The organism is Streptomyces tamarix (assembly GCF_032423885.1).
Lineage (GTDB): Bacteria > Actinomycetota > Actinomycetes > Streptomycetales > Streptomycetaceae > Streptomyces > Streptomyces tamarix.
The window spans coordinates 1-56,247 of the sequence record NZ_JAWCTQ010000020.1; the positions used below are offsets into that span (position 1 = coordinate 1).

At 73.7% G+C, this 56,247-nt stretch carries 50 protein-coding genes and 1 pseudogene (1 of these 51 only partly in view); 13 read left to right on the top strand and 38 right to left on the bottom strand.

Features of this window, described 5'->3' with window-relative positions; all coding sequences use genetic code 11:
- Window positions 1-177 precede the first annotated feature (177 nt).
- The 3 genes from RND61_RS17265 to aroA all read right to left on the bottom strand — a co-directional run bounded on the left by RND61_RS17265 (window position 178) and on the right by aroA (window position 4,036).
- The gene (locus tag RND61_RS17265) at window positions 178-1,479 is read right to left on the bottom strand and encodes a M50 family metallopeptidase (RefSeq protein WP_315878870.1); all 1,302 of its coding nucleotides are present in this window, start codon (window positions 1,477-1,479) and stop codon (window positions 178-180) included.
- Window positions 1,476-2,735: a 1-deoxy-D-xylulose-5-phosphate reductoisomerase gene (dxr, locus tag RND61_RS17270; RefSeq protein ID WP_315878871.1), complete on the bottom strand. Its 1,260-nt coding sequence runs from the start codon at window positions 2,733-2,735 to the stop codon at window positions 1,476-1,478. Before dxr ends, RND61_RS17265 begins: the two co-directional genes overlap by 4 nt.
- A gap of 68 nt (window positions 2,736-2,803) precedes the next feature.
- Window positions 2,804-4,036: a 3-phosphoshikimate 1-carboxyvinyltransferase gene (aroA, locus tag RND61_RS17275; protein ID WP_315878872.1), complete on the bottom strand. Its 1,233-nt coding sequence runs from the start codon at window positions 4,034-4,036 to the stop codon at window positions 2,804-2,806.
- Window positions 4,037-4,290: 254 nt separating this feature from the next.
- Between aroA and RND61_RS17280 the strand changes: the two genes are divergently transcribed.
- Together RND61_RS17280 and RND61_RS17285 are read left to right on the top strand one after the other, a co-directional pair.
- Window positions 4,291-4,965 (top strand): helix-turn-helix domain-containing protein, encoded by a 675-nt coding sequence (locus RND61_RS17280; RefSeq protein ID WP_315878873.1) that lies wholly within the window; start codon window positions 4,291-4,293, stop codon window positions 4,963-4,965.
- A gap of 142 nt (window positions 4,966-5,107) precedes the next feature.
- Window positions 5,108-5,569, top strand: a complete 462-nt coding sequence (locus RND61_RS17285; protein WP_315878874.1) for a hypothetical protein — start codon at window positions 5,108-5,110, stop codon at window positions 5,567-5,569.
- A gap of 82 nt (window positions 5,570-5,651) precedes the next feature.
- Here the strand turns inward: RND61_RS17285 and RND61_RS17290 are convergent, their stop codons facing one another.
- The 5 genes from RND61_RS17290 to RND61_RS17310 all read right to left on the bottom strand — a co-directional run bounded on the left by RND61_RS17290 (window position 5,652) and on the right by RND61_RS17310 (window position 14,127).
- Window positions 5,652-7,589: an acyl-CoA dehydrogenase family protein gene (locus RND61_RS17290; RefSeq protein WP_315878875.1), complete on the bottom strand. Its 1,938-nt coding sequence runs from the start codon at window positions 7,587-7,589 to the stop codon at window positions 5,652-5,654.
- Between the two features lie 157 nt (window positions 7,590-7,746).
- Window positions 7,747-9,192, bottom strand: coding sequence for an aldehyde dehydrogenase family protein (locus tag RND61_RS17295; RefSeq protein ID WP_315878876.1), 1,446 nt, complete (start codon window positions 9,190-9,192; stop codon window positions 7,747-7,749).
- 58 nt (window positions 9,193-9,250) lie between these two features.
- Window positions 9,251-10,228 carry an EamA family transporter gene (locus tag RND61_RS17300; protein WP_315878877.1) on the bottom strand — a complete coding sequence of 326 codons (978 nt, stop codon included), beginning with the start codon at window positions 10,226-10,228 and terminating at the stop codon, window positions 9,251-9,253.
- A 95-nt stretch (window positions 10,229-10,323) separates the two neighbouring features.
- Entirely contained in the window at window positions 10,324-11,904 is a 1,581-nt protein-coding gene (locus RND61_RS17305; protein WP_315878878.1) for a PucR family transcriptional regulator, read from the bottom strand.
- Window positions 11,905-12,018: 114 nt separating this feature from the next.
- On the bottom strand, window positions 12,019-14,127 hold the full coding sequence (locus RND61_RS17310; RefSeq protein ID WP_315878879.1) for an ATP-binding protein: 2,109 nt from the start codon (window positions 14,125-14,127) through the stop codon (window positions 12,019-12,021).
- A 243-nt stretch (window positions 14,128-14,370) separates the two neighbouring features.
- Here RND61_RS17310 and gabT point away from each other — a divergent pair, with 243 nt between their 5' ends.
- Together gabT and RND61_RS17320 are read left to right on the top strand one after the other, a co-directional pair.
- Window positions 14,371-15,705, top strand: a complete 1,335-nt coding sequence (gene gabT / locus RND61_RS17315; RefSeq protein WP_315878880.1) for a 4-aminobutyrate--2-oxoglutarate transaminase — start codon at window positions 14,371-14,373, stop codon at window positions 15,703-15,705.
- A gap of 133 nt (window positions 15,706-15,838) precedes the next feature.
- Window positions 15,839-16,627, top strand: a complete 789-nt coding sequence (locus tag RND61_RS17320) for a phosphatase PAP2 family protein (protein WP_315878881.1) — start codon at window positions 15,839-15,841, stop codon at window positions 16,625-16,627.
- Here RND61_RS17320 and RND61_RS17325 read toward each other — a convergent pair.
- The 7 genes from RND61_RS17325 to RND61_RS17355 form a co-directional block, all read right to left on the bottom strand.
- Window positions 16,578-18,443, bottom strand: coding sequence for a chitinase (locus tag RND61_RS17325; protein ID WP_315878882.1), 1,866 nt, complete (start codon window positions 18,441-18,443; stop codon window positions 16,578-16,580). The genes RND61_RS17320 and RND61_RS17325 overlap by 50 nt on opposite strands.
- A gap of 66 nt (window positions 18,444-18,509) precedes the next feature.
- Entirely contained in the window at window positions 18,510-18,998 is a 489-nt protein-coding gene (locus RND61_RS17330; protein WP_315878883.1) for a hypothetical protein, read from the bottom strand.
- A gap of 183 nt (window positions 18,999-19,181) precedes the next feature.
- Window positions 19,182-20,600: an NAD(P)/FAD-dependent oxidoreductase gene (locus tag RND61_RS17335; protein WP_315878884.1), complete on the bottom strand. Its 1,419-nt coding sequence runs from the start codon at window positions 20,598-20,600 to the stop codon at window positions 19,182-19,184.
- Between the two features lie 27 nt (window positions 20,601-20,627).
- A complete protein-coding gene (locus RND61_RS17340) occupies window positions 20,628-21,428 on the bottom strand; it encodes an ABC transporter permease (protein WP_315878885.1) in 801 nt (266 codons plus the stop codon).
- Entirely contained in the window at window positions 21,428-22,333 is a 906-nt protein-coding gene (locus RND61_RS17345; RefSeq protein WP_315878959.1) for an ABC transporter permease, read from the bottom strand. Before RND61_RS17345 ends, RND61_RS17340 begins: the two co-directional genes overlap by 1 nt.
- A gap of 29 nt (window positions 22,334-22,362) precedes the next feature.
- Entirely contained in the window at window positions 22,363-23,511 is a 1,149-nt protein-coding gene (locus RND61_RS17350) for an ABC transporter ATP-binding protein (RefSeq protein WP_315878886.1), read from the bottom strand.
- 51 nt (window positions 23,512-23,562) lie between these two features.
- Window positions 23,563-24,810, bottom strand: a complete 1,248-nt coding sequence (locus RND61_RS17355) for a polyamine ABC transporter substrate-binding protein (protein ID WP_315878887.1) — start codon at window positions 24,808-24,810, stop codon at window positions 23,563-23,565.
- Between the two features lie 704 nt (window positions 24,811-25,514).
- On the opposite strand from RND61_RS17355, the gene RND61_RS17360 reads away from it, so the two are divergent.
- Window positions 25,515-26,063 (top strand): NADAR family protein, encoded by a 549-nt coding sequence (locus RND61_RS17360; RefSeq protein ID WP_315878888.1) that lies wholly within the window; start codon window positions 25,515-25,517, stop codon window positions 26,061-26,063.
- 71 nt (window positions 26,064-26,134) lie between these two features.
- On the opposite strand, the gene RND61_RS17365 is transcribed toward RND61_RS17360, so the two are convergent.
- Together RND61_RS17365 and RND61_RS17370 are read right to left on the bottom strand one after the other, a co-directional pair.
- On the bottom strand, window positions 26,135-26,626 hold the full coding sequence (locus RND61_RS17365; RefSeq protein ID WP_315878889.1) for a DUF4190 domain-containing protein: 492 nt from the start codon (window positions 26,624-26,626) through the stop codon (window positions 26,135-26,137).
- Between the two features lie 50 nt (window positions 26,627-26,676).
- A complete protein-coding gene (locus RND61_RS17370) occupies window positions 26,677-27,366 on the bottom strand; it encodes a DUF4190 domain-containing protein (protein ID WP_315878890.1) in 690 nt (229 codons plus the stop codon).
- 87 nt (window positions 27,367-27,453) lie between these two features.
- Between RND61_RS17370 and RND61_RS17375 the strand changes: the two genes are divergently transcribed.
- The 3 genes from RND61_RS17375 to RND61_RS17385 are packed head-to-tail and all read left to right on the top strand — an operon-like array spanning window position 27,454 to window position 29,992.
- On the top strand, window positions 27,454-28,479 hold the full coding sequence (locus RND61_RS17375) for an adenosine deaminase (RefSeq protein WP_315878891.1): 1,026 nt from the start codon (window positions 27,454-27,456) through the stop codon (window positions 28,477-28,479).
- Between the two features lie 26 nt (window positions 28,480-28,505).
- On the top strand, window positions 28,506-29,198 hold the full coding sequence (locus tag RND61_RS17380) for a glycerophosphodiester phosphodiesterase (RefSeq protein ID WP_315878892.1): 693 nt from the start codon (window positions 28,506-28,508) through the stop codon (window positions 29,196-29,198).
- Entirely contained in the window at window positions 29,195-29,992 is a 798-nt protein-coding gene (locus RND61_RS17385) for an SAM-dependent methyltransferase (RefSeq protein WP_315878893.1), read from the top strand. Before RND61_RS17380 ends, RND61_RS17385 begins: the two co-directional genes overlap by 4 nt.
- A gap of 229 nt (window positions 29,993-30,221) precedes the next feature.
- Here RND61_RS17385 and RND61_RS17390 read toward each other — a convergent pair whose 3' ends face one another.
- A complete protein-coding gene (locus RND61_RS17390; protein WP_315878894.1) occupies window positions 30,222-30,758 on the bottom strand; it encodes a hypothetical protein in 537 nt (178 codons plus the stop codon).
- Between the two features lie 210 nt (window positions 30,759-30,968).
- Complete coding sequence (locus tag RND61_RS17395; RefSeq protein WP_315878895.1) at window positions 30,969-32,405, bottom strand: gamma-aminobutyraldehyde dehydrogenase; 1,437 nt, start codon at window positions 32,403-32,405, stop codon at window positions 30,969-30,971.
- Window positions 32,406-32,604: 199 nt separating this feature from the next.
- Between RND61_RS17395 and RND61_RS17400 the strand changes: the two genes are divergently transcribed.
- The 4 genes from RND61_RS17400 (at window position 32,605) to RND61_RS17415 (ending at window position 36,611) form a co-directional block, all read left to right on the top strand.
- Complete coding sequence (locus RND61_RS17400; RefSeq protein WP_315878896.1) at window positions 32,605-33,111, top strand: Lrp/AsnC family transcriptional regulator; 507 nt, start codon at window positions 32,605-32,607, stop codon at window positions 33,109-33,111.
- On the top strand, window positions 33,096-34,499 hold the full coding sequence (locus RND61_RS17405; RefSeq protein ID WP_315878897.1) for an aspartate aminotransferase family protein: 1,404 nt from the start codon (window positions 33,096-33,098) through the stop codon (window positions 34,497-34,499). Before RND61_RS17400 ends, RND61_RS17405 begins: the two co-directional genes overlap by 16 nt.
- A gap of 205 nt (window positions 34,500-34,704) precedes the next feature.
- A complete protein-coding gene (locus RND61_RS17410) occupies window positions 34,705-35,433 on the top strand; it encodes an ABC transporter ATP-binding protein (RefSeq protein WP_315878898.1) in 729 nt (242 codons plus the stop codon).
- Window positions 35,415-36,611, top strand: coding sequence for a hypothetical protein (locus RND61_RS17415; protein WP_315878899.1), 1,197 nt, complete (start codon window positions 35,415-35,417; stop codon window positions 36,609-36,611). The genes RND61_RS17410 and RND61_RS17415 overlap by 19 nt, the downstream gene beginning before the upstream one ends.
- 144 nt (window positions 36,612-36,755) lie before the next feature.
- Here the strand turns inward: RND61_RS17415 and RND61_RS17420 are convergent, their stop codons facing one another.
- The 9 genes from RND61_RS17420 to rpsB all read right to left on the bottom strand — a co-directional run bounded on the left by RND61_RS17420 (window position 36,756) and on the right by rpsB (window position 46,724).
- Entirely contained in the window at window positions 36,756-37,781 is a 1,026-nt protein-coding gene (locus RND61_RS17420; protein ID WP_315878900.1) for an ABC transporter ATP-binding protein, read from the bottom strand.
- 2 nt (window positions 37,782-37,783) lie between these two features.
- On the bottom strand, window positions 37,784-39,496 hold the full coding sequence (locus RND61_RS17425) for an ABC transporter permease (RefSeq protein WP_391653624.1): 1,713 nt from the start codon (window positions 39,494-39,496) through the stop codon (window positions 37,784-37,786).
- Window positions 39,472-40,584, bottom strand: a complete 1,113-nt coding sequence (locus RND61_RS17430) for a thiamine ABC transporter substrate-binding protein (RefSeq protein ID WP_315878901.1) — start codon at window positions 40,582-40,584, stop codon at window positions 39,472-39,474. The genes RND61_RS17425 and RND61_RS17430 overlap by 25 nt, the downstream gene beginning before the upstream one ends.
- 224 nt (window positions 40,585-40,808) lie before the next feature.
- Window positions 40,809-41,921: a 23S rRNA (adenine(2503)-C(2))-methyltransferase RlmN gene (rlmN, locus tag RND61_RS17435; protein WP_315878902.1), complete on the bottom strand. Its 1,113-nt coding sequence runs from the start codon at window positions 41,919-41,921 to the stop codon at window positions 40,809-40,811.
- Window positions 41,922-42,087: 166 nt separating this feature from the next.
- Complete coding sequence (locus RND61_RS17440) at window positions 42,088-43,221, bottom strand: phosphatidate cytidylyltransferase (protein ID WP_315878903.1); 1,134 nt, start codon at window positions 43,219-43,221, stop codon at window positions 42,088-42,090.
- Complete coding sequence (gene frr / locus RND61_RS17445) at window positions 43,221-43,778, bottom strand: ribosome recycling factor (RefSeq protein WP_315878904.1); 558 nt, start codon at window positions 43,776-43,778, stop codon at window positions 43,221-43,223. The genes RND61_RS17440 and frr overlap by 1 nt, the downstream gene beginning before the upstream one ends.
- Before the next feature lie 162 nt (window positions 43,779-43,940).
- On the bottom strand, window positions 43,941-44,705 hold the full coding sequence (pyrH, locus tag RND61_RS17450) for a UMP kinase (protein WP_315878905.1): 765 nt from the start codon (window positions 44,703-44,705) through the stop codon (window positions 43,941-43,943).
- Window positions 44,706-44,858: 153 nt separating this feature from the next.
- Window positions 44,859-45,695, bottom strand: a complete 837-nt coding sequence (tsf, locus tag RND61_RS17455; RefSeq protein WP_315878906.1) for a translation elongation factor Ts — start codon at window positions 45,693-45,695, stop codon at window positions 44,859-44,861.
- 138 nt (window positions 45,696-45,833) lie between these two features.
- A complete protein-coding gene (gene rpsB / locus RND61_RS17460; RefSeq protein ID WP_315878907.1) occupies window positions 45,834-46,724 on the bottom strand; it encodes a 30S ribosomal protein S2 in 891 nt (296 codons plus the stop codon).
- Window positions 46,725-46,981: 257 nt separating this feature from the next.
- On the opposite strand from rpsB, the gene RND61_RS17465 reads away from it, so the two are divergent.
- A complete protein-coding gene (locus tag RND61_RS17465; protein WP_315878908.1) occupies window positions 46,982-47,647 on the top strand; it encodes a murein hydrolase activator EnvC family protein in 666 nt (221 codons plus the stop codon).
- A 12-nt stretch (window positions 47,648-47,659) separates the two neighbouring features.
- Here the strand turns inward: RND61_RS17465 and RND61_RS17470 are convergent, their stop codons facing one another.
- The 10 genes and pseudogenes from RND61_RS17470 to lepB (RND61_RS17515) all read right to left on the bottom strand — a co-directional run.
- Window positions 47,660-48,220, bottom strand: coding sequence for a TetR/AcrR family transcriptional regulator (locus RND61_RS17470; protein ID WP_315878961.1), 561 nt, complete (start codon window positions 48,218-48,220; stop codon window positions 47,660-47,662).
- Between the two features lie 72 nt (window positions 48,221-48,292).
- Window positions 48,293-49,132 (bottom strand): RNA polymerase sigma factor WhiG, encoded by an 840-nt coding sequence (whiG, locus tag RND61_RS17475; protein ID WP_315878909.1) that lies wholly within the window; start codon window positions 49,130-49,132, stop codon window positions 48,293-48,295.
- Window positions 49,133-49,364: 232 nt separating this feature from the next.
- A complete protein-coding gene (dprA, locus tag RND61_RS17480; RefSeq protein ID WP_391653629.1) occupies window positions 49,365-50,603 on the bottom strand; it encodes a DNA-processing protein DprA in 1,239 nt (412 codons plus the stop codon).
- Between the two features lie 119 nt (window positions 50,604-50,722).
- A complete protein-coding gene (locus RND61_RS17485) occupies window positions 50,723-52,330 on the bottom strand; it encodes a YifB family Mg chelatase-like AAA ATPase (RefSeq protein ID WP_315878910.1) in 1,608 nt (535 codons plus the stop codon).
- Complete coding sequence (locus RND61_RS17490; RefSeq protein ID WP_315878911.1) at window positions 52,330-52,692, bottom strand: YraN family protein; 363 nt, start codon at window positions 52,690-52,692, stop codon at window positions 52,330-52,332. Before RND61_RS17490 ends, RND61_RS17485 begins: the two co-directional genes overlap by 1 nt.
- 106 nt (window positions 52,693-52,798) lie before the next feature.
- On the bottom strand, window positions 52,799-53,107 hold the full coding sequence (locus tag RND61_RS17495) for a DUF2469 domain-containing protein (RefSeq protein ID WP_031130160.1): 309 nt from the start codon (window positions 53,105-53,107) through the stop codon (window positions 52,799-52,801).
- 43 nt (window positions 53,108-53,150) lie between these two features.
- Window positions 53,151-53,678 carry an NUDIX hydrolase gene (locus RND61_RS17500; protein ID WP_315878912.1) on the bottom strand — a complete coding sequence of 176 codons (528 nt, stop codon included), beginning with the start codon at window positions 53,676-53,678 and terminating at the stop codon, window positions 53,151-53,153.
- A gap of 76 nt (window positions 53,679-53,754) precedes the next feature.
- On the bottom strand, window positions 53,755-54,522 hold the full coding sequence (lepB, locus tag RND61_RS17505; RefSeq protein WP_315878913.1) for a signal peptidase I: 768 nt from the start codon (window positions 54,520-54,522) through the stop codon (window positions 53,755-53,757).
- 89 nt (window positions 54,523-54,611) lie between these two features.
- Window positions 54,612-55,613 (bottom strand): signal peptidase I, encoded by a 1,002-nt coding sequence (lepB, locus tag RND61_RS17510; protein ID WP_391653648.1) that lies wholly within the window; start codon window positions 55,611-55,613, stop codon window positions 54,612-54,614.
- Window positions 55,501-56,247 (bottom strand): annotated as a pseudogene (gene lepB, locus RND61_RS17515) (signal peptidase I) (its annotated part continues 343 nt past the right edge of the window); the annotation flags it as partial. The pseudogene lepB (RND61_RS17515) and the gene lepB (RND61_RS17510), both read right to left, overlap by 113 nt.

Below are 56,247 nucleotides of genomic sequence, written 5' to 3' on the forward strand. Positions count from 1 at the left end.
CTGCTGTGCAACCCCAAGGTATGGATCGAGGCCCCGACATCGGCGGGCTCCAGGCTCCGAGATTACAGGTGGCATGCTCGCACCAGCACATCGCGGCGGGGTGTGCCGCCGGGGGAGCGGCCGGACGCGTCCGCGTCCGGCCGCTCCCCCGGGGTCCGCCCGCCCGCGTGGCGCGGGCTACGAGATCTTCACCGGGTTCACGATGTCGGCGAGGAGCACGAGCACCGTGAAGCAGATGAAGACGCCCGCGACGACGTACGCGACCGGCATCAGCTTCGCGACGTCGAAGGGGCCCGGGTCGGGGCGGCGGAACAGCCTCGCCAGGTGCCGCCGCGCGGACTCCCACAGGGCGCCCGCGATGTGGCCGCCGTCGAGGGGCAGCAGGGGCAGCATGTTGAAGAGGAACAGCGACAGGTTGAACGTGGCGAGCACCAGCAGGAACGACGCGATGATGTTCTGCGTCGGCACGTCGAGGTTCATCACCTCGCCGCTGATGCGGGCGGCGCCGACGATGCCGACCGGGGAGTCGGCCTTGCGCTCGCCGTCGCCGAAGGTGGCGTCCCACAGGTCGGGGATCTTGCTGGGGAGCGCGACGACGGCGTGGACGCCGTCCTCGATCATGCCGCCCATGCGGTCCACGGACTGGCCGAAGGAGAGCGGCACGATCTCGGTCTTGGCGGCGAAGCCGAGGTAGCCGGCGGGAACGTACTCGCCGGGGACCGCCTCGCCGTCGGCGTCCTTCTTCACCACCATGTTCTTCTCGAGCACGGGGTGGAGGACGAGCTGCCGGCCGTCGCGCTCGACGGTGACCGTGGCGGGGCCGATCGTGTCGCGGATGCGGGCGGACAGGGCGGCCCAGTCGGCGACGGGCTCGCCGTTGAAGGCGACGATGCGGTCGCCCTCCCTGAGCCCGGCGGCGTGGGCCGGGGACTCCTTGTCGCCCTTGGCGCACGTGTCGCGCTCCTCGCTCTGCGCGATGACGCACTTCTGCACGCCGGCGACCTCGGTCGTCTGCGTCGCGAAGCCGAACGACATGGCGACGCCGAGGAAGATCGCGACGGCGAGGACCAGGTTCATGAACGGCCCGGCGAACATGACGATGACGCGCTTCCACGGCTTGCGCGTGTAGAACAGCCGCTCCTCGTCGCCGGGCTGCAGCTCCTCGTACGCCGCCGAGCGGGCGTCCTCGATCATGCCGCGCCACGGGGAGGTGGACCGGGCCTCGATGCGGCCGTCCTCGCCGGGCGGGAACATCCCGATCATGCGGATGTAGCCGCCCATGGGGATGGCCTTGATGCCGTACTCCGTCTCGCCCTTCTTGCGGGACCAGAGCGTCGGACCGAAGCCGACCATGTACTGGGGCACGCGGATGCCGAACAGCTTGGCCGTGGAGAGGTGGCCCAGCTCGTGCCAGGCGATGGAGATCAGCAGTCCGACGGCGAACAGCACGATGCCGAGGATCGTCAGCAGTACGGTCATGCGCGGACCTCCGAGGTCGTCCCGGCGGCCTTGGCGGCCAGCTCGCGGGCCCGGGCACGGGCCCAGGTCTCCGCTTCCAGGACGTCCGGGACCGTCAGCGGGGTTCCCGAGGCGGGTGTGCCGTGCTCGGCGACGACCTCGGTGACCGTGTCCATGATGCCCGTGAAGGGGAGCCGGCCCGCGAGGAAGGCGTCGACGCACTCCTCGTTGGCGGCGTTGAACACGGCGGGGGCCGTGCCGCCGAGCCCGCCGACGTGCCGGGCGAGGTCGACGGAGGGGAACGCCTCCGTGTCGAGCGGGAAGAACTCCCAGGTCGACGCCGTGGACCAGTCGAAGGCGGGGGCCGCGTCCGGGACGCGCTCGGGCCAGCCGAGGCCGATGGCGATGGGGCCGCGCATGTCGGGCGGGGTGGCCTGGGCGAGGGTGGAGCCGTCGGTGAACTCCACCATCGAGTGCACGTACGACTGCGGGTGGACGACGACCTCGATGCGCTCGAACGGGATGTCGTACAGCAGGTGGGCCTCGATGACCTCCAGGCCCTTGTTGACGAGCGTGGCGCTGTTGACGGTGATGACCGGGCCCATCGCCCAGGTGGGGTGGGCGAGGGCGTCCTCGCGGGTGACCTCGGCCAGCTCGGCGCGGGTGCGTCCGCGGAACGGGCCGCCGGACGCGGTGACGACGAGCTTGCGGACGTCGGCGCGGGTGCCCGCGGCGAGGGCCTGGAACAGCGCGGCGTGCTCGGAGTCGACCGGGATGATCTGACCGGGCTTGGCGACGGCCTTGACCAGGGGTCCGCCGACGATGAGCGACTCCTTGTTGGCGAGCGCGAGGGTGCGGCCGGCTTCGAGGGCGGCGAGCGTCGGGGCGAGGCCGATGGAACCGGTGATGCCGTTGAGCACCGTGTGACAGTCGGACGCCGCGAGCTGGGCGGCGGCGTCCGGGCCGGCGAGGATCTCGGGCAGCGGTTCGGAGCCGTACCGCTCCGCCAGCGCGTCGCGCAGCGCGGGCACCGCGTCCTGGCGGGCCACGGCGACCGTGCGGACGCGCAGCCGGTGCGCCTGCTCGGCGAGGAGCCCGGCCCGGCCGCCCGCGGCGGAGAGCGCGGTGACGCGGAACCGGTCGGGGTTGCGCAGCACCAGGTCGATGGCCTGGGTGCCGATGGACCCGGTGGAGCCGAGGACGACGATGTCCCGGCGGCCTTCGGCCGGATCGAAGGCGATGTGCGGGTCGGCGAGGGGTGCTGGGCTGTCGCTCATGCCCCCATTCTTGCCGCATCCGGCTCCTGCGTTGACCGGCTCCCCCGGGTGGCCACTTCCGGAGGGCGTCAGTCCGTGGCGTCGCGGTACCGGGCGAACGCCTCGTGGAAGCCGGGGAACGTCTTCCGCACGCAGCCGGGGTCGTCGAACGTGATGCCGGGGGCGCGCAGCGCGGTGACGGCGAAGGACATGACCATGCGGTGGTCGCCGTGGGTGGCGATCTCGGCGGGCCGGGGCGTGCCGGGGTGGATCTCCAGCCAGTCGGGGCCGGTGGTGGCGGTGACGCCCAGGCGACGGAGGTTGTCGGCGCAGGCGTCGAGGCGGTCGCACTCCTTGAGGCGGGTGTTGGCGACGTCCTCGATGCGGACGGGCCCGTCGGCGAAGGGGGCGAGGGCTGCGAGGGTGGGCATCGTGTCGGAGATGTCGCGCATGTTCGCGGTGAGGCCGTGAAGGCGACCGGTGCCGCGCACGGTCGTCGCGTCGGCGGTGGTCTCGACGTGGGCGCCCATGCGGCGCAGGACGTCGGTGAAGCGGAGGTCGCCCTGGAGGGCGCCGGCGCCGAGGCCGGGGACGGTGACCTCGCGGCCGGTCAGGGCGGCGGCGGCGAAGAAGTAACTGGCGGTGGAGGCGTCCGGCTCGACGGCGTAGGTGGTGGCGCGGTAGCCGGTCGGGGGGACGGTGAAGACGTCGCCGTCGCGGACGGGCTCGGCGCCGAACGCGCGCATCATCGCGAGGGTGATCTCCACGTACGGCACGGAGACGAGGTCCGTGACGGTGATGCGCAGGCCCTCGGCGGTGAGCGGGCCGAGCAGCAGCAGCGCGGTGAGGAACTGGGAGGACTGCCCGGCGTCGAGGGTGAGGTCGCCGCCCTTGATCCCGGCGGCGGCGATGCGCAGCGGGTGGTGGCCCTCCGCCTCCTCGTGGCGCAGGTCGGCGCCGAGGGCGCGCAGGGCCCGGGTGAGCGGGCCGAGGGGGCGGCGGCGCAGTTGGGGCGAGGCGTCGAAGCGGAAGTCGCCGCGACCGGCGGCGGCGAGGGCGGGCAGGAAGCGTCCGGTGGTGGCGCCGTCGCGGCAGTGGACGTCGGCGGTGGCGGCGGGCGGCCCGTCGGGGTGGCCGGTGACGCGCCAGGCGCCGGGGGTGCGCTCGACCTCGTAGCCGAGGGCGCTCAGGCCCTCGGCGAAGCCCTCGGTGTCGTCGGAGGCGAGGGGGCGCAGGAGGGTCGTGGTGCCGTCGGCCGCCGCGGCGAGGAACAGGGCACGGGCGGTGACGGACTTGGAGCCGGGTATGTCGATGACGGTCACGGCGCCCATCCTGCCGGGTGGGGCCGGGCGGGCGCCTCGTGTCTCAGGGGGTGGTCAGCGCCCGGCGGCGTGCGGGGGGAACGGCGCGTCCCGCGGACGCGGGCGGGGCGGCGCGTCCCGTGGGGCGTGCGGGCGACACGTCGGAAATGTTTCACCCGGCGCGCCGATCCGAGGAACATGTGCGCGGACACAAGGGCCGGGGCCGCGCGGTCGCTCGAGGGACGCGGCCGGGTCACGTCATCCGGGGGGATGCCATGGACACAGCCGTACGCGCACGGACGGCGGGCAGGGGACGCGGGGTGCTGGAGGGGGCGTTCGCGCTGCTGGACGCCCTTCGGCGGCACGGCGGCGAGGCGGGGGTGACCGAGCTGGCGGCCGCGTGCGGGATGCCCAAGAGCACGGCGCACCGGCTGCTGGAGCAACTGGTGGCCCTGGAGGCCGTGGAGCGCCGCGGTCCGCGCTATCGGCTGGGCGCGCAGCTCTACCGGCTCGGCCAGGGGTGGCAGCCGCACCCGGGGCTGCGGGCGGCGGGGCGCCTGCCCCTGCACCGGCTGAGGGCCGCCACGGGGGGCAGTGTGCTGCTGGCGGTGCTGCGGGAGGAGCGGGCGCTGACGGTGTGCTCGGTGCCCGGCCGGGTGGAGCCGTTCGTACCGGTCCGTGACGGCGAGGCGTTCTCGCTGGACACGGCGCTGGGCAAGGCGCTGCGCGGCCCGGTGCGCGGCGGCGCCGTACTGGACCGGGAGGAAGTGGTGGCGGGGGTCTGCTGCGCCGCGCTGCCGGTGCGGTCCCCGGCGGGGGCCGTGGTGGGGGCGGTGGCCGCGATGGTCGAGGCGGGCCAGCGGCTGGAGGTGGTGGCGGACCGGGTCGCCGAGGCGGCCTGCGCCGTCTCCCGCGCGCTGGCCCGGGCGGGGGTCGAGGTGCGGCCGTGAGGGCGCGCGTGGGCGTTCCACTCAGCGGAACGCGCGTAGATGCGGGCCGGTGCCGCCGGGCAGGGTGGAGGTGTGCCGGGGGAAGGCACGGGCCCCGCGGGACGACGCGGGGCCACCACATCACCCAAGGGGGAAACCGACCATGCGTGGAATCGCTCGAACGGCCGCGGCCGCACTCGTCTCGCTCGCCGGCGTCGCCGGGTTCGCCGGGACGGCGCAGGCCGAACCGATCGACTACGTCCGCATCGAACTGCTGGAGCTGACCTGCCACCAGCAGAGCGAGGGCGATCACGACGAGGCCTACCTGAAGGTCACCGACGCCAACGGCAACGCCGTCAAGGTGTGGCCCGGGAGCCTCAAGTACCAGACGATGGGCCCGGGTTACGTGCGGTCGATGACGGACGGGAACGGCAACGCGGCCCTCGTCCTCGGCAAGCAGCAGGCCCGCACCATGACGCTGTGGGACGACGACACGACGAGCGGCGACGACAAGCTGGGCTCGACGCTCGTCACCGGCAGCGAGGCGGGCGCCGAGGTCCAGTACCGCTCGCTCGAGGGGTCCGGCGGCGTCTACACCATCGCCTACCGGGTCATCGACATCTGACGGTCCCGGCGCCGTCGCGCGCCGGTTCGCCGGGCGGGCCGTCCGCCCGCCCGGCGACGGGCCGCGCGCCGCACCGGCGCGGTCACCGGACGGGGCGGTGGACGTTCTCGCGGGTGGAGGGTCCGTGGGTGGCGTCGGCGATCCAGGGGCCGTCGCCGCTGGGGTCGAGGACGCCCTCCTCCAGCCAGGCGTAGCGGCCGGCGAGAACCCCCTCGACCACGTGGCGGTCGACGTCGTCGGTGTTGCCCCAGAGGCGGCCGAACAGCTCCTCGACGCGGAGCCGGGACTGGCGGCAGAACGTGTCGGCCAGTTCGTAGGCGGCGCGCCCGTGGTCGCCGTTGGTGCGCAGCAGTTCGGCGCGCACGCAGGAGGCGCTCATCGCGAAGAGTTCGGCGCCGATGTCGACGATCCGGCCGAGGAACGCCTGCTTGGTCTCCATGCGGCCCTGCCAGCGGGACATGGCGTAGAAGGTGGAGCGGGCCAGTTTGCGGGAGGCCCGCTCGACGTAACGGAGGTGCTGGGCGAGGTCGGGGCGGCCCTTGGGGTGGAAATCGGCGTACGCGGTGGGGAGCTGGCCGCGGCCGGCGACCAGCCGGGGCAGCCAGCGGGCGTAGAAGGCGCCGGCCTGGACACCGGCCTTCGCCTTGTCGCCGAGGGTCTTGTCGGGGTCGATGATGTCGCCGGCGACGGCGAGGTGGGCGTCGACGGCCTCACGGGCGATCAGCAGGTGCATGATCTCCGTGGAGCCCTCGAAGATCCGGTTGATGCGCAGGTCGCGCAGGAGCTGCTCGGCGGGGACGGGGCGTTCGCCGCGGGCGGCGAGGGACGCGGCGGTCTCGTAGCCGCGTCCGCCGCGGATCTGGACCAGTTCGTCGGCCATGAGCCAGGCCATCTCGGAGCCGTACAGCTTGGCGAGGGCGGCTTCGATGCGGATGTCGTTGCGGTCCTCGTCGGCCATCTGGCTGGACAGGTCGAGGACGGCCTCCAGGGCGAAGGTGGTGGCGGCGATGAAGGAGATCTTCGTGCCGACCGCCTCGTGGTGGGCGACGGGCTTGCCCCACTGCTCGCGGGCGGCGGACCACTCGCGGGCGATCTTCAGGCACCACTTGCCGGCGCCGGCGCACATGGCGGGCAGGGAGAGGCGGCCGGTGTTGAGGGTGGTGAGGGCGATCTTCAGGCCGGCGCCCTCGGGGCCGATGCGGTGGGCGGCGGGAACGCGGACCCGGTGGAAGCGGGTCACGCCGTTCTCCAGGCCGCGCAGCCCCATGAAGGCGTTGCGGTTCTCGACGGTGACGCCCTCGGAGGTGGCCTCCACGACGAACGCGGTGATGCCGCCGGGGTGGCCCTCGGACTTCGGTACGCGGGCCATGACGACGAGCAGGTCGGCGACGACGCCGTTGGTGGTCCACAGCTTGACGCCGTCGAGGACGTACTCGTCGCCGTCGGGGACGGCGGTGGTGGCCAGACGGGCCGGGTCGGAGCCCACGTCGGGTTCGGTGAGGAGGAAGGCGGAGATGTCCGTGCGGGCGAGGCGCGGCAGGAACGCCTCCTTCTGTTCCGGGGTGCCGAAGAGTTTCAGCGGCTGCGGTACGCCGATCGACTGATGGGCGGAGAGCAGGGCGCCCACGGCGGGGCTGACGGAGCCGACGAGGGCGAGCGCCCTGTTGTAGTACACCTGGGTGAGGCCGAGCCCGCCGTACCTGGTGTCGATCTTCATGCCGAGCGCGCCGAGCTCCTTGAGGCCGTCGATCACCGCGTCGGGGATGCGGGCCTCGCGCTCGATGAGGGCCCCGTCGATCTCCGTCTCGCAGAAGTCGCGCAGCTTGGCCAGGAACTCCTCGCCGCGCTGGACGTCCTCGGCGGGGGGCAGCGGGTGGGGGTGGATCAGGTCGAGGCGGAAGCGGCCGAGGAACAGCTCCTTGGCGAAGCTGGGCTTGTGCCAGTCCTGCTGGCGGGCGGCCTCGGCGACCTGCCGGGCCTCGCGCTCGGAGACTTTGGGTGTGTGGTGCGGGCCGGGCATGGGGGCTCACCTCACCGCGGGTCGGGGGTGGCCGGCCGGTGGTCCTACCGGTCGGTGCTACTCGTCCGTGTTACCCGATTACGGCGGGTACGAAAAGACGACCGGAGCCCCCGCACAGTGGGCTCCGGTCGTCGGCTCGGCCGTACGAGTGACCGGGTTACAGGGCCAGACCGGTGAGGACCAGCACCCGCTCGTACGTGTAGTCGTCCATGGCGTACGCGACGCCCTCGCGGCCGACGCCGGACTGCTTGACGCCGCCGTACGGCATCTGGTCGGCGCGGTACGACGGGACGTCGCCGATGATCACGCCGCCGACCTCGAGCGCGCGGTGGGCGCGGAACGCGGTGCGCAGGTCGTGGGTGAACACCCCGGACTGGAGGCCGAACTTGGAGTTGTTGACCTCGGCGAAGGCGGCGGCCTCGCCGTCCACCTTGTGGAGCGTCAGCACCGGGCCGAAGACCTCCTCGTGGGCGAGGGTCGTGTCGGCCGGCAGGTCGGCCAGCACGGTCGGGGCGTAGCTGGCGCCCTCGCGCTTGCCGCCGGCGAGGAGGGTGGCGCCGCCCTCGACGGCCTCGTCGACCCACGCCTCGACGCGCTTGGCGGCGTCCTCGCTGACGAGCGGGCCCACGTCGGTGGACTCGTCGGCCGGGTCGCCGGTGCCCTGCGCCTCGACCGCGGCGACGATCTTCGGGACGAGCCGGTCGTAGACGGAGGCGTCCGCGATGACGCGCTGGACGGAGATGCAGGACTGGCCGCCCTGGTAGTTGGAGAAGGTGGCGATGCGGCTCGCCGCCCAGTCCAGGTCCTCTTCCGAGGACCAGTCGGCCAGGACGACGGCCGCGGCGTTGCCGCCCAGCTCCAGCGTGCAGTGCTTGTGCGGCACGGACCGCTGGATGGCGTAGCCGACCTTGTCGGAGCCGGTGAAGGAGATGACCGGCAGGCGCTCGTCCTGGACGAGGGCGGGCATGCGGTCGTTGGACACCGGCAGGACGGACCAGGAGCCGGCGGGCAGGTCGGTCTCGGCGAGCAGTTCGCCCAGGAGGAGGGCGGAGAGCGGGGTGGCCGGGGCCGGCTTGAGGATGATCGGGGCGCCGACGGCGATGGCCGGGGCGACCTTGTGGGCGCACAGGTTCAGCGGGAAGTTGAACGGCGCGATGCCCAGGACGGGGCCCTTGGGGAAGCGGCGCGTCAGGGCGAGACGGCCGGTGCCGCCGGCGTCGGTGTCGAGGCGCTGGGCCTCGCCGCCGTTGAAGCGGCGGGCCTCCTCGGCGGCGAAGCGGAAGACGGACAGGGCACGGCCGACCTCGCCGCGGGCCCACTTGAGGGGCTTGCCGTTCTCGGCGGTGATGAGCCGCGCGATCTCCTCGGTGCGCTCGGCGAGCCGCTTCGACACGTGGTCGAGGGCGGCGGCGCGTACGTGCGCGGGGGTCGCGGCGAACTCGTCGGCCACGGCGTGGGCGGCGGCCACGGCCTCTTCGACCTGGGCCTCGGTGGGCACGCTCACCCGGCCGACGAGGCGGCCGTCCCAGGGGGAGGTGACGTCGAAGGTGGTCTCGCCGGTGGCCTGGCGGCCGGCGAGCCAGAAGGCGTGGGTGGCAGTCATCGCGGTCCCGGCCCTTTCCGAGTAATGGGGTGTCTGGCGCACGCGCTCGGCGCTCAGCTCACACGGTAGGCCCGGACGGACGGCTGGGGACTTGTCCGCCGTGGAGCGGTAGCGGCTCCGGCTCCGCCGGTTCGGCAGGTACGGTGCGCCGTTCGGCGCGGACGATCAGCCAGACGCCGGCCACGACGACGGCGCCACCGAGGGCGATGGGCCAGGTCAGCGCCTCGTCGAGGACGAGCCAGCCGAGGAGGACGGCGACGACGGGGTTGACGTAGGCGTAGGTGGCGACGAGGGAGACCGGGGCGCTGTGGAGGAGCCAGACGTACGCGGTGAAGGCGAGCAGCGAACCGAAGACGACCAGGTAGGCGAGGGCGGCCCAGGAGCGGGCGGAGACGGCGGCCGGGTCCAGTCCGCGCTGCTCGCCGCGGGCGAGGCCGACGAGGGCGCAGCCGAGGCCGCCGGCCACCATCTCGTACGCGCTGGCGGCGAACGGGTTGCGGGGCATGGGCACGCGGGAGGAGGAGAACGAGCCCGCGGACCACATGAGGGTGGCGGCGACGACGGTGAGGACGCCGCCGATGCGGACGTCGCCGCTCAGGCCGGGGAGGGTGAGGACGGCGAGCCCGGCGAGGCCGAGCAGGACGCCGGCGTACGCGAAGGTCCCCGGGCGTTCGCCGAACGCGGTGCGCAGGACGACCACCCAGGCCGGTACGACGGCGACGAGGAGGGCGGCCAGGCCGGAGGGCACGGAGGTCTCGGCGAGGACGACGAGGCCGTTGCCGCCGAGGAGCAGCAGCAGGCCGACGACGGCGGTGGAGGCGAGCTGGGCCCGGGTGACCTTCAGGACGCCGGGCCCGTGGCGCCAGGCGAGCAGCGCGGCGAGGAGCAGTCCGGCGACGACGAAGCGGGCGCCGGCGGAGAGGAAGGGAGGGAGGGTCTCGACGACGATGCGGATGCCGAGGTAGGTGGAGCCCCACACGAGGTACACGATCGCCAGCGCGGCCCACACGGTGCCGCTGATGCGCGCGGTTGTCATGAGCAGGAGAGTATGGATCTTGCGCGCGATCGGCAAAGAATCTGCCCGGTTCCGGGCAGGCGACCGTGGTTATCACGGCTGGCGGGGGGTTTCCCCTACTTCTTCCTGGGCTGGTCGTACGCCGGCGGCCGGTCGCCCGTCGTCTTGAGGGCGAGCCACAGCTCCATGCGGACGTCCGGGTCGTCCAGGGAGCGGCCCAGGATCTCCTCGACCCGCCGCATCCGGTAGCGCAGCGTGTGGCGGTGCACGCCCAGGTCGGCCGCGGCGGCGTCCCACTGGCCGTGCCGGGAGAGCCAGGCGCGGACGGAGGCGACCAGGTCGCCGCGGCCGGTCGCGTCGTGCTCGTACAGCGCCCGCAGCATGCCGTCCGCGAAGGCCCGTACGGCGTCGTCCGCGAGGAGCGGCAGGAGGGAGCCGGTGGCCAGCTCCTCGTGCTCGACGAGGGCGCGGCCCCGCCGGCGGGCCACCGACAGGGCCTGCTCGGCCTGCTTGTAGGCGGTGGTGGCCGCTATCGGGCCGGCCGGGGCGGACAGGCCGATGACGGCGCCGGCGTCGTCGGCCTCGCGGGCGGCGTACGCGTCGCAGGCGGTGACCACCGCTCCCCCGTCCTCGGCCAGGACGACCAGCCGGTCCTCGCCCTCCGGGACGGTCAGCACGGCCTCCCCCGCACGGGCGGCGGCCGCCTCCAGCGTGTCGGCGAGCGCGGCGAGCGGCGGCTCGGCGGCGGGGTCCGAGTCGCCCGCCGCCTCCGCGATCAGCAGCCGGAACGGGGCGTCCAGCAGGCTCCCGTACAGGTCCCCGGCGACCGTGCGGGCGTGGTCGGGCTGTCCGGCGAGCATCATCCGCAGCACCGCCGCGCCGAGGCGCTGCTCGGCGGCCTGCAGGGACCGCGACCGCTCCGTGGTGAGGGTGAGCAGGGCGACCGCCGAGTGGACGGCGTACCGTTCCGCCGTGCCGAGCGGGGCCCCCGTGCCCACCGCCAACGCGCCGCGCACGCGCCGCCCGGTGCCCAGCGACTGGAGCTCGACCCGGTCGTCGGTGCCGCCGACGACGGCGCTGGCCGGGGCGGGCCGTTCGCGCAGCCGCTCCACGTCCGGGGTGAGCCGGGCGGCCCGTCGCGCCGCCCAGTCGGGCGCGGCGGTCAGGACGGCGCCGGACGCGTCGTACAGCGCCGCCCAGCCGTCGACGTGCGCGGCGAGCCGGGCCACCACGGCGTCGGGGCCCTCGGCGAGCGCCGCCCGGGTCAGCTCCCGCTGCGCCTCGAACCCGGCGGTCACGGCCCGGTACTGGTCGGCGGCGAGCGCGGCGGAGACCGCCTTGGAGATGGCGAGGAACGGCGTGCGGCGCGGCACCTCCAGCAGCGGCAGCCCCTCCTCGCGGGCGGCCTCCAGCAGGGCCGGCGGGATCTCGTCGTGGTTCACGCCGACCGCGAAGCCGACCCCGACGACCCCCGCCCGGGCCAGCCGGCGGACGTACCGGCGCATCGCCCCGCCGTCCTCGGCGTCGAGCGTCATGGCGGTGGTGAGCAGCAGCTCCCCGCCCTCCATGTACGGGACGGGGTCGGCGAGCTCGCTGACGTGGGCCCAGCGGACGGGCGTGTCGAGGCGGTCCGCGCCGGCGCGCACGACGAGCTTGAGCGCGGAGTGCTGGACGAGCGAGGCGAGGGTGAGCGGCATGGGACCGGCGGGCCTTCGGGAGGGGACGTGGGGGGTGGCGACTTTTCGCCGTCCCGTATGAACGGCTCCCTTCGATTCTGCCAGGGCGTACGACTGCGCCCCACGTCGCGCGGCTCACCCCCGCAGATCGACCAGCAGCGGCGGCGCGTGCTCCCCGCGGACGCCGGTGACCGACAGCACCGCGTGCCCGGCGGGCACCCCGTGCGCCAGCTCGGACGCCGACCAGCGCTGCCGCTCGACCTCCCGGACCGTGACCGCCTCGGCGGTGGCGGCGCGGCCGGTGACCAGGCGCCGCATGAAGTGCACGGCCTTGGTGAGCGGCTCGTCGGAGACGATCTGGCGGTTGGTGACGTCCCGCGTCTGCACCCACTCGGTGCCCCACACCTCCGCGAACCTGCCGCCGTCCCACGGCGCGAGTCCCGCGAACGCCATCCGGCAGCCGACCGCGCCGAGCAGCGGCCCGCGCAGCGCCTCCGGTACGTCCTCCAGGGTGCGCAGCGACAGCACGACGCCGGCGTGCGCGGAGCGGAGCCGCTGGATGGCGCGGACGGAGTCGGCGGTGATCGTGTCGGTCGCGTCGTCCAGGACGAGGCAGGCGAACAGCGACCGGTCGGCGCGGGCGAGCGCGGCCTCCGTGAACTGGGCGAGCAGCAGCCGGGCGACGATCCGGGACGCCTCGGCGTGGCCGCGCTCCGGCAGGTCGACGCGGACGCGCAGCGGGTGCTCGATGGCGCGCAGCGAGAAGCGGCGGCCCTCGCCGCCGGTGCGGAAGGAGTCCGCGAAGGCCGGGCGGTCCAGGAAGGCGACGCGCTCCGCGAGCAGGACGGCGACGTCGTCACCGCGTTCGGCCTGCCGCGCCCGGGCGTCCAGCTCGCGCAGTTGCGCGGGGTCCCCGGCGACGGCGGCGCGCAGCTCCGCGAGGGCCCGCGGGGCGCCGCCGAGGAGTTCGCGCAGCTCCGGCACGGCGGGGAAGCGGCCGTACGCGGCCCGGTACGGACCGATGAGCTGGGCCAGCGCGGTCGCGGCGCGGCGGCTGTCCGGAAGGAGGTCGCCGACCAGGGCCTCCGCCAGGGTGCGGGCGGCCTCGTCGGGGTCGTCGGCGCCCCCGTACAGGTCGAGGTCGTGCCGCGCGCCGGGCCGGCCGACCGCGATGACGACGTCGAACGCCGCGTCCGGGGCGAGCGGCGCGCCCTGGGCGGTGACGGCGACGACGGCGGCGCGGTTGGCAAGGGCCTGGAGGCACAGCGACTCGGTGACGGGCCGGACGAGCCGGACGGTCTTGCCGGAGGCGGCCGGGCCCACCGCGAGGAGGGACGTGCCGAGCAGGGCCGGTTCGAGGGCGACGCCGGTGGTGCGGCGGGCGTACGGGTTGCGGGGGTGGTCGGCCGCGGTGCCGATGCGGACCTGGCCGGTGGCGAGGTCGTGGGTGGCGGTGCGGACGGGGAGGTCCCGCTCGCCGGAGGGGTGGGCGCAGGCGGCGGGGCCCTGGGCGCGCACCGCCTCGGCGAACGCGGCGAGCCGGTCGGGGTGGGTGCGCACGCCGTGCCAGGCGCGCTGGATGCGGGCGTAGTCCACGTCACCGAGCGCGCCTGCCCGGGTGGCCTCGGCGAGCCGGTCGGCGACCGCGGTCAGGCCGGCGGCGCGCAGCTCGGGCCAGTCGGCGGGGTCGGCGCCGTGGCGGGGCGGCGGGGGCGGGGCGGCCGTGGCGCGGGAGCGGCGGGCGTAGCGGCGGAAGATCTCCGGGACGTGCCCGACGCGGGCGAAGAAGACGAGGAGGCCGCCGCCGACCAGCGCGTAGTAGACGTAGCTGGCGGTGGCCCAGGTGGACGGCTCGTGGCGCCAGGAGTCCGGGGTGAGGACGAGGAGGGGCCACAGCCAGTAGTGGCCGAGGTAGCCGTTCCACAGGAGGGACCACAGGAGCCAGCCGCTGAGCAGGGAGATCAGCGCGCCGGCGAGGAGCCGCCGGGCGGGGACGCGCTCGGGCTCCTCCTGGGGGCGGGGGCGGTGGCCGAACCGCCACACGCCGGGTTCGGCCTCGGGGCGCGGGGTGCGCAGCCAGTCCGCGACGGACGTCCCGCCCGGGGACCCGGGCGCGTGGCGCGGCGCGGGCGGGGCCGGCGGGCGGGGCGGCGGGGCGGCCGGCTGCGGTGGCGGACCGGCCGGGTGCGGGACCGGGCCGGCGTGGGCGCCCCGTGCCTCGTACGACGTACCGTCCCTGTCCATCAATCCCTGCCCCCTGAGCTGCCAGGCCGCGCGCGTCTGCGCACCGGCCAATCTAGTGCCCGTACGGGGTGTTGGGGCCGGTCGACGCGGACGCGAACGGCACCGGGGCGACGCTATGTCCGCCGCGGACAACGGCACCGGCCGCACCACTCCCGAACGGCGCATGCCCGGGGGCCCCGCCCGGGCCTAGCCTGCGGGGGAAAGTAGAGACATAGCGTCCGTAAGCACCCCCAGGAGCCCCGCATGACCGAAATTCCGCAGGAGCGCCGCGTCGTCACCGCCATCCCCGGCCCGAAGTCGCAGGAGCTTCAGGCCCGCCGCGTCGCCTCCGTCGCGGGTGGCGTCGGCTCCGTGCTCCCGGTGTTCACCGCCCGCGCGGGCGGCGGCATCATCGAGGACGTCGACGGCAACCGCCTGATCGACTTCGGCTCCGGCATCGCTGTGACCTCCGTGGGCGCCTCCGCCGAGGCCGTCGTGCGTCGCGCCTCCGCGCAGCTGGCGGACTTCACCCACACCTGTTTCATGGTCACGCCGTACGAGGGGTACGTGGAGGTCTGCGAGGCGCTGGCCGAGCTCACGCCCGGTGACCACGCCAAGAAGTCGGCGCTGTTCAACAGCGGTGCCGAGGCCGTCGAGAACGCGGTGAAGATCGCCCGCTCGCACACCGGGCGCCAGGCCGTCGTCGTCTTCGACCACGGCTACCACGGCCGGACGAACCTCACGATGGCGCTGACCGCCAAGAACATGCCGTACAAGCACGGCTTCGGCCCGTTCGCCCCCGAGGTGTACCGCGTGCCGGTGGCGTACGGCTACCGCTGGCCGACCGGCCCGGAGAACTGCGGCCCCGAGGCCGCCGCCCAGGCCATCGACCAGATCAGCAAGCAGGTCGGCGCGGACAACGTCGCCGCGATCATCATCGAGCCGGTCCTCGGCGAGGGCGGCTTCATCGAGCCGGCCAAGGGCTTCCTGCCGGCGATCGCGCAGTTCGCGAAGGACAACGGCATCGTCTTCGTCGCGGACGAGATCCAGTCCGGCTTCTGCCGCACCGGCCAGTGGTTCGCCTGCGAGGACGAGGGCGTCGTCCCGGACCTGATCACCACCGCCAAGGGCATCGCGGGCGGCCTGCCGCTCGCCGCCGTCACCGGCCGCGCCGAGATCATGGACGCGGTGCACGGCGGTGGCCTGGGCGGCACCTACGGCGGCAACCCGGTGGCCTGCGCCGGTGCGCTCGGCGCCATCGAGACGATGAAGGAGCTCGACCTCAACGGCAGGGCGAAGCGCATCGAGGAGGTCATGAAGGGCCGCCTCACCGCCATGCAGGAGAAGTACGAGATCATCGGCGACATCCGCGGCCGCGGCGCGATGATCGCGATCGAGCTGGTGAAGGACCCGGCGACCAAGGAGCCGAACCCGGAGGCCGCCGGCGCGCTGGCGAAGGCCTGCCACGCCGAGGGCCTGCTGGTCCTGACCTGCGGCACGTACGGCAACGTGCTGCGCTTCCTGCCCCCGCTGGTGATCGGCGAGGACCTGCTCGACGAGGGCCTGGACATCATCGAGGGCGCCTTCGCCCGCATCTGACGGCTGCCCGGCGGCCCGCCCGACGGCCCGGAACGCGCCGGTCCGGGCGGGTCGTGAAGAAGCTGTGGGGGGCCGATGGCGGGTTGGAGATCCGCCTGTCGGTCCCCCCGCCCGTGGCGTACGGTCGAGACCGATGAGAGAAGAACCCCGCCCGCGGGAAACCGGGGGCGGATCCGGGTCGGGGCTTCCCCGGTTCCGCCCCGGGCGTGCCTTCGCGCACACCGCCGGCACCTCGCGTACCGGCGATCCTCACCGATCGGACGGTCGCCCGCCCCATACCCCCCGGGGCGAGCGGCACACCGGTCCCGCCGGCCGTCCCGGAACAACCCCCCCTGTTCCGGGACGGCCGGCTTTCGTCGTCGCGCTGCTCTCCCTGTGCGGGTTCCTGCTGGTCACGTGGCAGGTGGCGGTCCGCGGGCCGCTCGCCGCCCTGGACGAGCGCGCCGGGCGGGCCCTGGCCGGCCGCGGCCCCGCGTGGCTCACCGAGCTGGGCGCCGACCTCGGCGGCCTTCCCGTCGCCCTCCCCGTGCTGGCCGCCGCCGTGGCGTACGCCGTGTGGCGCGGGCGCCGGTGGCAGGCGCTGTGCGCGGGCGCGGCCATGGCGCTCGTACCGGCCCTCGTGGTCCCGCTGAAGCTGCTCCTCGACCGGCCCGGTCCGCTCACCGACGCGACGGGCTACTACCCGTCCGGGCACACGGCGACGGCGCTGGTGGCGTACGGGGCGGCGGCGCTGCTGACGCGCCGGCGCGCGCTGGTGCCCGTCGCCACGGTGCTGACGGCGGCGACGGGCACCGGTCTCGTCCTGCGCGGCTACCACTGGCCGCTGGACGTGGTGGGCAGCGTGCTGTTGTTCGGGGCGGGCCTCCTCGGGGTCAGCGCCATCCGTAGGCGTCGAAGTTCCGGGAGAACTCCCAGCCGTTGAAGCGGTCCCAGTTGATGGACCAGGTCATCAGGCCGCGCAGGGCGGGCCAGGTGCCGTGGGGCTGGTAGGTGCCGCAGTCGGTCTTCCTGGTGAGGCAGTTCAGGGCCTTGTTCACCTCGGCGGGCGGGGTGTGGCCGTTGCCGGCGTTCGGGGAGGCGGGCAGGCCGATGGCGACCTGCTCGGGGCGGAGCGCCGGGAAGAAGCGCCCGGCGTCGCCCGCGACGGGGAAGCCGGTGAGCAGCATGTCGGTCATCGCGATGTGGAAGTCCGCGCTGCCCATGTGGTGGTACTGGTTGTCGAGGCCCATGATCGGGCCGGAGTTGTAGTCCTGGACGTGCAGGAGCGTCAGGTCGTCGCGCAGGGCGTGGATGACCGGCAGGTAGGCGCCGGCGCGCGGGTCCTGCCCGCCCCAGGGACCGGAGCCGTAGAACTGGTAGCCGAGCTGCACGAAGAAGGTCTCGGGCGCCATCGTCAGGACGAAGTCGGGGCCGTACTTGGCCTTCAGCGTCTTCAGCGCCGAGATCAGGTTGACGATGACCGGCGTCGTGGGGTTGCGGAAGTCGGTGTCGCCCGTGTTCAGGGAGAGCGAGTGGCCTTCGAAGTCGATGTCGAGGCCGTCGAGGCCGTACTCGTCGATGATCTTCGAGACGGAGGAGACGAAGGCGTCGCGGGCGGCGGTGGAGGCGAGCTGGACCTGCCCGTTCTGGCCGCCGATGGAGATCAGGACCTTCTTGCCGGCGGCCTGCTTGGCCTTGATGGCCGCCTTGAACTCGTCGACGGTCTCGACGTTCGGGCACTCGGTGCGGGGACAGAGGCTGAAGCGGATGTCGCCGGAGGTGACGGAGGTCGGTTCGCCGAAGGCGAGGTTGACGACGTCCCAGGAGTCCGGCACGTCGGCCATGCGGGTGTACCCGGAGCCGTTGGCGAAGCTGGCGTGGAGGTAGCCGACGAGGGCGTGGGCGGGCAGCTGCGGGCCGGGGCCGGGGGTGCCGCCTTCGGCGGTGCGCGCCGTGGTGACCGGGGACTTGGGGGACTCGCCCGCGCTGTTAGTCGCGGTGACCTGGAAGGCGTACGAGGTGTTGGCGGCGAGGCCGGTGACGGTGGCCGACGTGCCGGTGACCGACAGGGCCTTCGCGCCGTCGCGGTAGACGGTGTAGCCGGTCGCGCCGCTGACGGGTTGCCAGCTCAGCGGCACGCTGGAGGAGGTGGGGGTGCCCGCGGTGAGCCCGGTGGGCGCGGCGGGGACCGTGACGGGGTCGCCGCCGGGGCCGGTGAGGGAGAGGTCGTCGGCGTGGTAGGCGGGCGTGCCGTACCAGCCGTGCGTGTAGAGGGTGACCGAGGTGGTGGCGGGGCCGGTGCGGAAGGTCGTGGTGAGCTTCTGCCAGTCGGCGGCCGAGGGCGTCCAGGTGTACGTGTCGGTGGTGCCGGTGCCGGACGCGCCGAGGTACGCGTAGCCGCCCCGCACCCAGCCGCTGAGCGTGTACGCCGAGTCGGGGCGCACGGCGACGGTCTGGGAGCAGCGGGCGTTGTCGCCGCCCGCGGGGGTGGCCTTCAGGGCGCGGGTGCCGCCGTGCACGGGCGAGGTGACGGCGGCGGCCGCGCCTCCCGCCGTGCAGGTCCAGCCGTCCAGGCCGGCCTCGAAGCCGCCGTTGCGGACGAGTTCGGTGTCGGCGAAGGCGGCGGGTGGGGCGGCTTCGGCCGCGGTCGCGGGGTGCGGGCGGGCCTCGGCGGTCCGCGTCGCGGCGATGAGGCCGCCCGCCGCGATCGTGGCCGCCAGTACGGCGGCGAGAGGTCTGGTGCGACGGGTGCGGTCCACAACTTCCTCCGGGTGTGGGGGTGTCGACGTGCGGCGCGCACAACATGGTCCAGACCAATCCGGTTGTCAAGACCTCCGGTCGTCACCGCCCCCCGCGAGGCGCCCCGCCGCCTCGTGCATCGCCAGCTCCAGCAGCGCCGGGTCGGTGAGCGTGCCCGCTCCGTCCGGCAGGACCAGCCAGCGCACCCCGCCCAAGGCCCGCCCCGGGTACGGGACGACGATCCAGGTGCCGCCGCCTGCACCGCGGACCCCCGTGCCGACCCAGCGCGCGGCCGTGCCGGCCGGGACGAAGAAGCCCACCCGCTCGTCGCCGAAGTCGCGGAGTACCGGCCCGGGGCGGTCGACCAGCCGCTGGAGCACGTCCAGCGTGGGGTAGCCGAGCCGGGCCGGGACGATGAGCACGTCCCAGCGCCGCCCGGCGGGCAGGAGCGTGGTCCCCCGCGGGTCGCGCTCCCACTCCCACCGGCAGGCGTCGGGGTCGGGCGCCACCGACACCAGCCACTCCACCACCGCCCCGGACGAGCCGGCCCTCCCCGAAACCCCAGAACCCGTCATGCGTCCACAGCCTCCATGTCCGCGCGTGACTGCCCTGCCCGGCAGTTCCCTCACACGGGAGAGGTGGACGCGCGGGGATCGTCACGCGGTTTCGCCGTTCCCGAAGGAGTGAACCGGCGCGCGGACGGGCGCGGCGGGCGCACGGCGCTCGCCCGCCCGGCGCGCGGCGGCGGGGCGCCCCCGCTAGCTGTCGAAGCCGAGGCCGAGGCGGTCCAGGGCGCGCAGCCACAGGTTGCGGCGTCCGCCGTTGGCGTCGGCGCGGGCCAGGGACCACTTGGTCACGCCGATGCCCGCCCAGGTGAACGGCTCCGGCGGGAACGGCAGCGGTTTGGTGCGGACCATCTCCAGCTCCGTGCGCTCCGTGCGCTCCCCCGACAGCAGGTCCAGCATCACGTCCGCGCCGAACCGGGACGCGCCCACGCCGAGCCCGGTGTACCCGGCGGCGTACGCGACCCGGCCGCGGTGCGCGGTGCCGAAGAAGGCGGCGAAGCGGGAGCAGGTGTCGATGGCGCCGCCCCAGGCGTGGCTGAACCGCACGCCCTCCAGTTGCGGGAAGCAGCGGAAGAAGTGCGCGGCGAGGGTCAGGTACGTCTCGGGGCGCTGGTCCAGTTCGGCGCGGACGCGCCCGCCGAACGGGTAGATCGCGTCGTAGCCGCCCCACAGGACGCGGTTGTCGGCGCTGAGCCGGAAGTAGTGGAACTGGTTGGCGCTGTCGCCGAGGCCCTGGCGGTTCCTCCAGCCGACGGAGGCGAGCCGGTCCGCGGTGAGCGGCTCGGTCATCAGGGCGTAGTCGTAGACGGGGACGGTGTAGGGGCGGGCGCGCCGGACGAGGGACGGGAAGACGTTGGTGCCGAGGGCGACCCGGCGGGCGAGGACGCGGCCGTACGGGGTGCGGACGGCCATGGCGGCACCGGACGCGGCGAGGTCGAGGCCGCGGGTGTTCTCGTACAGGCGGACCCCCGCGTCGAGGCAGGCCCGCTTCAGGCCCCAGACGAGCTTCGCCGGGTGGAGGACGGCGACGCCGCGCCGGTCCCAGAGGCCGCCGAGGAACGTCGGCGAGTCGACCTGGGCGCGGACCGCGTCCCGGTCGAGGAGCTCCAGGCCGCCGCCGAGGCCGCGCCGGCCGGCCTCCTCGTACAGCGCGCGCAGCTCGTCGAGTTGGTGGGGTTCGGTGGCGACGTCGATCTCGCCGGTGCGCTCGAAGTCGCAGTCGATGCCGTACGCCGTGAGGGCGTCCTCGATGGCGTCGAGGTTGCGCGCGCCGAGCTCCTCCAGCTTCGGCAGTTCGGCGGGCCAGCGGGCCAGGCCGTTGCCGAGGCCGTGGGTGAGGGAGGCGGCGCAGAAGCCGCCGTTGCGCCCGGAGGCGGCCCAGCCCGCCTCCCGGCCCTCGATGAGCACGACGTCCCGCCCGGGGTCGCGCTCCTTGGCGAGGAGCGCCGTCCACAGCCCGGTGTAGCCGCCGCCGACGACGAGGAGGTCGCAGTGCTCGGTGGCGGCGAGGGCGGGCAGGGCGGCGGGCCTGCCGGGGTCCTCCAGCCAGAAGGGGACGGGCTGGGCGTCCGAGAGCGATCGTGCGGCGGTGCGCATGGCGGCGGGGGCCATGGCTCCCACTCCCTCCGGGTTCCGGTGCTACTGGTGTCTTCCCGTCCGTTTCCGGCGGGCGGTGAGCAGGTGTCCGGCGACGACGGCCAGCACCGCGACGACGGACATCGCCGTGCCGACGACGTTGATCTGCACGGGGGTGCCGCGCTGGGCCGAGCCCCACACGAACATGGGGAAGGTGACCGTCGAGCCGGCGGTGAAGTTGGTGATGATGAAGTCGTCGAACGACAGCGCGAAGGCGAGCAGCGCGCCGGCCGCGATGCCCGGTGCCGCGATCGGCAGGGTGACCCGCAGGAAGGTCTGCACGGGGCCGGCGTAGAGGTCCCGCGCGGCCTCCTCCAGGCGCGGGTCCATGGACGTCACGCGCGCCTTGACCGCGACGACGACGAAGCTCAGGCAGAACATGACGTGGGCGATGAGGACCGTCCAAAAGCCCAGCTCGGCGCCCATGTTGAGGAACAGCGTGAGCAGCGAGGCGGCCATGACGACCTCGGGCATGGACATCGGCAGGAAGATCAGCGCGTTGACCGCGCCGCGCGCCCGGAAGCGGTAGCGGACCAGCGCGAAGGCGATCATCGTGCCGAGCGCGGTCGCGCCGAGCGTGGCCCAGACGGCGAGCTGGAGCGACAGGGTGAGCGCGCCGCACAGGTCGGGGACGCCGCAGGGGTCCTTCCAGGCGTCCAGCGAGAACCGCTGCCAGGTGTAGTTGAAGCGGCCGTCGGGCCGGTTGAACGAGAACACCAGGACGACGACGTTCGGCAGGGTGAGGTAGGCGAGCGTGAGCAGGCCCGCGAGGACGACGAGGTGGCGTCGTATCCAGCGCAGCATCAGACCAGGTCCTCCGTTCCGGCCCGGCGGATGTGGACGGTGACCACGATCAGCACGACGGCCATGAGGAGGAACGACAGCGCGGCTGCGGTCGGGTAGTCGAGCACCCGGAGGAACTGGCCCTGGATGACGTTCCCGATCATCTTCGTGTCGGTCGACCCGAGGAGCTCGGCGTTGACGTAGTCGCCGCTCGCGGGGATGAAGGTGAGCAGCGTGCCGGAGACGACGCCCGGCATGGACAGCGGGAGGGTCACCGTGCGGAAGGTGGTGGCGGGCGGGGCGTAGAGGTCCCCGGCCGCCTCGTGGAGCCGCCCGTCGATCCGCTCCAGCGAGGTGTACAGCGGCAGGATCATGAACGGCAGGAAGTTGTACGTCAGTCCGCACACGACCGCGAGCGGCGTGGCGAGGACCCGGTCGCCCTCGGTCCAGCCGAGCCGGCTGGTCACGTCGAGGACGTGCAGCGCGTCGAGGGCCCCGACGACGGTGCCGCCGTCCGCGAGGATCGTCTTCCAGGCCAGCGTCCGGATGAGGAAGCTGGTGAAGAACGGCGCGACGACGAGGACGAGCAGGACGTGGCGCCAGCGGCCGGCCCGGAAGGCGATGAGGTACGCGAGCGGGTAGCCGAGCAGCAGGCACAGCAGGGTGGCGGTCCCGGCGTACAGCAGCGACTTCGCGAACTGCGGGTGGTACTCGCGCAGGGCCTCCCCGTACGTCGAGAAGTGCCAGGTGACCCGGAACCCCTCCTCCAGGGAGCCGGTCTGCACGGAGGTGGACGCCTGGTAGACCAGCGGCAGGACGAAGAAGACCAGCAGCCACAGGACGCCGGGCAGCAGCAGCCAGTACGGGACGAGCCGCCGGCGCGCGGAGCGCCGCCGTGCGGCGGGGGCGGGGGCGGTCGTCGCCACCGCCCCGGGCGGGGTGCCGGTGGCGGTCGTCACGGGGCGTCCTCCACCGTCGGGGCGCCCGCCTCCGCGTCCTGCGCGGCGTCGAGGCCGAAGGTGTGGGCCGGGTTCCAGTGGAGGACGACCTCGGCGCCGGGGACGAGCCGCGGGTCGCGTTCGACGTTCTGCTCGTACACCTGGAGGCCGGTGCCGGCGGGGCCGTCGACGGCGTACTGGGTGGACACGCCGATGAAGGACGCGTCGGTGACGCGGCCGGTGACCCTGTTGCGGCCGGCGGGGATCGCGTCCGCGTCGTCGGCGTGCGCGAGCGCGATCTTCTCCGGGCGGATGCCGACGAGGAGCCGGCCGCCGGGGCGGGCGGGGGCGGAGCAGCGGGCGGCGGGCAGCCGCAGCGCGCCGCCGCCGGCCGTGACGACGACGTCGGCGCCGGACTCGGCGACCTCGGCCTCGATGAGGTTGGAGGTGCCGAGGAAGTTGGCGACGAACGTGGTGCGCGGGTTGTCGTACAGCTCGGCGGGGGCGCCCAGTTGCTCGACGCGGCCGGCGTTCATCACGGCGACCGTGTCGGCCATGGTCATGGCCTCCTCCTGGTCGTGGGTGACGTGGACGAACGTGATGCCGACCTCGGTCTGGATGCGCTTGAGCTCCAGCTGCATCCGGCGGCGCAGCTTCAGGTCGAGGGCGCCGAGCGGCTCGTCGAGGAGGAGCACGCGGGGGTGGTTGATCAGGGCGCGGGCGACGGCGACGCGCTGCTGCTGGCCGCCGGAGAGCTGGTGCGGGCGGTGCCGGGCCCTGTCGCCGAGCTGGACGAGGTCGAGCATCTCCTCGACCTGGCGCTTGACGGACCTGACGCCGCGCCGGCGCAGGCCGAAGGCGACGTTCTCGTGGACGTCCAGGTGCGGGAAGAGGGCGTAGGACTGGAAGACGGTGTTCACCGGCCGCTTGTGCGGGGGGAGGCCGGTGACGTCGCGGTCGCCGAGCAGGACCGCGCCGGTGGTGGGTTCCTCCAGGCCGGCGATCATGCGCAGGGTGGTGGTCTTGCCGCAGCCGGAGGCGCCGAGGAGGGCGAAGAAGGAGCCCTCGGGGACGGTCAGGTCGAGCGGGTGGACGGCGGTGAACGAGCCGTACGTCTTGCTGATCCCGGCGAGGCGGACGTCGCCGCCGGTGTGCGTGTCGGTCATGGGTGGGGTCCCAGGGGGTCGGGGGCGGAACGGGGGCGGGCCGCGGTCGGCTCAGGCGCCGATGAGCTTGGCGAACTTCTCCTCGAACGCCGTCTCCTCCGCGCCGCTGAGGGAGCGGAAGGCGTGCGACTTCGCGGCCGTGGCCCGGTCGGGGAGGATCAGCGTGTTCGCCGCCATCGCCGGGTCGATCCGGGCGAGTTCCTCGCGTACGCCCTCGACGGGGCAGACGTAGTTGATGTACGCGGCGAGCCGGGCGGCGACGGGGGGCTCGTAGTAGTAGTCGATGAGCTTCTCGGCGTTGGCCTTGTGCCGGGCCCCGGCCGGGACGAGCAGGTTGTCGGTGGAGGTGAGGTAGCCGGCGGCGGGGATCGCGAACCTGATGTCGGGGTTGTCGGCCCGGAGCTGGATGAGGTCGCCCGCCCAGGCGAGGCACGCCGCCAGGTCGCCCTTGCTGAGGTCGGCGGTGTAGTCGTTGCCGGTGAAGCGGCGGATCTGCTTCGTGTCGACGCCCTTCTGGAGGCGGCCGATCGCCGCGTCGTAGTCGGCGGCGGTGACCGCGCCGGGGTCCTTGCCCATGTCGAGGAGGGTCATGCCGACCGTGTCGCGCATCTCGGAGAGGAAGGCGACGCGGCCCTTGAGCCGGGGGTCGTCGAGGAGCTGGGTGACGGAGTCGACCGTGCGGCCGCCGGTCGCCCTGGCGTTGTAGGCGATGACGGTGGAGATGCCGGTCCAGGGGTAGGAGTAGGCGCGGCCCGGGTCCCAGTCGGGGCGGCGGAACTGCGGGGCGAGGTTGGCGTACGCGGTGGGGAGGTTCGCCGGGTCGAGCTTCTGGGCCCAGCCGAGGCGGATGACGCGGGCGGCGAGCCAGTCGGTGAGGCAGATCAGGTCGCGCCCGGTGTCCTGGCCGGCGGCGAGCTGCGGTCTGATCTTGCCGAAGAACTCGACGTTGTCGTTGATGTCCTCGGTGTACCTGACCGCGATCCCGGTCCGCTCGGTGAACTCCTCCAGCGTGGGGCGGCGCTTCTCGTCCTCGCTGACGTCGATGTACTGCGTCCAGTTGGAGAAGGTGAGCCGCCTCTCCGCGGCCGAGTGGTCGGTGGGGGCGGGGCCCTGGCCCTCCCGTCGGGCGGGCGGGATGCCGCAGCCGCTCAGCCCGGCGAGCCCGGCGAGGGCGAGGGCACCGGCGCCCTGGGCGCGCAGCAGGGAGCGGCGGGTGAGGGCTCCCCTGCCGTTCGCCAGGCTGCGCCGCATCGCGGCGCGTTGTGCCGCGGAGAGGCGGTCGGGCTCGTACTGCTCCATGCGCTGTGCCTTTCGGGAGGGGTCGGGCCGCCGGCCGGGCGGCGTGCTGCGGGCGTCGGGCCCCGGAGACCGTGCGGCGCCGATCCTTCCCGGCGACCGCGGTGTTGTCGTGGATGACGTGTTTGACCTGCGTGTACTGCTCGAAGGAGTAGGTTGGCACGCCCTTCCCGAAGCCTGGCGCTCGGTGGCCCCCGTGGGGCGTCCCGCTGACGGTCGGGACGGGGCCGCCGCCCGGGACGCGGCCCGCCCGGACGGCGCGGCCCGCCCGGACGGCGCGGGCGGCCCGGACGACGTGGACGGCGCGGGCGGCCCGGACGACGTGGACGGCGCGGGCGGCGCGGGCGGCGACGGCCGCGTCCACGTCGGCGGTGCCGGCCGGTTCGTACGTGCGGGCCTCCTCGCCGCGGGCGGGGACGACGGGAGCGTGGGCGCGGCCCGGGGTGCCGGGCCGCGGGCGGCCCGCGGTGCGCCGCGCACCCGCGGCGGGACGCTGCCCCGCTCCGCGGCGGTGGGGAAGCGGTCGTCCATGGACGCTCTCCGTTGTCCCGGCGTGAATGGGGTGCCGATCCTGGCAGAGGGCCACCCACCCAACAAGGGATTCCGTTGTTGCCTTTTGATTACGCGACGGATTCGGTCGACCCCGTGGCGTGCCGCGCCGGAAAACCCCGTACGGAGTGTCAGGGGCGGCTGCCATGCTGGCGTGCATGGAACGGCTGGAAGCGCTGATCGGGCGGGTCGGCAGGGGTGACCGGGTGAAGTACCTGCATTTCTGGGGGCACCGCCCGCGCCCCGACGGGAGGATCGGGGCGAGCTGCCTGAGCCAGTGGTGGCCCTCTCCGTTCACGGTCGACGGCGTCGTGTACGCGACGGCGGAGCACTGGATGATGGCCGCCAAGGCACGGCTGTTCGGCGACGCCGAGGCGGAGCGGAGGGCCGTCTCGGCGGCGAATCCGGCGCTCGCGAAGAAGGCGGGGCGGCTGGTGCGCGGCTTCGACGAGGCCGTCTGGGAGCGCGAGCGGTACGGGATCGTGGTGGCGGGCAGCCGCCACAAGTTCGCGCACCACCCGGAGTTGCTGGGCTTCCTGCTCGGCACGGGCGACCGGGTCCTGGTGGAGGCCAGCCCGGTGGACCGCGTGTGGGGGATCGGGCTCGCCGCCGACGACGAGCGCGCCCACGACCCGGCCCGCTGGCGGGGCCTCAACCTGCTGGGCTTCGCGCTGATGGACGCGCGCGAGGAGCTGCGCGGGCGGTAGTGCGGCGGGGTCGGACGCCGGTGGCCCGACACGCCGGGGGCGTGCCGGGCCACCGGGGCCGGACGGTCCGGTCAGGTGCTGGAGGCCAGGCCCATGGCGCCGGCGAACAGCAGCAGCAGGATGCCGGGGATCAGGACGGCCGAGATGATGCCCGTGATGAGGCCCGCCGTGGCCGCGCCCTTGTTGGTCGCCTCGCCGCGGTTGGCCTTGCCCCGGCCGACCGCGCCGAAGATGATCGCGAGGATGCCGAGGATCACGCCGATGAACCAGAGGAAGACGGTCAGGTTGCAGACGACGCCGATGATGCCGAGCACCAGGCCCGCGGTGCCCAGCCCGTTGCTGGGCTGCGGCACGGGCGCGCCGTAGACGGGCGCGGGCGCCGCGTACGGCGAGGGCTGCGGAGCGGTCGGGTAGCCGGCCGGGGACGGCGGAGCGGTCGGGTAGCCGGCCGGGGGCGGCGGAGGGGTGGCCGGTGCCGGGTACCCGTAGCCGGGCTGCGGCGGCTGGCCGGTGCCGTACGGGCTGGGCCCGAAGCCGCCGGGCTGCTGATACGGGTCGGACATGAGTGGTCTCCCCTCCGAGGAACGCGTCGGCCCATCGTAGGGCCCGACGATCACCTCGGGGCCGGGGTCCCCGGATCCGTGACGACCAGGGAGGTGGCGTACGGGTCGTCGTGGTTGCCGCCGTCGTCCTCGTGGTTCACGCCCTGGACGATCGCCCAGATCATGAGGCCCAGGACCACGGCGCCGAGCACGATGCCGACCGCGCCGGTGACGATGCCCGCCGTGGCCATGCCGCCGTTGTTCGCCTCGCCCCGCTGCACGCGCTTGCGGCCGATGATGCCGAAGACCAGGGCGAGGATGCCCAGAACAACGCCGAGGCCGTACAGGAAGCAGGTCACGAGCGAGACGATGCCGATGACCATGGACGCGATGCCCAGCCCGTTCGCCGGGCCGGGGCCCCACGCGCCGGCGCCGCCGTACGTCCCGTACGAACCGGGGTAGCCCGCCGGCGCCGGGTAGCCGTAGCCGCCCTGGGCGCCCGGAGCGGGCGCGGCGCCCGGCGCCGGGTAGCCGTACGGGCCGGGGGCGGGCTGGGCGGGTCCGCCGGGCGCGACCGGGGGCGGCGGCAGTCGGTCGCCCTGGGGGGGGCCGAAGCCGTCGGTGGGCATCGACGTCACCGTCGGCTGGTCGTGCGGCCCGGACGCCGGCGACGCGGCCTTGCCCAGGTCGATCCCCGGCAACTGGGCCGGCCGGCTCTCCGGCGGCGCCCAGGGGTCGTTCCGCTCGCTGTTCTCTGACATGAGGCTCCCCCATCGTGTCCGAACATGCTAACGACCCGCCTACGATGATCCGTGACCAGGGACGGCCCACACGCACGGAGGACACCGATGACCGATCTGCGCCCCTTCATCGCGGGCTTGCCCAAGGCGGAGCTGCACGTCCACCACGTCGGCTCGGCCTCGCCCCGCATCGTCTCGGAGCTGGCCGCCCGCCACCCCGACTCGAAGGTGCCCACGGACCCCGAGGCGCTGGTGGACTACTTCACCTTCACCGACTTCGCGCACTTCGTCGAGGTCTACCTGTCGGTCGTCGATCTGGTCCGCACCCCCGAGGACGTCCGGCTGCTGACCTACGAGATCGCCCGCGACATGGCGCGGCAGAACATCCGGTACGCGGAGTTGACGATCACGCCGTACAGCTCGGTGCGGCGCGGGATCGACGAGAAGGCGTTCATGGCGGCCATCGAGGACGCCCGCACCGCCGCCGAGACCGAGCTGGGCGTGATCCTGCGCTGGTGCTTCGACATCCCCGGCGAGGCCGGTCTGGAGTCCGCCGAGGAGACCACCCGCCTCGCCGTGGACCTGCGGCCCGAGGGGCTCGTGTCGTTCGGCCTCGGCGGGCCGGAGATCGGAGTGCCGCGCCCGCAGTTCAAGCCGTACTTCGACCGGGCCATCGCCGCCGGCCTGCACTCCGTGCCGCACGCCGGCGAGACGACCGGCCCGCAGACCGTCTGGGACGCGCTGACCCACCTGCGCGCCGAGCGCATCGGCCACGGCACGAGCGCCGCGCAGGACCCGGCGCTCCTCGCGCACCTCGCCGAGCACCGCATCGCCCTGGAGGTCTGCCCCACCTCCAACATCGCCACCCGCGCCGTCCCCGACCTCGACCGGCACCCCATCAGGGAGATGGTGGCCGCCGGGGTCCTCGTCACGATCAACTCCGACGACCCGCCGATGTTCGGCACCGACCTGAACACCGAGTACGGGGTCGCCGCCCGCCTCCTCGGACTCGACGAGCGGGGGGTCGCCGCCCTCGCGAAGAACGCCGTCGAGGCGTCCTTCCTGGACCCGGCCGGCAAGGCCCGGATCACCGGGGAGATCGACGCGTACACGGAGCAGTGGCTCGCGCTCTGACCCGCCCGGCGCCGACAATGGGTCACATGCGCACCGTCACCGCCGTGGGGCACCGGGGCGACCCGTACCGGGTCCGTGAGAACACGGTCGCGTCGATCCGCTCGGCGCTGGCCCGCGGCGCGGACGCCGTGGAGATCGACGTACGGCTCACCTGGGACGGCGTCCCGGTCCTCCTCCACGACGACACGCTGCGGCGGCTCTGGCGCGTCGACCGGCCGCTCGCCGCGCTCGGCTTCGCCGAGGTGCGGGAGCGGACCGGTCCGGAGGGCGTGCCGACGCTGCACGAGGCGCTGGCCGCGGCGGCTCCGCACCGCGTGATGATCGACCTGCCCGGCGCCACCGAGGCGTCCGTGCGCGCCGTCGTCGGCGCCGTCCACGAGTGCGACGCGGAGGACCGGGTCTTCTACTGTTCCAGCGCGCCCGCCATGCTGCTCGTCCGCGCCGCCGACCCGGCCGCCGAACTGGCCCTGACGTGGACGACGCTCGCGCCGGTCCGCCCCGTGCTCCTGGACGCGCTGGCCCCGCGCTGGCTCAACTACCGCTTCGGGTTGGTGAGCAGGGCGCTGGCGGACCGCGTCCACCGCGACGGGCTGCTCGTCTCCGCGTGGACGGCCGACACGCGCAGGACCATGCGTAAGCTGATCGCCAACGGGGTGGACTCGATCACCACCAACCGCGTGGACACGCTCAACGCCGTACTGACGGGAGCCCGTACGTGACGTCCGACCACATCGACCGGATCCGCACCGACGTCGCACACAACGCACGCGTGTGGAACTACTGGCTCGGCGGCAAGGACAACTACCCCGTCGACCGCGTCGTCGGCGACCGGGTCGCCTCGCTCCACCCGAGCATCGGCGAAGTCGCCCGCGCCGACCGGGCGTTCCTCGGCCGCGCGGTGACGCACCTCGCGGCGGAGGCCGGCATCCGGCAGTTCCTGGACATCGGCACCGGCCTGCCGACCGCGGACAACACCCACGAGGTCGCCCAGCGCGTCGCCCCCGACGCGCGGATCGTGTACGTCGACAACGACCCGATCGTGCTCACCCACGCGCGCGCCCTGCTCACCGGCTCGCCCGAGGGCGCCACGGAGTACGTCGACGCGGACGCCCACCGCCCGGAGGCCATCCTCGACGCGGTGGCGCCGACCCTGGACCTGGGGCGGCCGGTGGCCGTGATGATGCTCGGCATCCTCAACTTCGTCCTCGACACGGACGAGGCCCGGCGGATCGTCCGGACCCTGATGGCCGCCGTCCCGTCCGGCAGCCACCTGGTGCTGACCCACCCGACGACCGACCCGGAGCTGGGCGGCGAGGGCAACGTGGAGGCGATGGCGTTCTGGAACGCCAACGCCACGCCGCCCATCACCGCCCGCAGCCGCGAGGAGTTCGCGTCGTTCCTCGACGGACTGGAGGTCCTGGAGCCGGGCATCGTGTCCTGCGCCAACTGGCGGCCCCGGCCCGGGCAGGGGGGCGTGGTCGCCCAGTTCGGCGCCGTGGCCCGCAAGCCTTGACGGGCGTACGGGCGTACGGGCTCACAGGATCACGGCGCCGGCGGCGGGCGGGTCCCGTGGCGCGGGCCGGACAGCCGCCGGGGACGGCGCGGTCGGCGCGGGGCGGGCGCCTGCCGGGGGACGGCGCGGTCGGCGCGGGCCGCCCGGGGCCCGTCCGGTGCCCCGGTGCGCTCGGCCGGCTCCCCCGGCGCCGAGGGTCGGGAGGCGGGCCCGGTGACCGGCCGCCGGATCACACGGGCAGCGTTCGGCGTACCGTCATGACCGGTTCCGTCAGGGCTTCCAGCCGCTTGATCTGACGGCGCACCACCAGCAGCGGGACCACCCCGAACACCCCGAACGACATGTCGATCAGCGACCACCAGACGGGGATGTCGCGGATCGGGCCGCAGATCAGGGCGAGCGGGACGATCCCGGCGCAGGCGATCATCCCGAAGTCGACCACCCAGACGTTGCGTACGGGGTCGCGGTACGGGCCGTAGAAGGCGACCGCGATGACGAGGTGCGCGAAGGCCAGCCAGTCCGTGCCGTAGAGCAGGAACGGGTACCGGGAGTCGGCGGTGTCCAGGCCGGCGCGGACGCGCTCGATCCACTCCAGCAGACCGGGGAAGGCGTCGGCGACGGGCGACGCCCAGCCGGTCAGCGCGTCGTGGGCCAGGCGCATCTCGGTGACGAGCGGGAAGGCGGTCGCCCCGCTCAGCACCAGGCAGACGATGAAGAACACCAACCACACACGGATCCGCCTCAGAAGGGCGTTCTGCTCGGTCATGTCCGCAGCGTACGCCCGTGTTCACCGCCCCTTCGCCGGAGCCCGGCGGCCTTCCGCGCGAGCGTGTGCGGGAGGACGGCGGCGACCGCGGCCCGGACGGGGCGGGACCGCCCGCACCGGGGGAACGACCGTCCGCGGAAACGACCGTCCGCGGAAACGCCCGGAGGGCGGCCCCCCGCACGGGTCCGCCCTCCGGTCGGTCGCGAAGCGTCAGCTCAGCGAGGTCATCACGTGCTTGATGCGCGTGTAGTCCTCGAAGCCGTACGCCGACAGGTCCTTGCCGTAGCCGGACTTCTTGAAGCCGCCGTGCGGCATCTCGGCGACCAGCGGGATGTGGGTGTTGATCCAGACGCAGCCGAAGTCGAGGGCCTTGGACATGCGCATCGCGCGCGCGTGGTCCTTGGTCCAGACGGAGGAGGCGAGGGCGTACTCGACGCCGTTCGCGTACTCCAGCGCCTGCTCCTCGTCGCGGAACGACTGGACGGTGATGACGGGGCCGAAGACCTCGTTCTGGATGATCTCGTCGTCCTGCTTGAGGCCGGAGACGACGGTCGGCGCGTAGAAGTAGCCCTTCTCGCCGACGCGGTGGCCGCCCGCCTCCACCTTGGCGTGGGCCGGGAGGCGGTCGATGAAGCCGCTGACCTGCTTGAGCTGGTTGGCGTTGTTGAGCGGGCCGTACAGCGCGTCCTCGTCCTCGGGCGCGCCGGTCCTCGTGCCGGCGGCGGCCTTGGCGAGGGCGGCGACGAACTCGTCGTGGATCGACTCGTGGACCAGGACGCGGGTGGCGGCCGTGCAGTCCTGGCCGGCGTTGAAGAAGCCGGCGACGGAGATGTCCTCGACGGCCTTCTCGATGTCGACGTCCTCGAAGACGACGACCGGGGCCTTGCCGCCCAGCTCCAGGTGGACGCGCTTGACGTCCTTGGCGGCCGACTCGGCGACCTGCATGCCGGCGCGTACGGAACCGGTGATGGAGGCCATCGCCGGGACCGGGTGCTCGACCATCGCCCGGCCGGTGTCGCGATCGCCGCAGATGACGTTGAAGACGCCCTTGGGCAGGACCGTCCCCATGATCTCGGCGATCAGGACCGTCGAGGCGGGCGTCGTGTCGGACGGCTTGAGGACGACGGTGTTGCCCGCGGCGAGGGCCGGGGCGAACTTCCACACGGCCATCATCATCGGGTAGTTCCACGGCGCGACCTGGGCGCAGACGCCGATCGGCTCGCGGCGGACGATGGAGGTCATGCCCTCCATGTACTCGCCCGCGGAGCGGCCCTCCAGCAGCCGCGCGGCGCCGGCGAAGAAGCGGATCTGGTCCACCATCGGGGGCAGTTCCTCGGTCCGCGTGAGGCCGAAGGGCTTGCCGGTGTTCTCGCACTCGGCGGCGATCAGCTCCTCCGCGCGCTCCTCGAACGCGTCCGCGATCTTCAGCAGGGCCTTCTGGCGCTCGGCCGGGGTGGCGTCCCGCCAGGCGGGGAACGCGGCGGCGGCGGCCTCCATGGCGGCGTCCACGTCGGCCGGGCCCGAGAGCGGAGAGGTGGCGTAGACCTCCCCGGTGGCGGGGTTGACGACGTCGATGGTCCGTCCGTCGGCGGCATCCCGGAACTCGCCGTTGATGTAGTTGCGCAGACGACGCAGTTCGGTGGTCACGTGGCCACCCTCCTGTCGATTTCGGTGTCCGTGGTCACCCTCCGGCCCGGTGGTGCTGTCCGGTGGGTGAGACACCCAGCCTAGTCGCTGATGCCACGCTTTCGACAGGCCCGACGCTCCAGAACTTCGGATTCAGTGAGATCGACAACCACAAACAACGGATTCCGCTATTCTGAGGTTGCGAAACCGACGGGTCTCGGTGCAGAGTGAAGGTGTGGCCAGTCGAAGCGCAGACTCCAGGACCAACAGTGGATCGTCCCCCGCGATCGACGCCGTGTCCCTGGCGATCATCGAACAGCTCCAGGAGGACGGGCGCCGTCCCTACGCCGCCATCGGCAAGGCCGTGGGCCTGTCGGAGGCGGCCGTGCGGCAGCGCGTCCAGAAGCTCCTCGACCAGAACGTGATGCAGATCGTCGCCGTCACCGACCCGCTCACCGTGGGCTTCCGGCGGCAGGCGATGCTCGGCATCAACGTCGAGGGCGACGTGGACCCGGTGGCCGACGCGCTGACCGCCATGCCCGAGTGCGAGTACGTGGTGATGACCGCGGGCTCGTTCGACCTGATGGTGGAGGTCGTCTGCGAGGACGACGCCCACCTGCTGGATGTGATCAACAAGCGCATCCGCACCCTCCCCGGCGTGCGCTCCACCGAGAGCTTCGTCTACCTCAAGCTCAAGAAGCAGACCTACATGTGGGGAACCCGATAGCCGTGAGCAACTCCCGCAGCGACCTGTCAAAGTCCGCCTACGACCACCTGTGGATGCACTTCACCCGCATGTCGTCGTACGAGAACAGCCCCGTCCCGACCATCGTCCGCGGCGAGGGCACCTACATCTACGACGACAAGGGCAAGCGCTACCTCGACGGCCTCGCCGGCCTGTTCGTCGTCCAGGCGGGCCACGGCCGCACCGAGCTCGCCGAGACCGCGTACAAGCAGGCGCAGGAGCTCGCGTTCTTCCCCGTGTGGTCGTACGCCCACCCGCGCGCCGTCGAGCTGGCCGAGCGCCTCGCCCACCACGCCCCCGGCGACCTGAACAAGGTCTTCTTCACCACCGGCGGCGGCGAGGCGGTCGAGACCGCCTGGAAGCTGGCGAAGCAGTACTTCAAGCTCGTCGGCAAGCCGACCAAGCACAAGGTGATATCCCGCGCCGTCGCCTACCACGGCACGCCGCAGGGCGCCCTGTCCATCACCGGCCTGCCGGGCCTGAAGGCCCCCTTCGAGCCGCTGGTCCCCGGCGCGCACAAGGTGCCGAACACCAACATCTACCGCGCGCCCTCCTTCCTCGACGACGGTTCCGGCGTCTCCCCGGAGGCCTTCGGCCGCTGGGCCGCCGACCAGATCGAGCAGCAGATCCTCTTCGAGGGCCCGGACACCGTCGCCGCGGTCTTCCTGGAGCCGGTGCAGAACGCCGGCGGCTGCTTCCCGCCGCCGCCCGGGTACTTCCAGCGGGTCCGCGAGATCTGCGACCGGTACGACGTGCTGCTCGTCTCCGACGAGGTCATCTGCGCCTTCGGCCGCCTCGGCACGATGTTCGCCTGCGACAAGTTCGACTACGTGCCGGACATGATCACCTGCGCCAAGGGCATGACCTCGGGCTACTCCCCGATCGGCGCGTGCATCATCTCCGACCGCCTCGCCGAGCCGTTCTACAAGGGCGACAACACGTTCCTGCACGGCTACACCTTCGGCGGCCACCCGGTCTCCGCGGCCGTCGGCCTCGCCAACCTCGACATCTTCGAGCGCGAGAACCTCAACCAGCACGTCCTGGACAACGAGGGCGCGTTCCGCGCGACGCTGGAGAAGCTGCACGACCTGCCGATCGTCGGCGACGTGCGCGGCAACGGCTTCTTCTACGGCATCGAGCTCGTGAAGGACAAGCACACCAAGGAGTCCTTCAACGAGGAGGAGACCGAGCGCGTCCTGTACGGCTTCCTCTCCAAGGCGCTGTTCGACAACGGGCTGTACTGCCGCGCCGACGACCGCGGCGACCCGGTCGTCCAGCTCGCCCCGCCGCTGGTCTCCGACCAGTCGACGTTCGACGAGATCGAGCAGATCCTCCGGGCCACCCTCACCGAGGCCTGGACCAAGCTCTGACCGGTCGACCGATCGGACTTGCCCTGGCCGATCGGGCCGTACGTCGGCCGGCCGCGGCCCGGATTCACCCATGCGGGTGCATCCGGGCCGCGGCCGTTTCCCGTTACGGTGCCATCCCGTTGGGGCCCGCCGAGCCGCGTGTTATGTTCCGACCGGTTCGGGGGGACTCCAGAAGGCTCCGAGCTGATCCGATGGGATGAGAGACATGGTGGCCCCGCCCGACAACGACGTGCTGTGGGCGCGTTCCCTGCACCACACGCACAACGGCTCCCCCGCACTCAGCGGCGTCTCGCTCGGCGTTCGCGAGGGCGAGATCCTCGCCGTCCACGGCCCGCGCGGGTGCGGAAAAACGACACTGCTGCGCTGTCTCGCCGGCCAGACCGCCCCCCAGGAGGGCGAGGTCTGGTTCAACAGTGCCCCCGTCCACACCATGAGCCCGTTCCAGCGGGAACGGCTCCGCCGCGACCGGTTCGCCTGGATCGACCCGGAGCCCACCCTCGTGCCCGAGCTCACCGCCTGGGAGAACGCCGCCCTGCCCCTGCTGCTGCGCGGCACCCCCCGCCGGGCCGCCAAGGCCGCCGCCCTCGAATGGCTGGAGCGGCTCGACATCGGCGCCTGCGCCAAGCGGCGACCTCGCGCCCTGCTCCAGGCGCAGCGCCAGCGCGTCGCCGTCGCCCGCGCGCTCGCCGCCGAGCCCGCCGTCCTCTTCGCCGACGAGCCCACCGCCACCCTGCACAGCGCGGAGGGCGCACAGGTGCTGCGCACCCTGACCGCCGCGGCGCGCTCGCACCGCATCACCGTCGTCCTCGCCACGTACGACACGCAGGTCGCCGCCCTCGCCGACCGTGTCGTCGCCCTGCTCGACGGACGGCGCGTCAACGCCCCGAGGACCGCCGAGGTGGAGGGGCGCGACGCGTGCTCGCTCTCCGTCTAGCCCGCGGCGCCCACCCCTTCCTCCTACTGCGGCTGCTGGTCGCCGCGGCGTCGGCGGGGGCGGGCTTCCTGCTGCTGTGCGCCCTCGGGCACGCCGTGGCGCACCCCGACCGGCCGTCCGCCTCCGTGCTCCGGCTCGCCTGGTGCGCCCTGCCGCTCGCCGCCGCCGTGCACCTGGCGGTCGCCGTGGCGCGCACCGACCCGAGCACCCGCCCCCGGCCCGGGCTCTCCTCCATCGGGCTCGGCCCGGCCCGGCTGACCGCCATCGCGGCGGCGTCGACCGCCGCCGCCTGCACGCTCGGCTCGGTGCTCGCGCTCCTCGTCTCCCTGCACCTGCGCGGCGGCCTGCCCGGTCTCCCGTTCGGCGGGGCCGGCGCCGACCTGCTGGGCGGCGGGCGGCCCCTGCCGGTGCCCGCCGCGCTGACCCTGCTCGCGCTCGTCCCGGTCGTCGCGTCCACCGCCGTCGCGCTGGTCCTGCGCCCCGGCCGGGAGCGCACCGGCGGGCGGCGGGCCGCCACCGGAGCGGACGCCGACGCCGCGCCCCCCGCCGCCCGCGACCCGTTCGACTCGGTGACCGCGCCGGCCGGCCTGCCCTGGGGCGTCGCCCTCATGGCGGCGGGCCTGGCGCTGGAGCTGTACGGGGTGCGCGGCACGGGCGACGCGCTGCCGCTGCCGGGCGGCGTGCCCGGCAGCCCCGTCCCCGCCCTGGCCGGCTGGGCCCTGGCCACCCTGGGCCTCGCCGTGACCGGACCGGGCCTCACCCACCTGTGCGGACGGCTCCTCCAGGCGTACCGGCCGGGCGCGGCGCGGCTCCTCGCCGGCCGCGCGCTGATGGACGAGTCCCGCCGCGTCGGCCGGCCCCTCGGCGTGCTGTGCGCGGTCGTCTCCGCGGGGATCGCGGCGAACACCCTGTACGCGCAGGCCGACACCCGGCCCTTCGGCCCGCTGTCCGGACTCGGCGCGACCCTCGTCCTGGCGTGTGCGTCGGCCGCGCTGCTCACCGCCGCCGTGGAGACCCGGCAGCGCCGGGCCGGCACGGCCGCCGCCCTGCTCCGCCTCGGCGCCCCGGCGGGCCTGCTCCGCTCGGCCGCGCTGCTGCGCGCGGCGACCCTGCTCGCCGCCTTCGCCCCGCTGACCTGGCTGGTGGCCGCGCTGACGGCGCTCCCCCTGCGTCCCTGACACGGTGGGCCCCGAGAGGCGGGGACCACGCCCCGTGGGGGGGCGGTCGTCGCGTACCAGGGCTCCTCGGCGTACGGGACGGCGCCGGGGCGCGACGGAGGCGTACCCGGCGCGGACCACGCCGCCCGTGCGCGGTGCCGCCCGTCAGCCGAGGACGACGACCTCGTCCGGGGCGAACGTGGCGCCCACCGCCGCGCCCTGGTCCGGGGCGTCCCGCAGGGCGCACTCGGCCTCCAGCACGGGGGCGTCCGCGTCGGCGGGCCGCAGCAGGACCGCCACGTGGTGGCCGCGGAACGTGCGCCCCTCGACCGTGCACCGCAGCCCGTGGGCGGGGTCCCCGAGCCGTACGCCGGCGGGCCGCACCAGCAGCCGGGCGGCGCCCCGCGGGGTGCCGGGCGGAACGGGGACCCTGCCCCACACGGTGTCGGCGGCGTCGCCGCTCACGGTCGCGGCGACCACGTTGTCGAAGCCGAGGAACCGCGCGACGAACTCGGAGGCGGGGCGCTGCCACACCTCCAGCGGCGTGCCCGCCTGTGCGATCCTGCCCTCGTGCATGACGACGACCCGGTCGGCGAGGGCGAACGCCTCGGCCTGGTCGTGCGTGACGGCCAGCACGGTCGTGCCGAGCCGGCCGAACAGGCCGCGCAGCTCGGTGACCAGCCGCTCGCGCAGCCCCCGGTCGAGCTGGCCGAGCGGCTCGTCCAGCATCAGCAGCCGCGGGCTGGGGGCGAGCGCCCGGGCGAGGGCGACGCGCTGCTGCTCACCGCCGGACAGGGCGGCGACGGACCGGCGCCCGGCGCCCGGCAGGCCGACGAGGTCCAGCAGTTCCGCCACCCGCGCGGCCCGCTCGGCGCGGGGCACGCCGCGCATCCGCAGCCCGAACGCGACGTTCCCGGCCACGTCCCGCTGCGGGAACAACTGGTGGTCCTGGAACATCAGGCCCACCCCGCGCCGGTGCACGGGCACGCGGGCCTGGTCGGCGCCGGCCAGGAGGACCCGGCCCGCGTCGGCCCGCTGGAGTCCGGCGACGACCCGCAGCAGGGTCGACTTGCCGCTGCCGCTCGGCCCGAGGACGCAGACGATCTCGTGCTCGTCGACCGACAGGTCCACCGCGTCGAGGGCCGTGCGGGCGCCGAAGCGCACGGTGACGCCGTCCAGGTGAAGCAGCATCGTCAGAACTCCCCCCCGCGGTCCGTGCGGACGCGTTCGAGCAGCAGGAGCGCGGTCGCGCACACCGCCATCAGGATCGTGGACAGGGCCATCGCCTGGCCGTAGTTGAGCTCGCCGGGCCGGCCGAGCAGCCGCGCCACGGCCACCGGCAGCGTCGGGTGGTCGGCGCGGGCGATGAACACGGTCGCGCCGAACTCGCCGAGCGACACGGCGAACGCGAACCCGGCCGCGACGAGCAGCGCCCGCCGCACCATCGGCAGGTCCACCTCCCGCCACGCCCGCAGCGGCGACGCCCCGAGCACCGCCGCCGCCTCCCGCAGCCGCGCGTCGACCGCGCGCAGGACGGGCAGCATCGTCCGTACGACGAAGGGCACCCCGACCAGGGCCTGGGCGAGCGGCACCAGCATCCACGACGAGCGCAGGTCCAGCGGCGGCTCGTCCAACGCGACGAGGAAACCGAAGCCCACGGTGACGGCGGACACGCCGAGCGGCAGCATCAGCAGCGCGTCGAACGCGCGCACCAGGCGGCCGGCCCGCCGGGTGAGGGCCGCCGCCGCGAGCCCGCCGACGACGACGGCGATCGCGGTCGCGGCGAGCGCGAACCGGAGGGAGTTCCCGACGGCCTCCAGCGGCGGGACGGCGAACGTGCCGCCGCTCGCCTCCACCGAGCGCAGCGCCCGGTAGAAGCCCAGGCCGCCGGAGGCGTCGAGGGACCGGGCGACGAGCACGCCGAGCGGCAGCAGGAGCAGCAGCGCGATCGAGGCGAGGACCCCGCCGAGCAGCGCCCACTGCCCGGCGCCGCGCGGCCGGTGCGCGGTGCCCGCCGGGTCGACGAGCCGCAGCGCGGTCTCCCGGCGCCGCACGGTCCAGGCGTGCACGGCGAGGACGGCGGCGACGGCGGCGAACTGGACGAGGGTGAGGACGGCGGCGGTCGGCAGGTCCAGGAGCTGCGCGGTCTGCCGGTAGATCTCCGCCTCCAGCGTGCGGTACGCGGGTCCGCCGAGGATCACGACGATGCCGAAGGAGGTGTACGTGAAGAGGAACACCATCAGCCCGGCGGCGGCCACCGCCGGGCCGAGCGCGGGCAGCGTCACCCGCCGCCAGGCGGCGAGGCGGGACGCGCCCAGGACCCGCGCGGCCTCCTCCTGCCGGGGGTCGAGCTGCGCCCACAGCCCGCCCACGGTGCGGACGACGACGGCGTAGTTGAAGAAGACGTGCGCGAGGAGGATCGCCCAGACGGTCGTGTCGAGGCGGACGCCCCACAGCCCGTCGAGGAGCCCGCCGCGCCCCAGGAGCGCCAGGAACGCGGTGCCCACGACCACGGTCGGCAGCACGAACGGCACGGTGACCACCGCCCGCAGCACCTGCTTGCCGGGGAAGTCGAAGCGGGCGAAGACGTACGCGCCGGGGAGCGCCACGAGGAGGGTGAGCGCGGTGGAGGCGAGCGCCTGCCAGGTGGTGAACCACAGGACGTCGAGGACGTCCGGGCGGGCCAGCACCTCGCCGAGCCGGCCGGGCCGCCAACCCTCGTCCGTCCTCAGGCCGCGCCCGACGATCGTGGCGACGGGGTAGGCGAAGAAGACGGCGAAGAACGCGGCGGGCAGTACGACGAGCGCACCGCGCACCGCGCCGCCCCGCGCGCGTGCCGCGCGGGCGGCACCCGCCGGGGCGTCCCCCTCCGGGCGGCCGTCTACTTCAGGACGAGCGAGGACCACGTCTGGATCCACTGGTCGCGGTTCTCGGCGATCTTCTCGGGGGCCATGGTCAGCGGCTCGTCGATCACGACGCCGTGCCGGGTGAACAGCTCGGGCAGCTTCGCGTCCTTCGCGACCGGGTGCACGAACATGTTCAGCGGCATGTCCTCCTGGAACTTCTTTCCGACCATGAAGTCGAGGAGGGCCTTGCCGCCCTCCGGGTTGCCGGCGCCCTCGAGGAGGCCGGCGAACTCGATCTGCCGGTAGCAGGTGCCCTCGGCGACGCCGGTGGGCGCCTCGGCGGGCTTCGGGTCGCCGTACAGGACCTCGACGGGCGGGCTGGAGGCGTACGAGACGACGAGCGGCCGGTCGGCCTTGGCCTTCCTGCCGCCCGCGGAGCCGGAGAACTCCTGGTTGTAGGCGATCTCCCAGCTGTCGACGACCTTGACGCCGTTGTCCTTCAGCTTCTTCCAGTAGCCCTGCCAGCCTCCCCCGCCCGAGCCGGAGGCGCCCCCGTCGCCGTACGCGGCGGCCGTGCCGAGCAGGAAGCCGAGGCCGGGCGAGGAGCGCTCGGGGTTCTCGACGACGAGGAGGTTCCGGTAGGCGGGCTCGGCGAGGTCGTCGAAGGTCCGCGGCGGGGCGAGCTTCCTGTCGGCGAAGTACTTCTTGTCGTAGTTGACGCAGATGTCGCCGTAGTCGACGGGGGTGACGCGGTGGCGGCCCTTGTCGAGCTGGACGGCTTCGTCGACCCGGTCGAGGCCCTTCGCCTCGTACGGCTCGAAGAGGCCGTTGTCGAGGGCGCGGGAGAGGGTCGTGTTGTCGACGCCGAAGAAGACGTCGCCCTGGGGGGCGCCCTTGGTGAGGACGGCCTTGTTGACCGCCTCGACGGCGTCGCCGCTCTTGAGGACCTTGACCGTGTAGCCCGTCTCCTCGGTGAACGCCTTCAGGACGGCGTCGGAGGCGGCGAAGGAGTCGTGGCTGACGAGCGTGACGGTGCGGGACTTCACGCCGTCGGCCGTGTCGCCGGAGCCCGTGCCGCAGGCGGTGAGCGCCAGCACGCCCAGCGCGGTGGCGACCGCGCCCGCGGCGGTCTTCTTGGTGGTGCCCACTGATTCCTCCTGGGGGTGACCAGGAAGAGACGCGGCCCTGCCCGCCGCGGGCGCGGCGGGCAGGGCGCAACAGCTCGAGTAAAGACCGAACTCCCTACCCAGAATGACCTGGGCGAGGTTCAGAGGGTCTGCGGTCTGGCGGTCACCGCACTCTCAGCGCTGTGGCGCTCCCCTGTCGGAATATCCAGATGTTCGAGCTCAGAGTACAACGGGGCGGCTTTCGGTCAGCGCTCGGTGGCCGCGAGCTGGCCGCAGGCCCCGTCGATCTCCTGGCCGCGGGTGTCGCGGACGGTGACCGGGACGCCGTGCGCGGCGATGGCCTCGACGAACGCCTTCTCGTCCTCGGGCCGGGAGGCGGTCCACTTCGAGCCGGGCGTGGGGTTGAGCGGGATCAGGTTGACGTGGACCCGCTTGCCCTTGAGGAGGCGGCCGAGGAGGTCGCCGCGCCACGCCTGGTCGTTGATGTCGCGGATCAGCGCGTACTCGATGGAGACGCGGCGCCCGGACTTCTCGGCGTACTCCCACGCGGCGTCGAGGACCTCGCGGACCTTCCAGCGCGTGTTGACCGGGACGAGCGTGTCGCGCAGCTCGTCGTCCGGAGCGTGCAGCGACACGGCGAGGCGGCACTTGAAGCCCTCGTCGGCGAAGCGCAGCATCGCCGGGACGAGGCCGACCGTCGAGACCGTGATGCCCCGCTGCGACAGGCCCAGCCCGTCCGGCTCGGGGTCGGTGAGGCGGCGGATGGCGCCGACGACCCGCTTGTAGTTGGCGAGCGGCTCGCCCATGCCCATGAACACGATGTTCGACAGCCGCGCGGGGCCGCCGGGGACCTCGCCGTCGCGCAGGGCGCGCATGCCGTCGACGATCTGGTGGACGATCTCGGCGGTCGACAGGTTCCGGTCCAGACCGGCCTGGCCGGTGGCGCAGAACGGGCAGTTCATGCCGCAGCCCGCCTGCGACGAGATGCACATCGTCACGCGGTCGGGGTACCGCATGAGCACCGACTCGACGAGCGTGCCGTCGTGCAGCCGCCACAGGGTCTTGCGGGTGGTGTCGTCGTCGCACGAGATGTGCCGGACGACGCTCATCAGCTCCGGCAGCAGCTCGCCGGCGAGCTTCTCGCGGGAGGCGGCGGGGATGTCGGTCCACTCGGCGGGGTCGTGGGCGTACCGCGCGAAGTAGTGCTGGGACAGCTGCTTGGCGCGGAACGGCTTCTCTCCGATCGCGGCGACGGCCTCCCTGCGCTCGGCGGGCGTGAGGTCGGCGAGGTGCCGCGGCGGCTTCTTGGCTCCGCGGGGCGCGACGAAAGTGAGTTCGCCAGGGACGGGGCGTACCACGCGAGCAACTCCTCGTGAGGACTGAGGTCTGGGGTCCGCGTGCGCGGGGACGGCGGCAGTGCTGTGCCGGAGCCGGGAGACCTCACCGGATCTTCCCCGCGTCGGCGGGGAAGCGAAAGGGCCCGCAACCCGATGCCGCGAGCCCTTCCAGAGTACCTGCTGGCGGTCAACCCGCTCCGACGAAGATCACCAGCAGCAGCCACACGACCGGCGCCGTCGGCAGCAGGGAGTCCAGGCGGTCCATGATGCCGCCGTGGCCCGGGAGCAGGGTGCCCATGTCCTTGATGCCCAGGTCCCGCTTGATCATGGACTCGCCGAGGTCGCCCAGCGTGGCGCTGACCGCGACCGCGAGGCCCAGGAGGAGGCCCTGCCACCACGTACCGCCGTCGACGAGGAACAGCATGCACAGCGCGCCGGCGGCCATCGCGAAGGCGACCGCGCCGAAGAGGCCCTCGCGGGTCTTGCCGGGGCTGATCCGCGGCGCCAGCTTGTGCCGGCCGAAGCGCCAGCCGACCGCGTACGCGCCCGTGTCGCTGACGATGGTCAGCAGCAGGAACGTCAGCACCCGCCGCGGCCCGTCGTCCGCGGCCAGCATCAGCGCCACGAACGTCGCCAGGAACGGCACGTAGAAGGCGGCGAACACCCCGGCCGTGACGTCCTTGAGGTAGCCCTCGGGCGGCTCCGTCATCCGCCACACGAGCACCGCGAGAGCGGTCAGCGCCATCGCCACCCAGGCGCCCTCGGCACCGCGCACGTACCCGGCGACGACCATCGCCGCGCCGCCGACGGCGAGCGGGACGAGCGGCGCCCTGATGCCCTTGCGCTCCTGGAGCCGGGACGTCAGCTCCCACAGGCCGACGACGACGGCGATCGCTATGACGCCGACGAAGACGGCCTTCTGGATGAACAGCGACGCGATGATCACCGCGCCGAGGCCGACGCCGACCCCTATGGCGGCCCGGAGGTCACGCCCGGCCTGCTTCTTCTGCCGCTGCCGCTGGTGCGGCTGGTGCGGTGGGTGTGAGCGTCCCTGCGACTCGGCGGGCTCCGGTGGTTCCGAGGGCATGGGCTCCTGCGGCATCTCGTCACGGAACGGGGGACCGCTCAGCCGAGCGGTCCCCCGGTCAGGGTCGTCCTGGTCTCCGCCGGCGGGGACGTCGGGCACGATGGGCATGGGCCGAGTCTGCTGCGCGGCGTGCTCATCGTGGACGGGACCCGCCGGGGCGGCCGGAGCGTGCCCCTGGTCGGGCGGACCCCAGTGTCCGCCTCGCGGCGGGGCCCCCCAGGAAGCGTCGTTCATCAGACCTCGAGCAGCTCGGCTTCCTTGTGCTTGAGCAGCTCGTCCACCTGCGCGACGTACTTCGCGGTGGTGTCGTCGAGCTCCTTCTCCGCACGGCGGCCCTCGTCCTCACCGACTTCGCCGTCCTTGACGAACTTGTCGATGGTCTCCTTGGCCTTGCGGCGGATGGAGCGGATCGAGATCTTGGCGTCCTCGCCCTTGCCCTTGGCGACCTTGATGTACTCCCGGCGGCGCTCCTCGGTGAGCTCGGGGAAGACCACCCGGATGATGTTTCCGTCGTTGGTCGGGTTGACGCCGAGGTCGGAGTCGCGGATCGCCTGCTCGATGTTGCGCAGCGCGGTCTTGTCGAACGGGGTCACCACGGCCATGCGCGGCTCCGGCACCGAGAAGGAGGCCAGCTGGTTGATCGGCGTGAGGGCACCGTAGTAGTCGGCCACGATCTTGTTGAACATGGCCGGGTGCGCACGCCCGGTGCGGATCGCGGCGAAGTCCTCCTTGGCGACCAGGACGGCCTTCTCCATCTTCTCCTCGGCTTCGAGGAGGGTCTCTTCGATCACCACTTGCTCCTGCGTGTCTTGGGTTTGTCCCGGCGTGCACCACGGCCGCGGAACCTGCGTCGCGTCTTCTCCTGCACGGTGTCCGACCGGCAGGGCTTTGTCCATCCCCGGCTGGGCCCCGGGGTCCCCCCGCTCGAACGAAGTCGAGAGCCCGGGGAAGGGTCAGTGCCGGGTGCCCTCGCCGCTCACGAGAGTGCCGATCTTCTCACCCTTCACGGCGCGGGCGATATTGCCGGCCGTGAGGAGTTCGAAGACGAGGATCGGCAGCTTGTTGTCGCGGCAGAGGGTGACGGCGGTGGCGTCGGCGACCCTGAGGTCCCGGGCGATCACCTCGCCGTACTCCAGGGCGTCGAACTTCACGGCGTCCGGGTTGGTCTTCGGGTCGGAGTCGTAGACCCCGTCGACCCCGTTCTTGCCCATGAGGAGGGCCTCGGCGTCGATCTCCAGCGCGCGCTGGGCGGCGGTCGTGTCGGTGGAGAAGTAGGGCATGCCCATGCCGGCGCCGAAGATCACGACGCGGCCCTTCTCCAGGTGGCGCACGGCGCGCAGCGGGATGTAGGGCTCCGCGACCTGACCCATGGTGATGGCGGTCTGGACGCGGGACTGGATGCCCTCCTTCTCCAGGAAGTCCTGGAGGGCGAGGCAGTTCATGACCGTGCCGAGCATGCCCATGTAGTCGGAGCGGGCCCGGTCCATGCCGCGCTGCTGGAGCTCGGCGCCGCGGAAGAAGTTGCCGCCGCCGATGACGACCGCGATCTGCGCGCCGTCACGGACGACCGCGGCGATCTCGCGGGCGATGGCGTGGACGACGTCGGGATCGACGCCGAGGCCGCCGCCGCCGGAGAACGCCTCGCCGGACAGCTTCAGGAGGAAGCGTCCGGCCTTCTTGCCGGTGTTGTCGTCGCTCTGTGCGGCGCCCTGATTCATTGGAGATCTCCTCGTGCACATACGAAGAAGGCCATTGCCGGGGGTGCTGATGTCCCTGTGCGGCAATGGCCTCCTCGTCAGATCTGCGGTCGTCCGGCGCGGACGCGGACGACTGCTACGACCCTATGGGGTCCGGTGTCCGTCGGTACGGACTCAGATGCCGACCTTGATGCGCGTGAAGCGCTTCAGGGTGACACCGGCCTCGTCCAGGATCTGCTGAACGGACTTCTTGTTGTCGAGCGCGTACGGCTGACCGAGCAGCGTCGCGTCCTTGAAGAAGCCGTTGAGGCGACCCTCGACGATCTTCGGCAGCGCGGCCTCGGGCTTGCCCTCGGCGCGGGTGGTCTCCTCGGCGACGCGGCGCTCGGCCTCGACGACCTCGGCCGGGACGTCGTCCTTGGAGAGGTACTTCGGGGCGAACGCGGCGATGTGCTGCGCGACGCCCTTGGCGACCTCGGCGTTCTCCTTGTCGAGCTCGACGAGGACACCGATCTGCGGCGGCAGGTCCGGCATGGTGCGGTGCATGTACGCGGTGACGTAGCCGCCGGAGAACTGCGCGAAGCGGTCGAGAACGATCTTCTCGCCGAGGTTCGCGTTGGCCTCGTCGACGAACGCCTGGACGGTCTTGCCGGGCTCGATCTCGGAGGAGAGCAGCGCCTCGATGTCGGCCGGGCCGGTGGCCGCGACGTGCTGGGCGAGCTGGTTGGCGACCGACTGGAACTTCTCGCCCTTGGCGACGAAGTCCGTCTCGCACTTCAGCTCGACGAGGACGCCGGAGGTGTTGTCGTCGGCGATCAGGGAGACGACGGCACCGTTCTCGGCGGAGCGGCCCTCACGCTTGGCGACGCCCTTCTGACCCTTGATGCGCAGGGCCTCGACGGCCTTGTCGACGTTGCCGTCGGACTCGTCCAGCGCCTTCTTGCAGTCCATCATGCCGGCGCCGGTGAGCTCGCGGAGCTTCTTGACGTCGGCGGCGGTGTAGTTCGCCATGATCTGTGAATCTCTCTCGAAGTCTGGAAGATCTACCAGGATCTATGGGGTGACGGAGGGGGCTTGTGGCCCCCTCCGTCGACGACCGGACCGGTCAGGCCGGGCGCGGGGCCCGGGCCTCGGGGTCAGGACCGCTGGTCAGGCCTGCTCGGCCTCGGCGGCCGGCGCCTCGGCGGCCGGGGCCTCGGCAACCTCGGCGGCCGGGGCCTCGGCGGCGGCCTCGGCCGGCTTCTCGGCCTCGTCGGCCTTCTTCTCGCCCTCGAGCAGGTCGCGCTCCCACTCGGCGAGCGGCTCGCCGGCGGCCTTGTCACCCGGCTTGCTGTCGCCGGTGGCGACGCCGGAGCGGGCGATGAGGCCCTCGGCGACGGCGTCGGCGATCACACGGGTGAGCAGGGTGACGGAGCGGATCGCGTCGTCGTTGCCCGGGATCTTGTAGTCGACCTCGTCGGGGTCGCAGTTGGTGTCGAGGATCGCGACGACCGGGATGTTGAGCTTGCGCGCCTCACCGACGGCGATGTGCTCCTTCTTGGTGTCGACGATCCAGACGGCGCTGGGCACCTTCTGCATGTCGCGGATACCACCGAGGGTCTTCTCCAGCTTGGCCTTCTCGCGGGAGAGGACCAGGAGCTCCTTCTTGGTGAGGCCGGAGGCGGCCACGTCCTCGAAGTCGATCGCCTCGAGCTCCTTGAGGCGCTGGAGGCGCTTGTACACGGTGGAGAAGTTGGTGAGCATGCCGCCCAGCCAGCGCTGGTTGACGTACGGCATGCCGACGCGGGACGCCTGCTCGGCGATGGCCTCCTGCGCCTGCTTCTTCGTGCCGACGAACATGATCGAGCCGCCGTGCGCGACGGTCTCCTTGACGAACTCGTAGGCGCGGTCGATGTACGACAGCGACTGGAGCAGGTCGATGATGTAGATGCCGTTGCGCTCGGTGAAGATGAAGCGCTTCATCTTCGGGTTCCAGCGACGGGTCTGGTGACCGAAGTGGACGCCGCTCTCCAGCAGCTCCCGCATCGTGACGACGGCCATGGCCGTATCTCCTTGAGTGTGTCGGTTGTTTCCTGACGCCCCGGCGCGCTGTGCCACGAATGGACCGATGAGCGCCACCACGGCCGGTGAGGGCGGTGGCGGGGCGTGCGAAGTCGACCCGGTGGCCCGGGTCGCCAGAAGAAGTGTACGGGACCTGGGCGCCGCCGGGTGACGGCGCTGTCCACAAGCGGCGCCGTCGTCCACAGATCGGGGCCGTGATCCACCCGGGCGGGGGGATCGGGGGGACAGTGCGTTGCATGGACCGACGTTCTCCGCGCGCCGCCCTGCCGGCGGCCCTGGCGCTCCTGCTGTTCGTCGTCGCGGTCGCGGGTGCGGCCGCCGTGCCGGGGCCGCGCGCCCCGGCGGCGGCCGTCTCCGCGGCGCCGCTGCGGGCGGGCCCGGACGGGAGCGCGCCGCCGGGCGGGGGGCCGTCGGATGGGGGGCCGCTCGACGGCGGGCCGTCGGATGGGGGGCTGCCCGCGCGGGACGCGGTGTGGCCGGTGGGGCCGCCCCGGGCGGTGGTGGTGCGCGGGTGGGAGCCGCCCGTGTCGGCGTACGGGCGGGGGCACCGGGGCGTCGACCTGGCCGCGCCGCCGGGCACGCGGGTGCGGGCGGCCGTCGCGGGGCGGGTGTCGTTCGCGGGGCCGGTGGCGGGGCGGGGCGTCCTGGTGGTGACGCTGCCGGCACCGCCGGGCGCGGTGCCCCTGAGGATCACGTACGAGCCGGTGCGGGCCGTGGTGGAGGCCGGGGCGCGGGTGCGGGCGGGTCAGGTGGTCGCCCTGACGGCCGCCGACGCGGCGTCGCACTGCGCGGGCGCGTGCCTGCACTGGGGGCTCAGGCGGGGGGACGCCTACCTGGACCCGCTGTCGCTCCTGCCGCGGCTGCCGCGCCGTCCGCCGTCCCGGCTGCTGCCCTGGTGGTGAGGGCGCGCGGCCTTAGGGGTGGGCGACACCGCGCAGGGCGACGGCGACGGCCGTGTCGGCGATGGCGGTCGGGTCCTCGGCGGCGCCGAGCTCGATCCGGCGGACGGCCGCGTCGACGACGCCCTGGAGGAGCATCGCGGCGAGCCGGGGCTCGGGCTGGCCGAGTTCGGCGAGGGCCTCGACGATGATCGCGACGAGGCCGCCGTGCGCGGCGCGGATCTTCTCGCGGGCGCCGTCGTCGAGTTCGCTGGCGGAGATGGCGACGACCGCCCGGTGCCGGCGGTCGCCGACGAGCTCCAGCTGGCGGCGCACGTACGCCTCGACCTTCGCCCCGGGGGTGGCCGCCCGCTCCATGGCCGCCTCGACCTCCGCCGCCCAGACGGGGAAGTCGACCGCGCACAGCTCCTCGACGACGGCGGCGCGGGAGCGGAAGTACTCGTACACCGACGACCGGGCGAGGCCGGTGCGTTCGGCGAGGGCGGGGAAGGTCAGCGCCTCCGTGCCGCCCTCGGACAGCAGGGAGCGCGCCGCATCCAGCAGGGCGGCGCGCTGCATCGTCCGGTGCTCGGCCACGGAGGCCGCTCGAATCCTTGGCACGGGACCCACTGTACGGCCGTCCGTTCGACCTCGGGGGGCCGTCCCCGGTCAGCGTCCGACATCCGCCAGCTTCGCCCTGAGCTGGAGGACCGACTTGGTGTGGATCTGGCTGACGCGGCTCTCCGTGACGCCCAGGACGTTGCCGATCTCGGCGAGGGTGAGGCCCTCGTAGTAGTAGAGGGTGACGACGGTCTTCTCGCGCTCCGGGAGGGTGTTGATGGCCCGGGCGAGCAGCCGGCGCACCTCGCGGCCCTCGGCGACCTCGACGGGGTCGTCGGCGGCGGTGTCCTCCAGGGTGTCCATGAGGCTGAGGCGGTCGCCGTTCTCGCCGCCGACGTGCAGCAGCTCCTCCAGGGCGACGACGTTGGCCAGGGACAGCTGACTGAAGACGGCGTGGAGGTCCTCGACGGGGATGCCCATCTCGGCGGCGACCTCGCTCTCGGAGGGGGTGCGCCGCAGCCGCGCCTCCAGGGTGGCGTAGGCGCGCTCCACGGCCCGGGCCTTCTGGCGGACGGAGCGGGGGATCCAGTCCAGGGCCCGCAGTTCGTCGATCATGGCGCCGCGGATGCGGGTGATCGCATAGGTCTCGAACTTGATCGACCGGTCGATGTCGAACTTCTCGATGGCGTCGATCAGGCCGAAGACCCCGGAGGAGACGAAGTCGGCCTGCTCGACGTTGGAGGGCAGGCCGACGCTGACCCGGCCCGCGACGTACTTCACGAGGGGCGAGTAGTGCAGGATCAGCTGTTCCCGCAGCCGCTCGTCGCCCGTGTCCTTGTACGACCGCCACAACTCGTCCAGCGACGAGGGAGCGGCCGGCCGCGCGCTGCCCCGGGCAGCGGGCGGCGGTACCGCAGCGCGGTCGGACCCGGAGGTGTGCTGGGGCATGCGTCGCCTTGAGCCGTTCTGCCGTGATGTGCAGGGATGGACGGGAGGTAGCCGTGAGCGTAGCGTGACTGGGCCGTCGCGGTGAGCGAAGGCGAGGGGATCGTCCGTAGGCGGGATCACGTCGTCGGCCGCATCTTCGAATGGGGGTGGCGGGCCGTCCACGGGTGCCTCCGCCGTCACCGATGGAGCAAGGATGGTCATCGGGTTCACCTTTTCACCCGATTGCTCCAGGTCAAGGACCGCCTCGCCGGGCGTCCGGGTGGTGTTCCCCGGTGGTCGTCAACCGCCAGATGTCGCCATGCCGTTCGACGTGTCCGAGGGAGTGGAGCTCGTACAGTCTGCCGAGTGCGTCGTCAACGCTCGTCCCGGCGTTCGCCGCCACGTCGGGGACGGTCATGGCCCGGCCGGGCGGTGGGAGCGCGTCGAGCACGCGTGCGGTGACCGGGTCGAGGAGGTCCCTCGGGACGACGGGGCCGCGCCGGTCGGGGGCGAGCTCCCCGATGTCGCCGACGAGTTCGGCGACGTCGTCGGCGTCGGTGACCAGGACGGCGCCGCCGCGCAGGAGTTCGTGGACGCCCGCGGAGAGGCCGCTGGTCGCGGCGCCCGGCACCCCCATCGTGTGGCGGCCGAGCCGCTGGGCGTCGCGCGCGGTGGCGAGCGCCCCGCTGCGGTACGCGGCCTCGACGACGACGGTGCCCCGGGTGAGGGCGGCGATGACGCGGTTGCGCATCAGGAACCGCCCCGGTGTGGGGTGGTCGCCGGGCGGCAGCTCCCCCACCACCAGCCCCTGCTGGGCGATCCGGCCGATCAGCCCGGCGTGCCCGCGCGGGTAGGCGACGTCGACGCCGCAGGCGAGCACGGCGACCGTGGCGCCTTCCGCGCCGAGGGCGCCGCGGTGGGCGGCGCCGTCGATGCCGAACGCCGCGCCGGAGACGACGACCCAGCCGCGCTCCGCCAGCCCGGCGCCGAGCGCGGCCGCCATGTGCGCCCCGTACGGCGTGCAGGCGCGGGCGCCCACCACGGCGACGGAGCGCAGCGCCCACCGCCGCAGGTCGGCGGGGCCCCGCAGCCAGAGGCCCACGGGCCGGGCGTCCCCGAGGTCGTCGAGTTGACCGGGCCACTCCGCGTCACCGGGGACGACGAACCGCCCGCCGAGCGATCCGATCAGCTCCAGGTCCTGCCGGGGCCGCACCCGGGCCGTCCGCGCCAGATATCCCTGGAGGCGCCGCTCGCTCGCCCCGGTGAGCGATCCGCTCCGGTACGGCTCCGCGGTGAGCCGCCGCAGCAGTTCCACGGCCCCCAGCTCGCGCAGCCACCGCCCGCCGTGCTCGTCCCCCGGCTCGACCACCCGGCACAGCGCCGCCCGGGCGACCCGCTCCTCGTCCGTCACCACCACGCCGGCACCCCCGGTGTCCGTTCCCCGCAGCCTGCCGGCGGGCCCGCCCGCCGGCCCTCCCTCCAGCTCCTCCACCAGCCCTTCCTCCGGGCCCTCTCCCCGGGTCCTCCGCCAGCCCTCCCCCGGGCCTGCCACCGGCCCTTCCCCCGGGCCGGTGTCCCGACCCGGGCCCGCCCGCATCCCGGCGGTGGCCGTCACCGCCGTCCTCCCGTCCTCACCGGTACGCCCCGGGGGATTCCCGTGCGCAGCTCCAGGGCGAGGTTGACGTCGTCGGCGCCGGGGCGGCCGCGGCCCGCCAGGTCGGCGAGGGTCCAGGCGGTGCGCAGGACCCGGTCGAGGCCGCGGGCGGTGAGCAGGCCGCGTTCGATGTCGCGTTCGGCGGCGGCCAGGGCGCCGGGGGCGGGGTGCCAGCGGGTGCGCAACTCGTGACCGGGCACCTCGGCGTTGCGGGTCCACGGCGTGCCGATCAGCCGCGCCGCGGCGCGCTCCCGGGCGGCGTGGACCCGGGGGGCGACCGCGGCGGTGGACTCGCCGTCCGCGGCCAGCAGCTCGGCGCGGCCGACCGGCTCGACCTCGACCCGCAGGTCGACGCGGTCCAGGAGCGGCCCCGACAGGCGCGACTGGTAGCGGCGGATCACCGACGAGGGGCACTCGCAGCCGCCCCCCTGGGCGCTGTGCCGCCCGCACGGGCACGGGTTCGCGGCGAGGACCATCAGGAACCGCGCGGGGAGCCGCACCACGCCCGCCGCGCGCGCCACGACCACCTGGCCCGACTCCAGGGGCTGCCGCAGGGCGTCCAGGGCCTTCCCCGAGAACTCGGGGGCCTCGTCCAGGAAGAGGACGCCCCGGTGCGCGAGCGAGACGGCCCCCGGACGCGGCAGCCCGTTGCCGCCGCCGATCAGGGACTGCATCGTCGCCGAATGGTGCGGCGCGCAGTACGGCGCCCGGCTCACCAGCGGCCTTCCCGGCGGGAGGATGCCGGCCACGGAGTGGACGGCGGTCACCTCCAGCGACTCGCCGCGGGTCAGCGGCGGCAACAGGCCGGGCATCCGCTCGGCCAGCATGGTCTTGCCCGCGCCGGGCGGCCCGGACAGCAGCAGGTGGTGGCCGCCGGCGGCGGCGACCTCCAGGGCGAGCCGTGCGGCGCGCTGCCCGGCGACGTCCGCCAGGTCGGGGCCGTCGCCGGAGTCGGCGGCCAGTCCCGTACCGACCCCGGCGCCGGGGACGACCAGACCGGCCAGCATCGGGTCGGGCCTGCCCTCCTCGTCCGGTTCCTCCTCGGGTACGGGCGCGTCGGTGAGGATCGCGACCAGTTGGCGCAGGCTCCGCACGCCGAGCACGGACACCCCCGGCACCAGCGACGCCTCCCCCGCGGTCCGCTCGGGGACGACGACGTGCTCGTACCCGGCCTCGGCCGCCGCCAGGACCGCCGGCAGCACGCCCCGTACCGGCCGGACCCGGCCGTCGAGGCCCAACTCCCCGATGAGGACGAGATCCGCGATCGTGCGCGGATCGATCAGCTCGGCCGCGGCCATCACCGCGCACGCGACGGCGAGGTCGAAGCCGGAACCCGCCTTGGGCACCGAGGCGGGACTCAGCCCGACCGTCAACTTCTTCTGCGGCCACTCCGCCCCGGAGTTGACCATCGCGGCCCGTACCCGGTCGCGACTCTCCGACAGGCTCTTGTCCGGCAGGCCGACCAGCGTGAACGCCGCGACCCCCGGCTCCAGGTCCGCCTGGACCTCCACCACGACCCCGTCGACACCGACCAGTGCCACCGCGCACGTCCGGGCGAACCCCATCAGGCCACCCCCCGCACGTGGTGCACGACGGGGGCGCCGCGCCGGGGCAGGACCACGCCGACCAGGTCGATGCGGACCCCTCCCGGGGGCGGCCCGCCGTGCCGGTCGAGCCAGCACTCGGCGAGTCTCCTCAGCCGCTCCGCCTTGGCGCGTGTGACCGCCGCCAGGGGGTGCTGGAAGGCGTCCGCCCGGCGGGTCTTCACCTCGCAGATCACGACCGCGTCGCCGTCGCGGGCGACGATGTCGATCTCGCCGCCGCGCCCGCAGCGCCAGTTCCTGGCGAGGACGGTCATGCCCACCTCGCCGAGCCGGCGTACCGCCAGCCTCTCCCCGTACTGTCCGAGTGCCCCCGTCGCGTTCATCTCGGCACCACCTCCGGTACCGACTGTGACGCCTCGGGCGCTCAGTTGTGGATCTTGGTGGACAACCGGTCCCGCTGTGGAGAACCCGGTCACCCGTACGGGTGCGTCAGCTGCCCGGAAGCTCCAGATCCGACTTGTTCAGCTCTTCGATGTTCACGTCCTTGAACGTGAGTACCCGTACCTGTTTGACGAAGCGGGCCGGCCGATACATGTCCCAGACCCACGCGTCCGCCATCGACACCTCGAAGAAGACTTCGCCGTGCACGGAGTGCACCTGCATCTCGTAGTCGTTCGTCAGGTAGAAGCGCCGCTCGGTCTCGATGACGTATTTGAACAGCCCGACGACGTCGCGGTACTCCCGGTAGAGCTTCAGCTCCATCTCGGTTTCGTACTTCTCGAGGTCCTCGGCGCTCATGGCATGTTCCCCTTCAGCCGTGCGTGCCCCCATTGTGCGCCAGTCATCCGTACTCCCAGACGATTTCCGGGGACAGGGCGACCGGCGCGGGCGGCGGGCCCTCGTCGAGCAGCGTGCGCAGCAGCCCGGCGAGTCGTGTCGGGTACACCGTCTCACGGGCCGTCGACAGTTCGGTGGAGGTCCACCACCTCAGCCCCGCGACACTGCGGCTCTCCAGCTCGGTGAGGCGGTCCCCCAGGGCGGCGGCGGTGTGCCGGGTCCGGGCCAGGTAGTACCACTCGTCCTGGTTCCAGCGGCGCCCGTCGAACGGGAACGAGCAGACGCGCCGCCACAGCACCGGCCCGAGCTCGACGTCGGTGATCCCGGTCTCCTCGGCCAACTCGCGCAGCGCGGCCTCCTCGCGGGTCTCGTCTCCCTCGACGCCCCCGCCCGGCGTGAACCACCAGGTCCGCCCCGGATCGTCCGGCTCGTAGCCGTGCAGGAGCAGGATCCGGTCGTCGGGGTCGAGCAGCACGACCCGCGCGACCCTCCGCAGCTCGCCCGGCGGCAGCCCGGGCGGCGGCTCCCCCAAAGGCTCCTGGGGCGGCTCGCCCGGCCGCCGGTCCTCCGGCGCGCACCCGTGTCCGTCCGCCGCCCGCGCCGCCCCGTCAGCCACGTGCCGCCGCCCCGCTCCGCGGCCGGGACCGCGACACCGCCCGCGCCAGCGGCCCGCACGCCGCTCCGCCCAGGACCAGCGCCGCACCGGCCGTGACGGCCCACGCCAGCGGCCGTACGGGCCCGGGCTCCGACACCCCGCCCGGCAGGGCGGCGAAGCCCCGCGGCCGGTCGACCACGCCGAGCCCGTCCAGCGGCCACACGACGGCGTCGAGCCGGGCGGTGACGGCGCTCCGGGGCACCGCCCCCTTCCCCGCGTCCTGGAGGTGCGCCCGCGAGTCCTGGGACCCGGCGCGCTGGTCGCCCAGGAGGAAGAGGTGCCCCTCGGGCACGGTCGCGGCGAACTCCGTCGGCGACGCGGCCTCCTTCCCGCCCCAGCCCTGGGAGCGCAGGTACGGCTCCTGGACGGGCCTGCCATTGACGGTGAGCCGGCCGTCCGCGTCGCAGCAGGCGACCTCGTCGCCGTCGAGACCGACGACCCGCTTGATCATCGGCAGGTCGCCCCAGGTGCGGTCCGTGAAGACCACGACGTCGCCGCGCCGCACCTCCGAACCGTCGATCCGCTGGGCCAGGACCCGGTCGCCGGCCGTGACGGTCGGGTTCATCGAGTCGGTGGGCACGGTGTAGGGCCGGTACAGGACGGCTCCCCAGGCGAACCCGCCGAAGAACAGCACACAGCCGGCGGCCACGACCAGCCCCGACAGCACGCTGCCGAGGCGGCCGCGGCCGCCCGTACGTATCGTTCCGCCCGTTCCGCCCATCCCAGCGCTCCCCACTCAGGAGATCGAGTGCCCTGGGACGGCACCCTACCCGCGCCCGCTACCGGGCGGTACGCCCCGCTGCGCCCCGCTCACGCACGGGCGGGCGCCTGTCCGACCGCCCCTTCGCGCGCGAGGATCCGGCGGCGGCGCCACAGCACCAGCGGCAGGGCGCCGGCGAGCCCCAGGGCGCCGGGCCCGGCGGCGGTCGCGGCCAGTCCGGGCTGGTCGAACGTGTCCGGCACCGGCAGGGTCGACCAGCGGCCCAGCGGCCAGGCGACGACGATCGCGCGGCCCACGACCTCCTCGTTGGAGACCGTGCCGTTGCCCGGGAGCTCCTGGTGGTAGCGGGAGTCCAGCGAGTTCTGCCGGTTGTCGCCCATCACCCAGATGCGGCCGTCGGGGACCTTGATCGGCCCGAACGGCTCGTCGTCGCACGACGTGGAGCCCGGGTACAGGTACGCGGTCTCGTCGAGCGTCTTGCCGTTGACGAAGACCTTGCCGCCCTTCTTGCACTCGACGGTGTCCCCGCCGACCGCGATGACGCGCTTGATCAGGTCCTGCTTCTCCGACGACGGCATCAGCCCGATGAAGCTCAGGAACTTCTGCAGCGGATTCGGCTCGGGCGCGGGCTCGTTGAGCCAGCCGCCCGGGTCGTGGAAGACGACGACCTCTCCGCGCTCCGGCTCCGAACCGAACCACGGGGTCAGTTTGTCGACCAGCACCCGGTCGCCGCGCTGCAGCGTGTTCATCATCGACTCGGAGGGGATGGAGAATGCCTGGACCAGGAAGGTCTTGATCAGCAGCGCCAACAGCAGGGCGATGCCGACCAGCAGCGGCAGCTCCTTCCAGAAGGAGCGCTGCTTCCTCGGCTGCGGCTGCCCGCCGTCGTCCACGGTGTCGTCGTTGTCCACGCTGTCGCCCTCGGCGTTCTCGGCGCTCCTCGCGCCGGTCACGTGCGGCGCGTCACTGCGGACGGCCGCGCTCTCGTTCACGCCCGCGGCGGGCGTCCCGCCCGGGCCGGGGGACGGGTCCGCGAGCTGCCCGCGCCCCTTCTCCGGCTCGTCGCGTCCGGATCGTGCGCCGACCGCCAGATCCCCCACATCCACTCCTCAGTCCGTACTCTCACCCTCCCCCGAAGCAGGGGAAGGCCCACCACTCCCATAACGAGCGGGAGTTCCGCAGGGGTCGGGAGCCGTAGCGATCCATTCGCGTACCAGGGGGACACACTATGCGACGTGCCGAGCGCCGTCGCGGTCCCGGGCGGCGCGTCCGGGACCCCGGCGAACGCGTCCTCGCCGTCCAGCCCGCGCCAGTGACCGAACGGCCAGGCGATCACGAAGGCGCGCCCCACGACCTGCTCCTGCGCGATCGTCCCCTGGAACGCCTCGTCGAGGTGGAAGCGCGAGTCGGCCGAGTTGGAGCGGTGGTCCCCGAGGACGAACAGCCGCCCCTCGGGGACCCTGACGTCGAAGGGGATCTGCGAGGGCGCGTTGCCCGGATGGAGGTACGGCTCGTCCAGGGGTGCGCCGTTGACGGTCACCCGCCCGTTCGCGTCGCAGCACGTGACGGTGTCCCCGCCGACGGCGACGACCCGCTTGATGAGGTCCTGCTCGTCGTCCGACGGCAGCAGGCCGATGAACGTCAGGGCCTGCTTGACCTGGGCGACGCCGACCGGGTCGTCGTCCGGCGGCGGCTGCTCGGCCTGGAGCCAGCCGCCGGGGTCCT

Excerpts from the sequence above, each read along its gene's own strand:
- RND61_RS17265 (WP_315878870.1), bottom strand. The coding sequence starts at position 1,479 with ATGACCGTACTGCTGACGATCCTCGGCATCGTGCTGTTCGCCGTCGGA.
- dxr (WP_315878871.1), bottom strand. The coding sequence starts at position 2,735 with ATGAGCGACAGCCCAGCACCCCTCGCCGACCCGCACATCGCCTTCGAT.
- RND61_RS17280 (WP_315878873.1), top strand. The coding sequence starts at position 4,291 with ATGGACACAGCCGTACGCGCACGGACGGCGGGCAGGGGACGCGGGGTG.
- RND61_RS17285 (WP_315878874.1), top strand. The coding sequence starts at position 5,108 with ATGCGTGGAATCGCTCGAACGGCCGCGGCCGCACTCGTCTCGCTCGCC.
- RND61_RS17290 (WP_315878875.1), bottom strand. The coding sequence starts at position 7,589 with ATGCCCGGCCCGCACCACACACCCAAAGTCTCCGAGCGCGAGGCCCGG.
- RND61_RS17295 (WP_315878876.1), bottom strand. The coding sequence starts at position 9,192 with ATGACTGCCACCCACGCCTTCTGGCTCGCCGGCCGCCAGGCCACCGGC.
- RND61_RS17300 (WP_315878877.1), bottom strand. The coding sequence starts at position 10,228 with ATGACAACCGCGCGCATCAGCGGCACCGTGTGGGCCGCGCTGGCGATC.
- RND61_RS17305 (WP_315878878.1), bottom strand. The coding sequence starts at position 11,904 with ATGCCGCTCACCCTCGCCTCGCTCGTCCAGCACTCCGCGCTCAAGCTC.
- RND61_RS17310 (WP_315878879.1), bottom strand. The coding sequence starts at position 14,127 with ATGGACAGGGACGGTACGTCGTACGAGGCACGGGGCGCCCACGCCGGC.
- gabT (WP_315878880.1), top strand. The coding sequence starts at position 14,371 with ATGACCGAAATTCCGCAGGAGCGCCGCGTCGTCACCGCCATCCCCGGC.
- RND61_RS17320 (WP_315878881.1), top strand. The coding sequence starts at position 15,839 with ATGAGAGAAGAACCCCGCCCGCGGGAAACCGGGGGCGGATCCGGGTCG.
- RND61_RS17330 (WP_315878883.1), bottom strand. The coding sequence starts at position 18,998 with ATGACGGGTTCTGGGGTTTCGGGGAGGGCCGGCTCGTCCGGGGCGGTG.
- RND61_RS17335 (WP_315878884.1), bottom strand. The coding sequence starts at position 20,600 with ATGGCCCCCGCCGCCATGCGCACCGCCGCACGATCGCTCTCGGACGCC.
- RND61_RS17340 (WP_315878885.1), bottom strand. The coding sequence starts at position 21,428 with ATGCTGCGCTGGATACGACGCCACCTCGTCGTCCTCGCGGGCCTGCTC.
- RND61_RS17350 (WP_315878886.1), bottom strand. The coding sequence starts at position 23,511 with ATGACCGACACGCACACCGGCGGCGACGTCCGCCTCGCCGGGATCAGC.
- RND61_RS17355 (WP_315878887.1), bottom strand. The coding sequence starts at position 24,810 with ATGGAGCAGTACGAGCCCGACCGCCTCTCCGCGGCACAACGCGCCGCG.
- RND61_RS17360 (WP_315878888.1), top strand. The coding sequence starts at position 25,515 with ATGGAACGGCTGGAAGCGCTGATCGGGCGGGTCGGCAGGGGTGACCGG.
- RND61_RS17365 (WP_315878889.1), bottom strand. The coding sequence starts at position 26,626 with ATGTCCGACCCGTATCAGCAGCCCGGCGGCTTCGGGCCCAGCCCGTAC.
- RND61_RS17370 (WP_315878890.1), bottom strand. The coding sequence starts at position 27,366 with ATGTCAGAGAACAGCGAGCGGAACGACCCCTGGGCGCCGCCGGAGAGC.
- RND61_RS17375 (WP_315878891.1), top strand. The coding sequence starts at position 27,454 with ATGACCGATCTGCGCCCCTTCATCGCGGGCTTGCCCAAGGCGGAGCTG.
- RND61_RS17380 (WP_315878892.1), top strand. The coding sequence starts at position 28,506 with ATGCGCACCGTCACCGCCGTGGGGCACCGGGGCGACCCGTACCGGGTC.
- RND61_RS17390 (WP_315878894.1), bottom strand. The coding sequence starts at position 30,758 with ATGACCGAGCAGAACGCCCTTCTGAGGCGGATCCGTGTGTGGTTGGTG.
- RND61_RS17410 (WP_315878898.1), top strand. The coding sequence starts at position 34,705 with ATGGTGGCCCCGCCCGACAACGACGTGCTGTGGGCGCGTTCCCTGCAC.
- RND61_RS17420 (WP_315878900.1), bottom strand. The coding sequence starts at position 37,781 with ATGCTGCTTCACCTGGACGGCGTCACCGTGCGCTTCGGCGCCCGCACG.
- RND61_RS17440 (WP_315878903.1), bottom strand. The coding sequence starts at position 43,221 with ATGAACGACGCTTCCTGGGGGGCCCCGCCGCGAGGCGGACACTGGGGT.
- pyrH (WP_315878905.1), bottom strand. The coding sequence starts at position 44,705 with ATGAATCAGGGCGCCGCACAGAGCGACGACAACACCGGCAAGAAGGCC.
- tsf (WP_315878906.1), bottom strand. The coding sequence starts at position 45,695 with ATGGCGAACTACACCGCCGCCGACGTCAAGAAGCTCCGCGAGCTCACC.
- rpsB (WP_315878907.1), bottom strand. The coding sequence starts at position 46,724 with ATGGCCGTCGTCACGATGCGGGAGCTGCTGGAGAGCGGCGTCCACTTC.
- RND61_RS17465 (WP_315878908.1), top strand. The coding sequence starts at position 46,982 with ATGGACCGACGTTCTCCGCGCGCCGCCCTGCCGGCGGCCCTGGCGCTC.
- whiG (WP_315878909.1), bottom strand. The coding sequence starts at position 49,132 with ATGCCCCAGCACACCTCCGGGTCCGACCGCGCTGCGGTACCGCCGCCC.
- RND61_RS17485 (WP_315878910.1), bottom strand. The coding sequence starts at position 52,330 with ATGGGGTTCGCCCGGACGTGCGCGGTGGCACTGGTCGGTGTCGACGGG.
- RND61_RS17490 (WP_315878911.1), bottom strand. The coding sequence starts at position 52,692 with ATGAACGCGACGGGGGCACTCGGACAGTACGGGGAGAGGCTGGCGGTA.
- RND61_RS17495 (WP_031130160.1), bottom strand. The coding sequence starts at position 53,107 with ATGAGCGCCGAGGACCTCGAGAAGTACGAAACCGAGATGGAGCTGAAG.
- lepB (WP_315878913.1), bottom strand. The coding sequence starts at position 54,522 with ATGGGCGGAACGGGCGGAACGATACGTACGGGCGGCCGCGGCCGCCTC.